Annotated in this window: 51 protein-coding genes and 3 pseudogenes (2 of these 54 cut by a window edge); 18 read left to right on the plus strand and 36 right to left on the minus strand. The window is 63.9% G+C overall.

Features of this window, described 5'->3' with window-relative positions:
* The 4 genes from CUJ89_RS36190 to CUJ89_RS36210 form a co-directional block, all read left to right on the plus strand.
* Nucleotides 1–669: the 3' end of a xanthine dehydrogenase family protein molybdopterin-binding subunit gene (locus tag CUJ89_RS36190; RefSeq protein ID WP_114182216.1), read on the plus strand. 1,593 nt of this gene lie to the left of the window's left edge; only the last 669 of its 2,262 coding nucleotides appear in the window; its start codon lies off the left edge, out of view; its stop codon occupies nt 667–669.
* 70 nt (nt 670–739) lie between these two features.
* Entirely contained in the window at nt 740–1,657 is a 918-nt protein-coding gene (locus CUJ89_RS36195; RefSeq protein ID WP_114182217.1) for a LysR family transcriptional regulator, read from the plus strand.
* Between the two features lie 495 nt (nt 1,658–2,152).
* Nucleotides 2,153–3,370: an MFS transporter gene (locus CUJ89_RS36205; protein ID WP_114182219.1), complete on the plus strand. Its 1,218-nt coding sequence runs from the start codon at nt 2,153–2,155 to the stop codon at nt 3,368–3,370.
* A 171-nt stretch (nt 3,371–3,541) separates the two neighbouring features.
* Entirely contained in the window at nt 3,542–4,654 is a 1,113-nt protein-coding gene (locus CUJ89_RS36210) for an alkene reductase (RefSeq protein ID WP_114182220.1), read from the plus strand.
* Nucleotides 4,655–4,722: 68 nt separating this feature from the next.
* Here CUJ89_RS36210 and CUJ89_RS36215 read toward each other — a convergent pair whose 3' ends face one another.
* The 3 genes from CUJ89_RS36215 to CUJ89_RS36225 form a co-directional block, all read right to left on the minus strand.
* Nucleotides 4,723–5,394, minus strand: coding sequence for a phosphohydrolase (locus tag CUJ89_RS36215; protein ID WP_114182221.1), 672 nt, complete (start codon nt 5,392–5,394; stop codon nt 4,723–4,725).
* A 96-nt stretch (nt 5,395–5,490) separates the two neighbouring features.
* Nucleotides 5,491–7,371, minus strand: a complete 1,881-nt coding sequence (locus CUJ89_RS36220) for an amidohydrolase (protein WP_236655106.1) — start codon at nt 7,369–7,371, stop codon at nt 5,491–5,493.
* Between the two features lie 165 nt (nt 7,372–7,536).
* The gene (locus CUJ89_RS36225; RefSeq protein ID WP_114182223.1) at nt 7,537–10,428 is read right to left on the minus strand and encodes an ATP-binding protein; all 2,892 of its coding nucleotides are present in this window, start codon (nt 10,426–10,428) and stop codon (nt 7,537–7,539) included.
* Nucleotides 10,429–10,828: 400 nt separating this feature from the next.
* Between CUJ89_RS36225 and CUJ89_RS36230 the strand changes: the two genes are divergently transcribed.
* The gene (locus tag CUJ89_RS36230) at nt 10,829–11,734 is read left to right on the plus strand and encodes a helix-turn-helix domain-containing protein (protein WP_114182224.1); all 906 of its coding nucleotides are present in this window, start codon (nt 10,829–10,831) and stop codon (nt 11,732–11,734) included.
* Nucleotides 11,735–11,760: 26 nt separating this feature from the next.
* Here the strand turns inward: CUJ89_RS36230 and CUJ89_RS36235 are convergent, their stop codons facing one another.
* Entirely contained in the window at nt 11,761–12,702 is a 942-nt protein-coding gene (locus tag CUJ89_RS36235) for an MBL fold metallo-hydrolase (protein ID WP_114182492.1), read from the minus strand.
* Between the two features lie 205 nt (nt 12,703–12,907).
* On the minus strand, nt 12,908–13,558 hold the full coding sequence (locus tag CUJ89_RS36240; RefSeq protein ID WP_114182225.1) for a DsbA family oxidoreductase: 651 nt from the start codon (nt 13,556–13,558) through the stop codon (nt 12,908–12,910).
* A gap of 120 nt (nt 13,559–13,678) precedes the next feature.
* Here CUJ89_RS36240 and CUJ89_RS36245 point away from each other — a divergent pair, with 120 nt between their 5' ends.
* Nucleotides 13,679–14,584, plus strand: coding sequence for a LysR family transcriptional regulator (locus tag CUJ89_RS36245; RefSeq protein WP_114182226.1), 906 nt, complete (start codon nt 13,679–13,681; stop codon nt 14,582–14,584).
* 18 nt (nt 14,585–14,602) lie between these two features.
* Here CUJ89_RS36245 and CUJ89_RS36250 read toward each other — a convergent pair whose 3' ends face one another.
* Genes CUJ89_RS36250 through CUJ89_RS36260 form a run of 3 tightly spaced genes read right to left on the minus strand, consistent with a single transcriptional unit; the run spans nt 14,603 to nt 17,787 of the window.
* Nucleotides 14,603–16,060: an alginate export family protein gene (locus CUJ89_RS36250; RefSeq protein WP_114182227.1), complete on the minus strand. Its 1,458-nt coding sequence runs from the start codon at nt 16,058–16,060 to the stop codon at nt 14,603–14,605.
* Nucleotides 16,060–17,001, minus strand: a complete 942-nt coding sequence (locus CUJ89_RS36255; RefSeq protein WP_114182493.1) for a glyoxalase — start codon at nt 16,999–17,001, stop codon at nt 16,060–16,062. Before CUJ89_RS36255 ends, CUJ89_RS36250 begins: the two co-directional genes overlap by 1 nt.
* A gap of 48 nt (nt 17,002–17,049) precedes the next feature.
* Nucleotides 17,050–17,787, minus strand: coding sequence for a YoaK family protein (locus CUJ89_RS36260; protein WP_114182228.1), 738 nt, complete (start codon nt 17,785–17,787; stop codon nt 17,050–17,052).
* Nucleotides 17,788–18,128: 341 nt separating this feature from the next.
* Between CUJ89_RS36260 and CUJ89_RS36265 the strand changes: the two genes are divergently transcribed.
* The 3 genes and pseudogenes from CUJ89_RS36265 (at nt 18,129) to CUJ89_RS36275 (ending at nt 21,060) form a co-directional block, all read left to right on the plus strand.
* Entirely contained in the window at nt 18,129–18,848 is a 720-nt protein-coding gene (locus CUJ89_RS36265) for a TetR/AcrR family transcriptional regulator (RefSeq protein WP_114182229.1), read from the plus strand.
* A gap of 155 nt (nt 18,849–19,003) precedes the next feature.
* The gene (locus CUJ89_RS36270) at nt 19,004–19,879 is read left to right on the plus strand and encodes an alpha/beta fold hydrolase (RefSeq protein ID WP_114182230.1); all 876 of its coding nucleotides are present in this window, start codon (nt 19,004–19,006) and stop codon (nt 19,877–19,879) included.
* A 39-nt stretch (nt 19,880–19,918) separates the two neighbouring features.
* Nucleotides 19,919–21,060: pseudogene (locus tag CUJ89_RS36275) on the plus strand (FAD binding domain-containing protein).
* 46 nt (nt 21,061–21,106) lie between these two features.
* Here CUJ89_RS36275 and CUJ89_RS36280 read toward each other — a convergent pair.
* From CUJ89_RS36280 to CUJ89_RS36290, 3 genes are all read right to left on the minus strand, one after another.
* On the minus strand, nt 21,107–22,345 hold the full coding sequence (locus tag CUJ89_RS36280) for a porin (RefSeq protein WP_114182231.1): 1,239 nt from the start codon (nt 22,343–22,345) through the stop codon (nt 21,107–21,109).
* Nucleotides 22,346–22,851: 506 nt separating this feature from the next.
* Nucleotides 22,852–23,133 carry a YciI family protein gene (locus CUJ89_RS36285; protein WP_114182232.1) on the minus strand — a complete coding sequence of 94 codons (282 nt, stop codon included), beginning with the start codon at nt 23,131–23,133 and terminating at the stop codon, nt 22,852–22,854.
* A gap of 242 nt (nt 23,134–23,375) precedes the next feature.
* Nucleotides 23,376–24,191 (minus strand): alpha/beta fold hydrolase, encoded by an 816-nt coding sequence (locus tag CUJ89_RS36290; RefSeq protein ID WP_114182233.1) that lies wholly within the window; start codon nt 24,189–24,191, stop codon nt 23,376–23,378.
* 266 nt (nt 24,192–24,457) lie between these two features.
* Here CUJ89_RS36290 and CUJ89_RS36295 point away from each other — a divergent pair, with 266 nt between their 5' ends.
* Nucleotides 24,458–25,327, plus strand: a complete 870-nt coding sequence (locus tag CUJ89_RS36295; RefSeq protein WP_201752434.1) for a helix-turn-helix domain-containing protein — start codon at nt 24,458–24,460, stop codon at nt 25,325–25,327.
* A 51-nt stretch (nt 25,328–25,378) separates the two neighbouring features.
* Here CUJ89_RS36295 and CUJ89_RS36300 read toward each other — a convergent pair whose 3' ends face one another.
* From CUJ89_RS36300 to CUJ89_RS36345, 10 genes are all read right to left on the minus strand, one after another.
* On the minus strand, nt 25,379–26,311 hold the full coding sequence (locus CUJ89_RS36300) for a fumarylacetoacetate hydrolase family protein (RefSeq protein WP_114182235.1): 933 nt from the start codon (nt 26,309–26,311) through the stop codon (nt 25,379–25,381).
* A gap of 48 nt (nt 26,312–26,359) precedes the next feature.
* Nucleotides 26,360–27,661, minus strand: a complete 1,302-nt coding sequence (locus CUJ89_RS36305; RefSeq protein ID WP_161556592.1) for an MFS transporter — start codon at nt 27,659–27,661, stop codon at nt 26,360–26,362.
* Between the two features lie 95 nt (nt 27,662–27,756).
* Complete coding sequence (locus CUJ89_RS36310; protein ID WP_236655107.1) at nt 27,757–28,950, minus strand: acetamidase/formamidase family protein; 1,194 nt, start codon at nt 28,948–28,950, stop codon at nt 27,757–27,759.
* A 48-nt stretch (nt 28,951–28,998) separates the two neighbouring features.
* Nucleotides 28,999–29,550, minus strand: a complete 552-nt coding sequence (locus CUJ89_RS36315) for a GlcG/HbpS family heme-binding protein (protein ID WP_114182238.1) — start codon at nt 29,548–29,550, stop codon at nt 28,999–29,001.
* Nucleotides 29,551–29,739: 189 nt separating this feature from the next.
* Nucleotides 29,740–30,870 carry a YncE family protein gene (locus CUJ89_RS36320; RefSeq protein WP_114182239.1) on the minus strand — a complete coding sequence of 377 codons (1,131 nt, stop codon included), beginning with the start codon at nt 30,868–30,870 and terminating at the stop codon, nt 29,740–29,742.
* Nucleotides 30,871–30,971: 101 nt separating this feature from the next.
* Nucleotides 30,972–32,081 (minus strand): porin, encoded by a 1,110-nt coding sequence (locus tag CUJ89_RS36325; protein WP_321970391.1) that lies wholly within the window; start codon nt 32,079–32,081, stop codon nt 30,972–30,974.
* 270 nt (nt 32,082–32,351) lie between these two features.
* Complete coding sequence (locus CUJ89_RS36330) at nt 32,352–33,359, minus strand: ABC transporter permease (protein WP_236655108.1); 1,008 nt, start codon at nt 33,357–33,359, stop codon at nt 32,352–32,354.
* Entirely contained in the window at nt 33,356–34,336 is a 981-nt protein-coding gene (locus CUJ89_RS36335) for an ABC transporter permease (protein WP_114182241.1), read from the minus strand. The genes CUJ89_RS36330 and CUJ89_RS36335 overlap by 4 nt, the downstream gene beginning before the upstream one ends.
* A 2-nt stretch (nt 34,337–34,338) precedes the next feature.
* On the minus strand, nt 34,339–35,844 hold the full coding sequence (locus CUJ89_RS36340; RefSeq protein WP_201752435.1) for a sugar ABC transporter ATP-binding protein: 1,506 nt from the start codon (nt 35,842–35,844) through the stop codon (nt 34,339–34,341).
* 91 nt (nt 35,845–35,935) lie between these two features.
* A complete protein-coding gene (locus CUJ89_RS36345) occupies nt 35,936–36,946 on the minus strand; it encodes a sugar ABC transporter substrate-binding protein (protein ID WP_114182242.1) in 1,011 nt (336 codons plus the stop codon).
* A gap of 369 nt (nt 36,947–37,315) precedes the next feature.
* On the opposite strand from CUJ89_RS36345, the gene CUJ89_RS36350 reads away from it, so the two are divergent.
* Entirely contained in the window at nt 37,316–38,380 is a 1,065-nt protein-coding gene (locus CUJ89_RS36350) for a LacI family DNA-binding transcriptional regulator (protein ID WP_114182243.1), read from the plus strand.
* A 65-nt stretch (nt 38,381–38,445) separates the two neighbouring features.
* On the opposite strand, the gene CUJ89_RS36355 is transcribed toward CUJ89_RS36350, so the two are convergent.
* The 6 genes from CUJ89_RS36355 to CUJ89_RS36380 all read right to left on the minus strand — a co-directional run bounded on the left by CUJ89_RS36355 (nt 38,446) and on the right by CUJ89_RS36380 (nt 43,048).
* A complete protein-coding gene (locus CUJ89_RS36355; protein ID WP_114182244.1) occupies nt 38,446–38,796 on the minus strand; it encodes a cupin domain-containing protein in 351 nt (116 codons plus the stop codon).
* A complete protein-coding gene (locus CUJ89_RS36360) occupies nt 38,793–39,770 on the minus strand; it encodes a quinone oxidoreductase family protein (protein WP_114182245.1) in 978 nt (325 codons plus the stop codon). The genes CUJ89_RS36355 and CUJ89_RS36360 overlap by 4 nt, the downstream gene beginning before the upstream one ends.
* A 103-nt stretch (nt 39,771–39,873) precedes the next feature.
* Nucleotides 39,874–40,755, minus strand: coding sequence for a 3-keto-5-aminohexanoate cleavage protein (locus CUJ89_RS36365; RefSeq protein ID WP_114182246.1), 882 nt, complete (start codon nt 40,753–40,755; stop codon nt 39,874–39,876).
* 18 nt (nt 40,756–40,773) lie between these two features.
* Nucleotides 40,774–41,523: an SDR family NAD(P)-dependent oxidoreductase gene (locus CUJ89_RS36370; RefSeq protein ID WP_236655109.1), complete on the minus strand. Its 750-nt coding sequence runs from the start codon at nt 41,521–41,523 to the stop codon at nt 40,774–40,776.
* Between the two features lie 13 nt (nt 41,524–41,536).
* Nucleotides 41,537–42,457, minus strand: a complete 921-nt coding sequence (locus tag CUJ89_RS36375) for a dioxygenase (RefSeq protein ID WP_236655110.1) — start codon at nt 42,455–42,457, stop codon at nt 41,537–41,539.
* Nucleotides 42,458–42,727: 270 nt separating this feature from the next.
* Complete coding sequence (locus tag CUJ89_RS36380) at nt 42,728–43,048, minus strand: hypothetical protein (RefSeq protein ID WP_236655111.1); 321 nt, start codon at nt 43,046–43,048, stop codon at nt 42,728–42,730.
* A gap of 393 nt (nt 43,049–43,441) precedes the next feature.
* Between CUJ89_RS36380 and CUJ89_RS36385 the strand changes: the two genes are divergently transcribed.
* From CUJ89_RS36385 to CUJ89_RS36400, 3 genes are all read left to right on the plus strand, one after another.
* The gene (locus CUJ89_RS36385; protein ID WP_114182250.1) at nt 43,442–44,362 is read left to right on the plus strand and encodes a LysR family transcriptional regulator; all 921 of its coding nucleotides are present in this window, start codon (nt 43,442–43,444) and stop codon (nt 44,360–44,362) included.
* Between the two features lie 469 nt (nt 44,363–44,831).
* Nucleotides 44,832–45,122: a DUF4148 domain-containing protein gene (locus tag CUJ89_RS36390; protein WP_114182251.1), complete on the plus strand. Its 291-nt coding sequence runs from the start codon at nt 44,832–44,834 to the stop codon at nt 45,120–45,122.
* 341 nt (nt 45,123–45,463) lie between these two features.
* Nucleotides 45,464–45,658 carry a hypothetical protein gene (locus CUJ89_RS36400; protein WP_114182253.1) on the plus strand — a complete coding sequence of 65 codons (195 nt, stop codon included), beginning with the start codon at nt 45,464–45,466 and terminating at the stop codon, nt 45,656–45,658.
* Nucleotides 45,659–45,837: 179 nt separating this feature from the next.
* Here the strand turns inward: CUJ89_RS36400 and CUJ89_RS36410 are convergent, their stop codons facing one another.
* Together CUJ89_RS36410 and CUJ89_RS36415 are read right to left on the minus strand one after the other, a co-directional pair.
* Nucleotides 45,838–46,044, minus strand: coding sequence for a hypothetical protein (locus tag CUJ89_RS36410; protein ID WP_114182254.1), 207 nt, complete (start codon nt 46,042–46,044; stop codon nt 45,838–45,840).
* Between the two features lie 347 nt (nt 46,045–46,391).
* Nucleotides 46,392–46,952 carry a hypothetical protein gene (locus tag CUJ89_RS36415; protein WP_114182255.1) on the minus strand — a complete coding sequence of 187 codons (561 nt, stop codon included), beginning with the start codon at nt 46,950–46,952 and terminating at the stop codon, nt 46,392–46,394.
* A gap of 407 nt (nt 46,953–47,359) precedes the next feature.
* Between CUJ89_RS36415 and CUJ89_RS36420 the strand changes: the two genes are divergently transcribed.
* A complete protein-coding gene (locus CUJ89_RS36420) occupies nt 47,360–49,828 on the plus strand; it encodes an AsmA family protein (protein WP_114182256.1) in 2,469 nt (822 codons plus the stop codon).
* Between the two features lie 545 nt (nt 49,829–50,373).
* The gene (locus tag CUJ89_RS36425; protein WP_114182497.1) at nt 50,374–50,667 is read left to right on the plus strand and encodes a hypothetical protein; all 294 of its coding nucleotides are present in this window, start codon (nt 50,374–50,376) and stop codon (nt 50,665–50,667) included.
* A 211-nt stretch (nt 50,668–50,878) separates the two neighbouring features.
* Here CUJ89_RS36425 and CUJ89_RS36430 read toward each other — a convergent pair whose 3' ends face one another.
* Both CUJ89_RS36430 and CUJ89_RS36435 read right to left on the minus strand, forming a co-directional pair.
* On the minus strand, nt 50,879–51,880 hold the full coding sequence (locus CUJ89_RS36430; RefSeq protein WP_114182257.1) for a hypothetical protein: 1,002 nt from the start codon (nt 51,878–51,880) through the stop codon (nt 50,879–50,881).
* 437 nt (nt 51,881–52,317) lie between these two features.
* Entirely contained in the window at nt 52,318–52,596 is a 279-nt protein-coding gene (locus tag CUJ89_RS36435; protein ID WP_114182258.1) for a hypothetical protein, read from the minus strand.
* Between the two features lie 367 nt (nt 52,597–52,963).
* Between CUJ89_RS36435 and CUJ89_RS37930 the strand changes: the two genes are divergently transcribed.
* Nucleotides 52,964–53,764 carry a hypothetical protein gene (locus tag CUJ89_RS37930; RefSeq protein WP_152036702.1) on the plus strand — a complete coding sequence of 267 codons (801 nt, stop codon included), beginning with the start codon at nt 52,964–52,966 and terminating at the stop codon, nt 53,762–53,764.
* Nucleotides 53,679–54,146 (plus strand): zinc-binding dehydrogenase, encoded by a 468-nt coding sequence (locus tag CUJ89_RS36440; protein ID WP_114182259.1) that lies wholly within the window; start codon nt 53,679–53,681, stop codon nt 54,144–54,146. The genes CUJ89_RS37930 and CUJ89_RS36440 overlap by 86 nt, the downstream gene beginning before the upstream one ends.
* Nucleotides 54,147–54,199: 53 nt before the next feature.
* On the opposite strand, the pseudogene CUJ89_RS36445 reads toward CUJ89_RS36440, so the two are convergent.
* From CUJ89_RS36445 to CUJ89_RS37945, 5 genes and pseudogenes are all read right to left on the minus strand, one after another.
* Nucleotides 54,200–54,292: pseudogene (locus CUJ89_RS36445) on the minus strand (integrase core domain-containing protein); the annotation flags it as partial.
* Nucleotides 54,293–54,461: 169 nt separating this feature from the next.
* Nucleotides 54,462–54,977 (minus strand): annotated as a pseudogene (locus tag CUJ89_RS36450) (transposase).
* 239 nt (nt 54,978–55,216) lie between these two features.
* On the minus strand, nt 55,217–55,783 hold the full coding sequence (locus CUJ89_RS37935; RefSeq protein WP_152036703.1) for a hypothetical protein: 567 nt from the start codon (nt 55,781–55,783) through the stop codon (nt 55,217–55,219).
* Nucleotides 55,784–56,435: 652 nt separating this feature from the next.
* The gene (locus CUJ89_RS37940; RefSeq protein ID WP_152036704.1) at nt 56,436–56,711 is read right to left on the minus strand and encodes a hypothetical protein; all 276 of its coding nucleotides are present in this window, start codon (nt 56,709–56,711) and stop codon (nt 56,436–56,438) included.
* A 52-nt stretch (nt 56,712–56,763) separates the two neighbouring features.
* Nucleotides 56,764–56,893, minus strand: the end of a protein-coding gene (locus CUJ89_RS37945) for a hypothetical protein (RefSeq protein WP_152036705.1). 209 nt of this gene lie beyond the right edge of the window; 130 of the gene's 339 nt are visible here — the last part of the coding sequence; its start codon lies beyond the right edge, outside the window; it ends in the stop codon at nt 56,764–56,766.

A 56,893-nucleotide genomic window follows, 5' to 3' on the forward strand; every position in this document is an offset into this window, starting at 1 on the left:
CCGCTGCAGACGTCGGCGATGCGCTCGCTCGGCGCGCATACGAACATCTGGTCGATCGAAAGCTTCATGGACGAGCTGGCGCACGCCGCCGGCGTCGATCCCGTCGAATTCCGGCTGCGGCACATGCAGGATCATCGCGCGCGCCAGGTGATCCAGCTCGCTGCGACCAAGTTCGGCTGGCCCCGGCCGCCGCGCGAGCGGAACCGCGGGGTCGGCTTCGCGTTCGGCAAGTACAAGAACCTGATGGCCTACGTCGCGCTCACGGTCGAGGTGTCGGTCGTTCCGGAAACCGGCCAGGTGACGCTCGAACATGCGGAGGCCGCCGTCGACGCGGGTCAGGTCGTATCGCCGGACGGTATTCGCAACCAGATCGAAGGCGGCATCGTGCAGGCCGCGAGCTGGACGCTGTACGAGGCGCTGAAATACGATACGCAGCGCATCCGCAGCTTCGACTGGAGCAGCTATCCGATTCTCCGCTTCGGCGCCGCCCCGCAAAACATCAAAGTCCACCTGATCAATCGTCCCGGCGCGCCGTTCCTCGGTGCGGCCGAGGCGTCGATGGGACCGACCGCCGGCGCGCTCGCCAACGCGATCTTCGACGCGACCGGCCAGCGCCTGCGCGAGATGCCGTTTGCCGGCGACGCGCTCAGGAAACGCATCGACGCATAGCGTCACGACACAACAAATCGCGCCGGCATGAACCGACGCGGGCAACACACAGGCTGGAGATTTCGGAACGATGGATACCTTGCTTTCAATGCGCGTGTTTACGCGCATCGTCGAGACCGGCAGCTTCACGCGCGCGTCCGACACGACCGGGCTGACGACGCCGCGCGTGTCCGCGTTGCTGAGCGCACTCGAACAGCACCTCGGCTGCCGGCTGCTGAACCGCACCACCCGCCGGATCTCGCTCACCGAGGACGGGCAGGCCTACTACGAACGCTCGGTCGCGGTGCTGCGCGAAATCGACGACATGGAGGCATCGGTATCGCAAGCGCGCAACGTGCCGCGCGGCCGTCTGAAAGTGAACCTGCCGCCGGCCATGGCGAAGCAGATCATGGTACCCGCCCTGCCCGAATTTCTCGCCGCCCATCCGGGCATCATGGTCGAGCTCGGCGTGACCGATCGCCAGATCGACCTCGTCGGCGAAGGCGTCGACTGCGTGGTGCGGATCGGCGCGCTCGACGATTCGGGGATGGTCGCGAAACGGATCGGCAGCCTGACGACCTGCACCTGCGCGTCCCCCACGTATCTCGACCGATGCGGCGCGCCCGAAACGGTGGACGATCTCGCACAGCACGTCGCGGTCAGCCACATCTCGGCCGATACGGGCCGGCCGCGGCCCTGGGATTACGTCGTCGACGGCGAAACGCGCATCGTGCAGATGTGCGGCACGGTCGCGGTCAACGACGCCGACACCTACATCGAGTGCGGCGTCGCGGGGATCGGCCTGATCAAGACCTCGCTGTACCTGGTCGAGCCGTATCTGAAATCGGGGCGCCTGCGCGAGGTGCTGACCGATTTCAACACGCCGCCCCGGCCGATCTCGATCGTGTATCCACCCAATCGGCATACGCCCGTCAAGCTCAAGATCTTCGTCGACTGGCTCGCGGGGCTGTTCGCGCAGATTCCGACGCTGCAGGGCAAGCGCAGTTGAAACCCGCTGTTGAAACCGATCGTCCGCGCCGCCGCGCGCACCGCATGAATCAAGTGAATCAAGACGGGGTTTAGGACTATTCAGTCCTGTCGATCCAGACGGCTCTCATCGGGCTTCGCGATCCGCGATATCCGCGCCGGAGGCTCGTTTCGAGAGGTGCGTCATCAAGATCGCGACCACCGCGCCGTCCGTCCGGCGGGCTTCGATGCCCTCAGCCCCGCCTTCGCCAACGGCCGCATCGCGCGCGTCGGCCGGCCTCGCCGACGCCGGCGTGCGGTTCGCGACCGATCCCGGCCTCGGCGACCGCGCATGAACCCGCGCACCGCCTTCCCTTTGCGTCGCGCGCAATGCTCGATTGCGCCCCGGACGTATTCCCTTGTTATCGATCGATCAATAATCTTGACGGCAATGCGGCAGCTTCCGTTTCGCCGCGACGATAACCGCAACGCCCGCCCGATGAACGGGCACCCGACATCTCTTTCCAAGGAGTCGACCATGTCAGCAGAATCCACCCCGCTCGCGCCCCACGGGCACGCGACCAAGCTCACGCAGGGCCTCATCCTGCTGTTCGCGTTCAGTTGCGGCGCGATCGTCGCCAACCTGTACTACGCGCAACCGATCACCGAACTCATCGCGCCCAGCCTGCACATGTCCGGCGAAACCGCGAGCCTCATCGTGTCGCTGACGCAGATCGGCTACGCGCTCGGCCTGTTCTTCATCGTGCCGCTCGGCGACCTGCTCGAGAACCGCAAGCTGATGATCGTCACGGCCGTCGTGTCGATCGCGAGCCTCGCGGCGGCCGCGTTTGTCCAGACGCCCGGACTGTTCCTCGCGATTTCGCTGCTGGTCGGCTTCAGCTCGGTCGCCGTGCAGATCCTGGTGCCGCTCGCCGCGCACCTCGCGCCGGATCATTCGCGCGGCCGCGTGGTCGGCACGATCATGAGCGGGCTGCTGCTCGGCATCCTGCTCGCGCGCCCGCTGTCGAGCGTGGTGGCCGACGCGTTCGGCTGGCGTTTCGTGTTCGCGGCCGCCGCCGTGGTGATGACGCTCGTGACGGCCGTGCTCGCGCTGACGATTCCGTCGCGCCAGCCCGATCATCGCGCGACCTATTTCGAACTGATCGGCTCGCTGCTGCATCTCGTGCGCACGATGCCCGTGCTGCGCCACCGCGCGTTCTACCAGGGCCTGATGTTCGCGTCGTTCAGCCTGTTCTGGACCGCCGTGCCGGTCGAGCTCACGCGTCACTACGGCCTGTCGCAATCGGCCATCGGCCTGTTCGCGCTCGTCGGTGCGATCGGCGCGACGTCGGCACCGGTCGCGGGGCGCCTCGCGGATGCCGGCCATACCGTGCGGGCAACGCTGATCGCGCTGGTCGCCGGCACATTGGCGTACGCGGTCGCGCTGATCCACGGCGCCGGCCTGTACGGCCTCGTCGTCACGGGGATCGTGCTCGATTTCGCGGTGCAGATGAACATGGTGCTCGGCCAGCGCGAAATCTACGCGCTGCATGCGGCAAGCCGCAACCGCCTGAACGCGCTGTACATGACGAGCATCTTCGTCGGCGGCGCCGTCGGTTCCGCGCTCGCCAGCCCGCTGTACGAGCATGGCGGCTGGCCGCTCGTCGCCGCTGTCGCCGGCGCGTTCCCGATCGTTGCGCTCGCGCACTACCTCGTAATCGGGCGTCCGCACGCCGAACGCCACGCACGGGCCTGAACCTGCGCCGGCACCGGTTCACGCGCGAATCCCTCCCGGTTCATTCGCGCGCCGGAACGCTGCCGGCACGTCACCCACGTTACCCCCGAACTTTCCGCAGGGCCCGCCGTTGCGCCGGTCGTCACCGGACGATACGCAGCGCCGCCCTGCTCCACGCAAAAGGAATCCATCATGTCTTCCCTGCTCAGCCACTACGATCTGCGCGGCCTGCCGCTTCCCAACCGTGTCGTGATGGGGCCGATGACGCGCTCGCGCGCGCCGTCGCGCGGCCAACCGACCGAACTCATGGCCGAATACTATGCGCAGCGCGCGTCCGCCGGCCTGATCGTGACCGAGGCGACCAACGTCAGCCCGGCCTCCGCGTCGTTCGAACTGACGCCGGGGCTCGTCACCGACGAACAGGCCGCCGGCTGGAACAAGATCACCGACGCGGTCCATGCCGAAGGCGGCCGCATCTTCGCGCAGCTGTGGCACGGCGGCCGGGTCAGCTCGCTGACGCTGCTCGGCGGCGACGCGCCGCTGCCGCCGTCCGGCGTCAACGACGATCTCGAGCAGCTGCAGGTGTGGGCGCAGTTGCAGAACGGCTATTACACGAAGATTCACGCGACGCCGTCGCGTGCGATGACGACGGACGAAGTCGCCGGGACGGTCGACGAATTCCGCCAGGCGGCCGTCCGCGCGATGGCGGCCGGCATCGACGGCGTCGAGATCCACGCAGCCAACGGCTACCTGCCGCACCAGTTCCTGTCGTCGACGCTGAACCGCCGCGACGATCGTTACGGCGGCTCGGTCGCGAACCGCGCGCGCTTCCTCGAGGAAATCGTCGACGCGGTCGGCGGCGTGATGCCGCTGAGCCGCGTAGGCGTGCGCATCTCACCGTACGCGAAGTACAACAACGTGCGCGACGCGAATCCGGATGCGACGTACGCGTACGTCGGCCGCATGCTCGACGAAGCCGGCGTCGCCTATCTGCATGCGGCGGACACCAACGGCTGGAGCGGCGAGCCCGACCTGCCGCGTATCGTCGAGAACACACGCAAGACGTTCGGCGGCACGCTGATCGTCAACGGCGGCATTGCGCCGGATGCCGCGCATGCGCTGATCGAGGCGGGCGACGCCGATCTCGTCGCGTTCGCGCGCGCGTACATCGCCAACCCCGATCTCGTCGAACGCCTCGCGGCGAATGCGCCGCTGGCCGCGCCGAAGACGGTCGGCTGGTATGGCGGCGACCGCGCGGGCTACGTCGACTATGCGCGTCACGACGCGGCGAGCCGGAACGCCTGAACGCCGCCCCGGCGGCAGCCGGACTGCCGCCGCAGCCGGCTCGATCTGCCGGATCCGGACGGATGCCGTCAGGCGTCTTTCCAGCGCGCGCCCAGCACGCGTCCGCAGAAATTAGGCCGGTGAAAATCCGGATCGGCGCGCTCGAGCACGTCGGCGCTCCACGTGCCGAACGTCGACGCCGGCCGGTGCGCGACCCCGCGTGCGATCGCGTCGAGGAACGCATCGCTGAACCCGTCGCCGCGCGGGTAGGCGGCGAGCAGCGCCCGCCGCTCGTCGGCCGAATACGCGTCGAAATCGGTTGCCATCAGGTCGGTCGATACGGCGGACGCCAGCGCATGCGCGAGCGGCGACACGCGCGCGGCCACGCCGGGCGTCGTATGCAGCGCGATCGCGCGCCACACGTCGTCGCGCATGCGCTGCGACGTCTGGTGGCGCAGCAGGAACGCCTGCGCAGCATCGGCGCTGTCGAGCTCGTAGCGCTCGGTCGAGCGGCCATACGCGGTGCTCAATCCCATGTTCGCGTACATCGCGGCCACGTACAGCGCATCGGCATCGCAGGTCTCGCTTGCACGTCGCGCGGCAAGCGACGCGAGGACGAACACCCGGCAAGCGTGATCGGTGATCACCCGCGGCAGCGACGCGCATGCCGCTTCGGAGGCTTCGATCGCCATCGGCGTCCGGGGAATGCGGACGCCGGCGACTTCGTCATCGGCCGATGCGCAGGTGTGCGCAGAACTCATCTCGTCTCCTTCTGCCCCGCGCCGGGGGCGAAAAATTATCCATTCATCGCGCAGCACGCGCCGGGGTAACCGGGCTGCCCGCTGATCGAAGCCATCCTAAAAGACGACACCGGGTTGACCGAATGCTTCGCACTGCTCGACGGCCTCTGTCGCGGCCGCATGAAGGCGCTGCGCGAAACGACGGCCGCGACCGCGCGCGGAACCGGCATCCGGGCCAGCGTCGGCAGCCGCGCGCGGCTGCGTCGACGCGGCCGGACGACGCTGGCCGACACCACCGAATTCAGCCACCGGCGACCACGCGGGGCTGACCGCCAGCGGCGGCGGCGCGAGCGGCGCGAACTCGTCGTCCGCATGCACGACCTTGCCGTCGACGACCGTCAGCACCGACGACAGCGACTTGATCTGTGGTTCGTCGATCGTGAAGTAGTCGTCCGTCAGCACCGCGAAATCCGCATACTGGCCGGGCACCAGCGCGCCCTTGCGGTCGTCCTCGTTCGAGAACCATGCACTGCCGACCGTGTAGCGGCGCAGCGCTTCCATCCGGCTGAGCCGGTTGCGTTCGGAGTAGAGCGCCGTGCCGCCGACCGTGCGCCCGGACACCATCCAGTACAGCGACACGAACGGGTTGTAGCTCGCGATGCGCGTCGCATCGGTGCCGGCACCGACCGGCAGCCCGGCCGCCAGCATCGCGCGGATCGGCGGCGTGCGCGTGGCCGCTTCCGCGCCGTAGCGCGCAATGAAATACTCGCCCTGGAACGCCATCCGGTGCTGGACCGTCACGCCGCCGCCGAGCGCCGCGATGCGTGCGATGTTCGCATCCGAAATCGTCTCGCAATGATCGAAGAACCAGCGCAGCCCGTCGAACGGCATGTCACGGTTCACGGCTTCGAGCACGTTCAGGAAGCGGCCGATCGATTCGTCGTACGTCGCGTGCAGCCGGAATGGCCAGCGGTGCCGCACCAGCAGCCGCACCACCGCGGCCAGCTCGGCCTCGAGCGCCGCGGGCAGATCGGGGCGCGGTTCGAGAAAATTCCCGAAATCGGCTGCCGAATACACCAGCAGTTCGCCGGCGCCGTTCATCCGCAGGAACGCGTCGCCATCGCCCGGCTTCGCCAGCGTCACCCATCGCGCATAGTCGTCGAGTTCCCGTCCGGCATGCTGCACGAACAGGCTATAGGCGATGCGCACCGTCAGTTCGCCGCGCTGCGCGAGCGCCAGGATCGCGCCATAGTCGTCCGGATAGGCCTGGAAATCGCCGCCGGCGTCGATCGCACTCGTCACACCGAGGCGGTTCAGTTCGCGCATGAAGTGCCGCATCGAATTCATCTGGTCGTCGTGGCCGAGCTTCGGGCCCTTCTCGAGCGCCGTGTGCAGGACGGCCATGTCCGGGCGCGCGATCAGCATGCCGGTCGGCCTGCCGAGGCGATCGCGCTGGATCTCGCCGCCAGGCGGATCCGACATGTCGCGGCCACAGCCGATCGCGCGCAGCGCGGCCGCGTTCAGGAGCGCGCTGTCGCCCAGATGCATGATGAAGACCGGCGTGTCGGGCGCGATTGCGTTGAGTTCGGCCACCGTCGGCCCGCGCTTTTCCGCGAACTGGAATTCGGTCCAGCCGCCGACGACGCGCACCCACTGCGGCGCAGGCGTGCGCAACACCTGGCGGCGCAGCATGGCGAGCGCATCGGCCAGCGTCGGCACGCCGTCCCAGCGCAGTTCCAGGTTGAAATTCAGGCCGCCGCGGATCACGTGCAGGTGCGAGTCGTTCAGCCCCGGGATCACGGTGCGGCCGTTCAGGTCGATGCGAAGCGTGTCGGCGCGCGCGTGGCGCATCACGTCGTACCCGCTGCCAGCCGCGAGGATCCGGCCGTCCTTCACCGCGAGCGCGGTCACGAACGACCGCCGGTCGTCCTGCGTCGCGATCTTGCCGTTGCATACGATGAGGTCCGCCGATTCCGCGGGTTCCGTCGCCTTAAGCACCGTCTGGCCTCCTGCTTGCGCCGAAAGCCGGCATACGGCCGCACGCGGCATGCACCCGGATTGACGATACACGGACCATCCACTTCCCCTTGAACATTGATCGATCGGGCCGACGCGCCGCGGCACGATGGTGCGGCCACGTCCTGCGCGGGTTCGGCGCGCCGTTTACGCCACCGGCTGCATCGCATCCGCCACGCCGAACCGCATACGCGCGCGGCTCGTCGACGGCGGCGTCTCCGAGCGAATGAAGCTCTGCACGCGCGCCAGACGGCGAACGTCGGACGCGCGCGATTGCGGATCGAAATGCCCCGACAGGTTGGCCACCAGCGACGACGCCTGCCCGGTGCGCCCGCGCTCGATCAGGTGGTCGGCAAGATCCAGCGTGCCGCGCAGCGCCCACATCGCGGCCCCTTGCCCGTTCGCGGTATGGATCGCCATCAGCAGATGACGGTGCCCGTCCGCCTCGCAGGCGACCGCGAGATCCGCGTCGGCGGTGCGCGCCTGTTCGAGCATCGCGAGTCCCTTGGCGCGCAGCAGTTCCGGTACGAACAGGTGCTCGCCGTGCGCACGGCAGCGCGCGAGCGTCACGTCGAGCTTCGTGCGCGCCTCGGCTGCCCGGCCCGTGCGCGTCAGCCCTTCCGCATACGCGACGACCAGCGGCGCAAGCAGGCGCCGGAATCCGCTCGCTTCGATGCGCAGCAGCGCGGGCTCGAGCCGCGCAAGCCCGGCGCCGGGGTGCCCGGCCTGCATGTCGAACTGTCCGGCAAGACATTCCGCATGACTGCGCCAGATGTCGAACCCATTCGCATCGGCAGTCGATCGCAGCGTCGCGAGATAGTCGGAAATCGCGTCGTGATCGCCATAGCGCAACGCAATCGGCACGGCCGCGGCGCCGAGCACGACGCACAACGCCAGCCCCGAACCGCTGCGACGCGCGTGTTCGACCGCCTGTGCGGCCAGTCGCATCGCATATTCGGGATCGCCCTGCATCCACACGAGCCGCGCCAGCATCGTCCGGCCGAGCGTCGCAACGTCGATGCCCAGCGCCGCTACCGCACAGGGCGGCTCGTCGGCCTCGGCCAGCTCGGCAGTCGCCGCTTCCAGCCGCTCGCGCGCCTGCGCATGCTCGCCGAAGTAATGCAGCGAGGTTGCGACCATCGCGTTCGCCAGCAGTCGCTGCGACCGGTCGCCACGCCGCTCGGCGGCCCGCTCGAAGCGCGTCGCGTAGCGCAACGATTCGTGGATGTCGGAGCGCGTCAGCATCGTGTTCCACAGCCCGATCAGCGCGCGCGCGCCGAACGCCTCGTCGCCGATCCGGCCCGCGAGAGCGAGCGTCCGGTCCCACATCGCGGCGGCCGTGTCCGTATCGCCGTCGGTGTGCAGCAGCGCCGACGCATAGGCCGCGCGCAAGCGCATCTCGCGCGCCGCATCGACGGCCCCGGGCGCCCCGGCGTCGATCGCGTCGAGTGCCCGTCTCACCGGTATCGAACATTCACGCATGCGCGCCGGCTCCAGCAACGCGAGCGCCAACGCGTCGGCTTCCGGAACCTGCGACCCGGTCGCCGCAGGCTCGCGCGGCGCCGGCGCGCCCGCGGCAAGATGCAGGCTCTCCGCGTGCGCGGCCTGTGTCTGGGCCAGCATCCGGGTTTCCGCCTGCTCGCGTTCGTAGCGTGCATGGCGCTCGGCGATGGATTCGAATTCGCCCTCGTTACGCAGCTTCTCGAGCGCATACGCGCGCGTCGATTCCGTCAATCGGTAGCGCGCCTGCGCGCCGTTGAATTCGACGGTCACCAGCGACTTCGCGACCAGTTCGCCGAGCACCGCGATCATCTCCGCGGCCGACATGCCGGGATCCATCGCAACCTCGCGGGCGGCATCGAACGTAAACGGGCCGATGAAGCATGCCATCCGGCGAAACAGCGACCGCGCGGCCGCATCCAGCAACACGTAGCTCCAGTCGAACGTCGCGCGCAGCGTCTGGTGGCGCGGCAACGCCGATCGAAGGCCGCCCGTCAGCAGGTTCAGCCTGTCATCGAGACGCGACGCGACGATCTCGAGGCCGAGCGTCGCGACGCGCGCGGCAGCCAGTTCGATGGCGAGCGGGAGCCCGTCGAGGCGCCGGCAGATGTCGCCGATCAGTCTGATGCCGGCCGCGTCGACCTCGCATTCGGGCGTGGCGGCGCGAATGCGCGCGAGAAACAGCTCGACGGCCGAATGGCGCACGATCTCGTCGACGGATGCACTGCCGTCCGGCACCGCCAGCGGACTCACGCGAAATACGGCTTCGACCGAGATATGAAGGGGCTCGCGGCTCGTCACGAGCACGCGCAGCGGGGCGGCGCGCGACGTCAGCGTTTCGACGAGGTCGGCAACCAGATCGACGACGTGCTCCGCGTTGTCCAGCACGATCAGCCCGGGTGACGCGGCGAAGGCATCGCCAATCCGGTCGATGCCCGGCGCGCCATCCGTCTCGAGCCCCAGTTCCGCGGCAATCGCGAGCAGCACGTCGTCGCGCGTCGCGGCACTCGCCAGCGCCACGAACAGGACACGCTCGCCGGACCGGCGGCGCAGCTCGTGCGCGACCCGGTCGGCCAGGCTCGTCTTGCCGATGCCGCCCGCACCGACGAGCGTGACGACCGGCGCACGCTCGATCATGTCGACGATCTGCTCGATCTCGGCCTGACGTCCGACGAGCGGAACCGGATGGGCAGCCGCGACGGCGCCGGGCGGCAACGCGGTCGCGCGCGGCGCCACCTCATGCGCGACGGCAGGATTCGCGATCAGCAGGTAGCCGCGGCCTGGCACCGTCTTGATCAGGTCGCGGTTCGCGCCCAGCGCCTTGCGCAACGTCGCGACATGGACCTGCAGCCGGTTCTCCTCGACGATCAGGCCCGGCCAGACCGCATCCATGATGTCGTCCTTCGACACGACGGAACCGCTGGCGCGATGCAGTACTTCAAGTATGTCGAGCGCGCGTGCGCCAATACGCAACGACGCGCCGTGGCAGCGAATGTCGCGCTGCTCGAAATCCACCGACAAATTCCCGATCTGGATCATGGCCGCCTCCAGGTTCCCCACGATGACCGCCATATGAACATTGCCGTTCACTGGGGCGGGAGTCCGCCCCCGACCTGCGTTGCGGGTCGGGGGCTAAATCTCAAAAAGTGGGGCGAGTGTAAACGCCGTATAAACAAAAATCTTGAAGGAAAATGCGCTGGCGCCCTGCACATGAGCGTGCGACGGAATCCGGGCGGTGCGAATACAAGCGGGGCAATATCGATCGGAATGCGGCGTTCGTGCGCCGGTCGGGCCTGGCGCGGTGCGGATTGGCCCGCACGATACATTTCGTCAGCTAGCGGACATTTATTCAAGTTATCTTGGATCTGCCGGGCGCGCCAGATACACTGCCCGCAACAAGGATGCTTGCGCGCCGCCCCCATCGAAGGATTGTTCCACCATGCCAGCCCCCCTCGTCGCACCACCGGCGCCGCCGAAAGACACGCTCGGATGCATCTCGAGCCTGTTGTCCAAGGATATTGAAAGGTCGACCGGCGGCCTGACGCTCCATCGCAAATGCATGCGTGACGAGCAATTCGAGCGGATCGAAATGGCGGCCAGCGATCGCGGCTTCCTGATCGGCGTGTCGCTCAATGGCGGACATCGGCGCACGATCTACGGCGGGGCCGGCAAATCCGAGCGGCGGTTTCAGCACAACTCGATCTACATTCGCGATTTTTCCCGGAATTTCCGCGCCGACCTGTACGGCAAGTTCGACTTCGTGCTGATCGAGCTGTCTCACGGCTACCTCGATGACCTGGGCCGCGAGCACGACGGAACGGAAATCGGCGGCCTGACCTGCGCGCCCGACGTGCAGGACGCGGTGCTGGGTCATCTCGCGCACGCCGTCGCCGACAGCCTCGACGGGCCCGGTGCGCTGAACACGCTGTTCGTCGAGCAGATGGGGCTCGCGATCGGCACGCATCTCGCACGCCAATACGGCAACACGAGCGCCCGCGACCTGAGGCACAAGGGCAGCCTGTCGCCGGCCAAGACGGCACTCGCCAAGGAGCTGCTGATGGAAAAGGCGGATCTCGGCGTGTCGATCGAGGAGGTTGCGAGCGAATGCGATCTGTCGCGCGGCTATTTCATCCGTGCGTTCTCGCGAACGACGGGTCGCACGCCGCATCAATGGCTGCTCGAACAGCGCGTGATCCGCGCCCGGCAGCTGATCGAGACGACCGACATGACGCTCGCGGAAATCGCGGCCGTCTGCGGCTTTGCGGACCAGAGCCATCTGAATCGCGTCTTCGCCCGCATCGTCGGCCATCCGCCTGGCGCATGGCGGCGCGGCCTGTCCCGCTGACGCTACAGCTACGCGCGCCATGCGCGTCATTGAAGCGGCGTCGCGTCGTAATTGACCGGCACCCAGTCGTACTGATCCCCATCCCTGCGCAAATGCCCGAGCCCAGGAAATGCGATGTGCGCGGCGCCGACCAGATAATGCTTGTCCTCGACACGCTTGAGCGTATCGCGCCGGGTGCGGCGCGCGACGTCGGCATCGCTGTCGTACTGGACGGTCGCGTCCGGATCCTGCAACTGGATCGCCGCGACGTGCACGATATCGCCCCACGCGAGCAGCCCGGCGTTGCCGCTCTCGATCAGATAGGCCGTATGGCCCGGCGTATGGCCGGGCATCGGCACCGCGCGAATACCGGGGGCGAGCGTTGCTTCGCCGCGAAACGTCTTGAAGCGTCCGGCCGCGACGTACGGCGCGACCGACGCGGCCGCCGCATCGAAAAACGATGCCAGGAACGCCGGTGCCTGTGCCTTGTTGTCCGGATCGAGCCAGTAATTCGCCTCGATCTCGTTCACGCGAACGACCGCATTCGGAAAGGTCATCTTGCCGTTCGACACAATGCCGCCGACATGATCCTTGTGCAGATGCGTGAGCAACACTTCGTCGATCTGCTCCGGCGCATAGCCCGCCGCACGCAGGTTGGCGAGCAGCTTGCCGCAGCAGTCGCCATACAGCACACCGGCGCCGGTATCGACGAGAATCCGCTTCGATCCCGTGTCGACCAGGAACGCGTTGATCGACCCCTGTACGGGCGGCTCGAGAAACGCGCGATCGAGATCGCGCCGGATCTCGTCCTTCGAAACACCGCGAAAGACCGTATCGATCGGAAACGGATGCGTGCCGTCGGACAGCGCGACGATCCTAAGGTCGCCGAGCTTCTGCCGGTAGAAGCCGGGAGCCTGGTTCCCGCCGCCCGGCTCGCCGGCGAACGCGACCGATGCGAGGATGCCGACGCACCACGCGATGAGCAGCATGCCGCCCGAGCGCGCCGCGCGCGTGCGCCAGTTCAAGTTCTTCAAGTCCGCTCCCCGGTTGCGTATCGACGTTGCGCGCCGGCTTGCCGGTCCGGCCGGCGAGGGGCACGCGACACCGAGCTTACCGAGCAGGTGCGCAATAATCCTGAGCGGGACATGAATCGTTCTGAAGTGAAGGCCGGGCCTCGGCGGCACCGGCCCGGATTCAGGCGGCCCGGTCAGGCGCGCGCTGCGCGGCAATCAATGCATCGCGAAAGACCGCAGCCGGCTGCGCGCCGCTGACGACCGACGGCCCGATGCGCGTCGACGGCACCGAAGCGACGCCTTCGCGCACCGCATCCGCTTCGAGCGCGGCCACCGCGTCAAGCCCTTCGCCGGACGCCAGGAACGCACGCACCGCGTCGCCCGGCAAACCGGCGCCGGTCGCAAGCTCGACCAGCACGTCCGCATCGCCGATATCCCGGCCGTCGCGGAAATAGGCGGCAAACAGCGCATCGACGAGCGCGGCCGCGCTACCGCGTTGTTGAGCGAACCAGACGAGCCGGTGTGCAAGCCGCGTGTTCGGCGTGCGCGCGATCCGTGCATGATCGAACACGAGGCCTGCCGCCCGGCCGGCTTCGGCCACATGCGCATCGAGTGCCTGCGAGCGCGCCCAACTGCCGAACTTCGCGCTCCGGTACGCCTTGCGGTCGATGCCGCCGGCCGGCATCGTCGGGTTCAGTTCGAACGGCACGAACCGGACGCTCACGTTGCCGGCCAGGCCGGCTTCGTCGATCGCTTCCGCGAGCCGGTGCTCCGCGATCCAGCACCACGGGCAGATGAGATCGTAGGTCACCGTTACTTCGATAGGTTTCATCGCAGCCTCCTGTACATTGCAGTCCAGAAGATAGCGCTTGCGGGCCGGCGATAGAATGCGAACGGCACGCAACGCATCGTTGCGACACGCACAAAGGCACGAAGTCACAAAGGCGACAACATGGACAAATTCTCCGCGCTGCGCGCGTTCGTGGAAGTAGCGGAAGCCGGCGGCTTCTCGAGCGCGGGGCGGCGTCTCGAACTCGCGGCATCGTCGGTGGTACGCGCGGTGGATGCGCTCGAGGCGTCGCTCGGCACCGTGCTGCTGAACCGCACGACGCGACAGGTCACGCTGTCCGATGCCGGCTCCGTGTACTACGCCCGCGCGAAGCGGCTGCTCGAGGAACTCGCGGAAGCCGACGCACTGGTCGCCGATCGCGGCGACGAGCCGTCCGGGCCGCTGCGCGTGTCGGTGCCGGTCGCGTACGGCGTGCGCCGCATCGCGCCGCACGTCGCGGCCTTCCTCGCGCGCTATCCGAAGCTCGACCTCGACCTGCAACTCACCGACGAACGCGTCGATCTCGTCACTGGCCGGATCGACGTCGCGATCCGGCTCGGCGAAGCGGCGCCGGCCGCGGAAGTCGTCGCGCGGCAGCTCGGCACGTTCCAGCGCTATGTCGTCGCGAGCCACGACTACCTCGATGCGCACGGCACGCCAGCGGCGCCGGGCGAACTGGTCGATCATGGCTGCCTGCGCTTTCACTTCGGCGGCGACCAGCAGGCGTGGACGTTTGCCGATGCGCACGGCACGACGAAAGTGCTCGTCGCCGGGCGACTGAAATCGAACCACAGCGAAGTGTTGCGCGATGCCGTGCTCGACGGCGCCGGCATCGCGCTGCTGCCCGACTGGCTGGTCGATGCCGACGTCCAGTCGGGCCGCCTGCGCAGGCTCTTCGAACGGTACGACGTCACGCCCGATGCGGCCCGCTCGGTCGTCACCGCGCTCTACCTGCCGAATCAGCGCGGCTCGAAGCGCGTCACGGCATTCATCGATTTCGTCGAAGCGCTGGCGCGCGCGCAGCACTGAGCCGCACGGCGCGCCGCGTTACCAGCCGAACTTCGCTTCCATGCCGACATAGTCGGCGTTGCGCGCACCGAGCGCGCGAATCGAATCGGCGACCTGGAAGTGCACGGCCTCGACCGCCAGCGCCAGGTTCGGATTGACGAGCCAGTCCACGCGGGCCTGCGCATACATGCCCGTCCACGAACCGCCCTTGCCGGCCGTGCCGGGCACCGCCTGCATCCCCTGCCCGTAGATCGCGTCGGCCGTCGTCTCGCGCCACTGGAAACCGACCGCGGTCAGCACCGTCACGTTGCCGGCCGGCTTGAACGTCAGCGAAGGCTTCACGTGAATCAGGTTGCTGTAGCCGGTGTAGCCGGCGAGCGTGAAGTAATAGCCGTTCGGGAACAGCGGGTTGAAGGTGCCCATGCGCCCGTCGCCGGGATGCTTGTCGCCCGACGCGCCGTCGACCTGAATGCCGATGCGCGGCGTGCCCGGCGTCTTCGTGAACGTGTAGCCGCCCAGCGCGCCGAACGCCCATGCACCGATCGTGTCCGGTCCGATGTGCCCCGTCTGGAGCATCGCCTCGACGTCCCAGTCGAGCCGGCCGGATTTGCCCGCGTAGCGCATGTCGAATACGTCGCGCCGCTCGGTGCCGGCCCCGTCGAGATAGCGCGCGTTGTCGCGCGTATAGCGTGACCAGTAGCCCGACAGGTCGCCGGGGCCCGTGCCGTTGCGCTCGATGCGCACGCCGTCGAATCTCAGGTGCCGGTTCGACACGTCGTCGAACGCCGCGTCGTTGCGATATTGCACCGGGCGCGACACATAGCCGATCAGCCGCCATTTGCCGATTTCGTAATCCGCCCACAGCGCGTCGAACGCCTGACGCACATTCGGCCCGTCGCGCACCGCCACGAATCGCTGCAAGTCGAACGCCATCTCCTGCCGGCCGATGCGGGTCTTGAACGTGCCGCCGCCGACCTGGTCGACATAGGCGACGAACGCCTGCTCGATATCGAGTTGATCCTTGTCGACGGACCCGACCGTATCCTTGCCGAACGGCCGCGCATCGACGAACTGGACGAACGCCTGGAAATGCCCGGCATAACGCAGATCCGCATGCACCGTCGCGCGCTGGATCACGTAGTTGTCGTCATGCGCGGCGCCGAGCCCGAACAGCGGCGCGTTGTTCAGCTCGAAGCGCTCGCGCAGGTTCGCGCCGAGCGACAGGTAGGTCGACGGGTCGCCGCCCAGCGGGATGTACTTCAGCGCATCGCCCGGCTGGCGCGGCACGCACGGATTCGAGAGGACCGACCAGTCTTCCTGCCAGCGGTTGAACAGCAGCGTGGGCCGCTTTGCGGTGCACGTCGTGCCGGCCGTGGAAGCCGGTGCCGCGGATGCCTCGGCACCGGCCGCCGTACCGGCGTAGGTCGCGACGCCGCCTGCCAGCACGGCGGCCGGCAGCACGCTCCGCCATGCCCGCCCCATCGACCGGCGACCCATTATTTCGACCGCGCGTGGATCTCGGCGACGTAGCCGCCCGGGAACTGCACGAGCGCGGCATCGCGCCCGTCCGACGTGAACGTCGGCACCAGCACGGTCACGCCCGCGGCCTGCGCCTGCTTCAGCGTCGCGGCCAGATCCGGCACTTCATAGCCCGTCATCTCGCGGCCGAACGGATAGGGCAGATGGCCGTCGGTGGCCAGCACGGTCATCTTGCCGAAACCCGACTCGATGCGGATGCGCCGGTACGTATCGTTCGGCCGGCCGATCTCGATGCCCGGCGCCTTGCGCACATCGGACACGACCTTGCCGCGCGAGAACGCGACGAAGTCGTGCACCAGCTTGTTCGCGCTTTCCGGCGACACGTACACGCGGTTTTCAGGCACCGTCTGCAGCGGGTCGTAGTGCGGCGCCTGGGTGTGCCAGTACAGCTGCATGTTCACGCCGCCCGGCCAGCGGACGATCGCATCGCGGCCGATCGGGTCGGGGAACGTGTCGACGATCACGTCCGCGCCGTGCGCGCGCGCCGACTTCATCGCGACGTCCATGTCGGTGACGAGATAGCCGGTGCGCTCCGCGCAGAACGGATACGGGATCGGCGTCTTGAAGCCGAACACCGAGATCGTGCCGGCCGGCGTGAATACGAGCTGCGACATCGTCTGGCTCGGCGTCGGCGTGACCTGGAACACGCCCTGCTGCGACTTCTTGCCGCCGAACGTCGCGACGAAGCTGTCGGCGAAGCGGTCGAAATCTTCCGGTGCGACGCACACGTGCGTCGTGTCGTACTGCGGGCCGACCGCGACGGCCGGTACCTTCGCGGACGAGGTCTCGAGCAGACGCGTCTCGTCGGCATGGGCCGGCGCGGCCGCCAGCAACGCGCCGAGCACGGCCGTCGACGCGGCCGTCATCCGCCATACCTGTTGCAATTTCAGTGCGATCATCGGGTTCTCCTTGAAAGTGGCAAGCGCAACCGCATGCTGCGCGCGCATTCAGCGTGACGTCGCCCGCTCGTCGGGCCGACCGGATTGATAGGCGAGGAAGCACAGCACCGCGAGCGGCAGCGCGAGCGCCCAGAAAGCTGCGAACAGATAGGCCGCCGCCCCCGCTCCTGCCCCGAGCGCAAAGCCCGCGACCGGCGGCAGCGTGCGCCGCAGCCGCACGCGCGCGGCTTCCCGTTCGGCAGGCGCGGCGAGCGGCACGAGCCAGTCGAACGCATCGATCACCGCCTGCGTGACATTGCCCGTCATCACCGTGTTGGCAACGACCGAGCGGGCCGTCAGCCGCGCGTGCGCGTTCTGGACGCCCATCGCCGCGGCGCCGAGCAGGCCGCACAGGATCGTCCTCGGCGCGTCGGCGTCGGCAATCGGCGAGGCCATCACGCCGGCCAGCATGAACCCGGCCAGCAGCACGGCCTGCAGCGCATACAGCGAACGTGCGCGCGTGCCGTGGCCCAGCGCGCGCATCCGATGGTCGAGCACGCGCGCGCCGACGATGCCGGCGATGAAGGCCGGAAACGCGAGCCACTTGATCGCGAGCCCTTGTCCGACGCCGGCCAGCCCCGAGCCGATCAGGATGAAGTTGCCGGTGACATGCGCGGTGAACAGGCCGAACAGCGCGACGAAGCCGAGCGTGTCGACATAACCCGCGATCGACGCGAGAAACACGTCCTCGCCGCGCACGCGATCGGGCACGGCGGCCGCGCCCGCGGTTACTTGCTGCGGCGGCATGAACCGGCTTCCTGGAATGTGTCGACTGCGCCGGCGCCCGCGCTGGCTGCGCGTGACGGGATCGGATAAGGCATGTTTCGCTCCGGTTTCGCCGACCGGTCCGGCTCGCCGACTGGCGTCCGGCCCGTGCGGCGGTTCGGGAGCAAGACTAGGGAAGGCCGACCTTAATGTCATGGCGACGGCCTGAATTTTTCTGAATCCGCAGTGCACGCACCGGGCCGGGGCGCTGGAACGGCACGATGCGGGACGATCCCGCGACGGGTCGCGCGCCGTATGCGACGCGTCAATCGTGTTATTTTTCGATCGATAGTTTAAGAATGTGCGCCATCAGGAGCCGATGCATGACCGAAAGAAAACGCAGCACGCCGGCCCGCGAGCGCGGGACGGACGCCGACGGCAACGCCGTCACGCCGGGCCGGCGGCTCGCGCCGGAAGCGCGCGAGCGGCAGATCGTCGAGAAAGCGATCGAGCACTTCGCGACGCATGGCTTTTCCGGCAGCACGCGCGAACTCGCGCGGCAGATCGGCGTTACCCAGCCACTGCTGTACCGGTACTTTCCGAGCAAGGAGGCGCTGATCGATCGCGTCTACGACGAGATCTACACGTGGAATCCCGACTGGGAAAAACTGATCGCCGACCGCGCGGTCCCGCTGCAGGAACGGCTCGTCGCGTTCTACCGCGCCTACGCGCAAACCATCCTGCGGCGCGAATGGATCCGCACCTTCATCTTCGCGGGGCTCAGCCGCGAGGGGTTCAACACGCGCTACCTGTCGCGGCTGCGCGAACGCGTCTTCCTGCCGGTGCTGCGCGAGCTGCGGCACGAATACGACATCGCCACGCCGACGACGGAGGCCCAGCGCAATGCGGAAGTCGAACTGGTCTGGAGCCTGCACGCGAGCATCTTCTATTTCGGCGTTCGCAAGTGGGTCTACGGCCTGCCGGTGCCCGACGATCTCGACACCGAAATCGAACGGCTGATCGACGCGTTCCTGAACGGCACGCCCGCCGCGCTGAAGCAGCTCGCGTCGGGCGCGACCGCCCGGCGCCGCCGGCGCGTCTGACGCGGCGGCGGCCGTTATGAGGCGGCGAATACCGGCGGTGCGCAAAGACCAATTCAGAACAATTTATCCGGCCAGTCGATCGCGTCGCCTATCCTCGAAAGGCACGTGCAGTCGCCACCGGCAGCACGCGGGCCAAACCCAACACGCACCGTCACATGACTATCGCCACGCCTTCGATCACCCATCACACCGCCACTGCGAACGGCATCCGCCAGCACTACATCGATGCCGGCAGCGGGCCGGTTGTCGTCCTGCTGCACGGCTTCCCGGAAACCAGCTTCGCGTGGCGTTTCCAGATCCCCGCACTCGCGCAGCGCTACCGCGTGATCGCGCCTGATCTGCGCGGCTACGGCGAAACCGACAAGCCGGCCGCCGGCTACGATAAACGCAACATGGCGCGCGACCTCGCCGGGCTGCTCGATGCGCTCGGCATCGGCCGCATCGCGCTCGTCGGGCACGATCGCGGCGCCCGCGTCGCGACGCGTTTCTCGAAGGATTTCCCCGAGCGCGTCGACCGGCTCGTCGTGATGGACAACGTACCGACGCGCATCGTCGCGGAGAATATGACCGCGCAAACCGCGCGCGCGTACTGGTTCTTCCTGTTCCACCAGGTGCCGGACCTGCCCGAAGCGTTGATCGCGGGCAAGGAAGCCGAGTGGCTGAGCTATTTCTTCTCCGACTGGTGCTACAACCCGCACGCGATCTCCGGCGATGCGTTCGACACGTACGTGCGCGCGTATCGACGCCCGGGCGCCGTGCGCGGTGCATTGGCCGACTATCGCGCGAATGCGGAGGACGTGAAGCAGGATCTCGTCGACGCGGAGGTCCGGATCGCATGCCCGACCATGGCCATCTGGGGGGAGGATTTCTATGCGGTCGGCAAGATGTTCGACATGAAATCCGTCTGGGAAAGCATGGCGACGAACCTGCGAGCCGAGCCCATCGCGCAGTGCGGGCACCTGCCTCAGGAAGAGCAGCCGGAGCACGTGAACGCGCTGCTGCTCGACTTCCTGAAGCACTGGGAAGGCTGAACCACCGCGCGCGTGACGGATCATCGGGAGGAAGGGATCATGAGCGACGTTTCGGGCCCGCTGGCTGTCGTCATCGGCGGATCGGTGGGCGGGCTTTTCACGGCGACCGCACTGCGTGCGGCCGGATGGCGCGTGAAGGTATTCGAGCAATCGCCGAACGACCTGGACAGCCGCGGCGGCGGCATCGTGCTGCAGCCGCCGATCGAGCGCGCGTTCGCGTTCGGCCGCGTGCCCGTGCCGCGCGATGCGGGCGTCGATTCGATCGACCGGATCTACGTCGACGAACACGACCGGATCGTCCAACGCTACCCCATGCCGCAAACGCAGACCGCGTGGAACGTGATCTACACGGCCCTTAAGCGCGCGCTGCCCGCCGGCATCGTGCATGCCGGCGTGTCGTTCGATCGGTTCGCGCAGGAAGGCGACCGCGTGACGGCGCATTTCACGGACGGCCGCATCGAGCAGGCCGACCTGCTGGTCGGCGCAGACGGCGGCCGCTCGAACGTTCGCGCACAACTGCTTCCCGAAGCACGGCCCGCGTATGCCGGTTATGTCGCGTGGCGCGGGCTTGTCGACGAGCATTTGCTTCCCGATACGGTGCTGCAGGTGCTGCGCGAGCGCTTCACGTTTCAACAAGGCGACGCGCATCTGTTCCTGACCTATCTGGTGCCCGGGCGCGACGGCGCGATCGAACCGGGCAAACGGCGCGTGAACTGGGTCTGGTACCGGCGGCTCGCGCAGGATCGCCTGCCGTCCCTGTTCCTGGCGCGGGACGGCACGCAGCGTGACGGCTCGCTGCCGCCCGACGCGATGCGGGACGACAACCGGCTCGAACTCGTGGAGGCCGGCCGCCGGATGCTTGCGCCGACGCTCGCCGCCCTCGTCGATGCGACGCGCGCGCCGTTCGCCCAGGCGATCCTGGATCTCGCGGTCGAGCGCATGGCGTTCGGCCGCGTGGTGTTGCTCGGCGACGCAGCCTGCCTCGTGCGGCCGCATACGGCAGCCGGCGTCGCGAAAGCGGCGGAGAATGCGGTCGGTCTGCCGAGGCGCTGCGCGGCGCCGTGCGCGGGAGCGCATTCGACGCTGCGTTGTCGCGCTGGCAGGCCGCTCAGCTCGCGACCAACGCGTCGCTGTCCGAACTCGGCATCTCGCTCGGCACCCGGATCATGGGGAGCGCGTGACCGGAGCGCCGTGACTGCACCGGCGGCCGCGAACGGCAGGCGCATGTCAAAAGCGATGTGCGATGCCGACGGCGTCCACGAACTGCTGGTGCGAAGCCGACGGCGTCATCCCGTTGATCGATGCAACCGCGGACTGCCCGAGCGAATCGGTACCTGACGCACGCTGATAGACCGCGATCATGTAGACATCCGTGCGCTTCGACAGCGCATAGTGCACGCCGGCGTTAACCTGGTTGTAATGCGCACCGATCGCATCGGGCCCGCGTGCGAGCGTGTACGAATACGAGGCGCCGAGCGACACGGCAGCGTCGATCCGGTAGCTGCCGTTGAGCTCGACCGTATTGAAGCTAGCGCTGCCGGCATAGCCACGCGGATTGGGTCCCGCGTCCGAGCCCAGCCCGACGAAGCGCGTATTCGTATAGGCCGCGCCGATCGTCGCGTTGCCGAGCGCATAGCTCGCACCGGCGCCGATCGTCTCCTCACGGCTCGCCGACGCGTAACCGGCCATGACGGGATTGCGCTCCGGTGCCGTCGCCGAGCCGAACGAACCGATATTGTTCACGGCGCTTCCGCCGCCGTTCGGCTGTCCGCCCCACATCGACACGTTCGGCGCGGACGCATTGAGATAGCCGACGCCAATACGCAACGGACCGCCCACGTAGCCCGCTCCGGCCGCAACGACCTGGTTCCGGCCCACGTGACCCGCGACACCGCCGAACCCATACATCGCACCGGCCGACCACCCGTGCCAGACGGGCGTCGCGATCTTTACCGTATTGTTCTGTCTCACGGTCAGGCCCAGATTGTCGATGTCGTCCGGATGGGCGGTAACGAAGCCGCCCCACTGGGATACCGTCGTGAGCGGCGCGAGATAGTCGACCACCGGCGAATATTGACGGCCGAGCGTGACGCTGCCGAGCCGCTCGTTTGACACACCGACGAACGACTGGCGCCCAAACAGTGCACCGCCCTGTCCGAGCGAGCCATTCGCGACACTGAATCCATTCTCCAGCGTGAAAATCGCAAACGTTCCGGCACCCAGGTCTTCCCGCCCGCGAATGCCGAATCTGCTGCCAACGTATGCCGACGTCGTTGCGTCCTGAAGCGACACCTGCCGCTCGCCGCGAAGCGCCCCCGCCACTCTGCCAGACTGCGCATTGCTGACGAATACCACGTCGGGGTCGACGATCCCGTACAACGTCACACCGCTCTGGGCCAACGCGCCGCATGCCCATCCAAGCGGCAAGGCGGCCGCGACTATCCGCATCTTTCTCTCGATCGACATATCTCCTCTCTCGTTTGACTGGAAAATCCAACAGAACCGTCCGGCGCAACTGAATTCGAGTGAGTGCGCTCGGTAATCTATATGTAGTTCGAACGATAATTTTCAGTCGGATGGCGCCAGGATTTTTTTGAAACATCCATGGACAGCCCACCTCTGCCAACCTCAAAACAGCCGACCGTGGCCTGTTTCCCTTGATGCATGAATATCCGCGAGACTTCCACCATCGCGCTGGTTCACCCGTGACCGCGAAGCGGTACGTGACCGATAGCTTCGAAACGGGAACATGGCGTCGACCGCCAACCTTAATTATCGTTTGATAAATTATAGCCGGCAGGCCATGCCCCAGGTGCGGATGCCGAGCCAGTGTTTACCCTTCCGCGTTTATTTAACGACGGGTGGGCACGCGCTCTGCGGAGCTTGGCCGGGTCTGGTCTGAAGAAATGTCTACGGAGAAACTTTCTGGCGTGGAAGCGTCCCGGGGACGATGAATCGCGCGCAAAAGAGCATCAGTGCTCATCTGCCCGGTTCAAGAAAAACCGGATGTCGACCGTCTTCCAGATGCCTTCCGTGTTGAACGGGTCGTCGTGTACGAGGCGCCGTACTGCCTCGATATCGTCCGCTTCGTAGAGAAACAGGCTCCCGCCTACCGAGCCGTCCGGATCGATGAGCGGCCCCGCAATCCGCGCCTTCAACGGTGAAGCGAGCAACCGCGCCTTATGCGCTGCAAAGTGGATTTGGCGCCGCTCCGCCATATCCGGGTGATCGAGGCAGTAAACGATGAAAAGCATGTTATCTCCTTGGGGAAGGCGAACCACCGGAGTGGCCGCCGGCACAGGGTGCATGACGACGCGCGGCGCTCACGGACACGCAATCGGCCGATCGGGCTGCGTCGCTCGCGATGGCTTGTCGATATGACCGACGCGTAATACTCCTGAATACCATTCGGACGGCATTCTCGACCCGAGAACGGGTCGATGGCGATCACGAGCATGAACCGGGGCGCCCTGCCGGATGGAAAGCATCGACGCAATCAGCGTCCGTAGCGCAGCAGGAAGTCCCTCAGCTTCGGATTGACATCGTCAGCGTGAGTCAAATTCGGCGTATGTCCGGCACCGGCCACACTCACCATCCCTTTGGAGTTCGGCAGCCTTTCGACAAGCGCCTCGCCGCAACGGAGCGGGATGGCTGCATCGGCATCGCCATGGAATACGATCGACGCATGCGTGACCTCGCCGAGCCGCGACGTAATGTCGTCGCGCGACGTCAGCGCATCGACCGGGTATTCGAAATGCTCACGCGGCATGTTCAGCCACTTGTCGAGCCACGCCGACGCGGGATAATCTGCACCGAGCAAGAACGCGGCAAGGTGCGCAGCAACGTTGGCCGCACCGTTGCGCGCCCACTCCGCCTTGAGTTCCTCGAACGAAGCGGTTACCACTGCGTCGTCGAGATCGCTTCGCGTCGCGATAAGCGCGAGCGCGCGGAACCTGGCGGGCTCGAGCAGCGCGGCGCGCATCGACACGAAGCCGCCCTGCGACATCCCTACCAGCGACGCCGACGCAATTTCAAGGTGATCGAGCAGCGCGATCAGATCGCGTGCCGAATCCCAGTAGCTGAACGCCTGATTGACCGGCCCCGTCGAACCGAAGCCGCGCTGATCCCAGACCACACAACGGAACGTGTCGTTCAGCGCGTCGATGTTCGGGCGAAACATTTCGCTATCCATCATGAATCCGTGACTGAAAACGATCGCCCGCGCGTCCTGCGGACCGGACTCCTCATAGGCAAAACGAATACCCTCGCGTTCAAACCATGCCTTCATCCTCAGCCTCTCTTCAACTCGCATTCATTCGGGCTGCGCCGTGCAGCCTGCTCTTGCCAAACTCTATCGTGCGAGCGGCCAGAGCGATGATCGATTGAAGCGACGACTTACCGGATCGTCCGGATTTTTGATGCGATATGCATCGAGCATCGTGCAAGCCATGCATGCGATCTTTCCCGGATTGACGGGCTGTTGCGCATTTGATTAAGTACACGGCTTATGCGGACGTTCAAGCGACGTCTCTTTATTGCGACGGCACGCCAACCGCGGCGATATCGGAGAAGGTTGACATGGTGCTAGCAGCAATGGAATCAGAAAAGCCGGTCTGGATTCTGCAGGGGGAATTCGGCCGGGCCACGGTAAACTTCATCAGCCGGCCGCTTGTCGCTCACGCGCACTCGCAGTACCAGTTCCTGTTCAAGCTCGGCGGCAGCAACTGTGACTTCAGGATGGGTGCTGAGGATTGCACACTGAGCGCCGACTCCGCCATCTGCCTGAACCCATGGGTCGAGCACGCAAAATGCGCGAACAAGGACACACCGTCGTTGATCCTGTCGCTCGTGATCGAACCACCTTGGCTGCGCAAACAGCTCGGCCTGGCCGACGGTAGCCCGGCCGACATCTTCCCGCGCAGGCTTGTCGTCGTCACGCCGGAAGTGCAGCATCACGTCGACCGCCTGGCGGCCGCCATCACGAATCATCTCGTTGCGCAGGACGCGGGCTGCCTGCCGATCCTCGAGGATCTCGTCACGGCGCTCGGGCGCGACTTTGCCGATCCGGAGCTGACGACGCGCATCGCGCCGTCGACACGCCCGGTAGACTTCAGAATCCGCAAGGCGCTCGACTTCATCAAGCGCACGCCGTCCGCGAACGCGACGGTCACGCAGGTCGCCGCCGAGGTTGGGCTGTCGAGGTCGCGTTTTTTCGAGCAGTTCCGGCGCTGCATGGGCATCTCGCCGCAGCACTATATCGACTGGGTCCGGATGTCGCACGCGATCCGGCTGCTCGCGGAGAGTAGCCGGCCGCTCGCCGACATCGCGGACGAGCTCGGCTTCGAGGAGCATAGCCACTTCACTCGCTTCTTTGCGCAGCACATGGGTGTGCCGCCGAGTGATTTTCGGCGGCATTCAGTCACGCTCGATCTCGCGCGATTCGACTGACCGGCGCGGTCGGTCCGCCGCATGCGCGCGAATACGCGCATGCGGCGCAGGTCAGGCCAACAGGTCCGACGGATCGGCGACCACCGGATTTCCCAGCACGCCCAGTCCGTCGATCTCGATTTCAACCCAGTCGCCCGGACGCATGTGCACGAGACCCGGCGTCGGAAACGGTCCGTACTGCCGCGACAGGTCATTCCCTTCGATGTCGTCCGGCGCCGGCTTCAGCGCGCCCGGCGTGCCCATCGCGATCAGGTCGCCGGGTCGCAACCGATAGCCGCGGCTCAGATAGCTGACCGTGCGCGCAACGTTGACCAGCATGTCGTCGAGCGGCGCACGCTGTCGGACAATGCCGTTGATTCGCGTGAGCACCGTGCGCTTCGACGGATCGCCGAACTCGTCCGATGTCATCAGCCATGGGCCGTAAGACCCCGAAGCTTCGAAACATTTGCCGAGGCCGAATTGACGGTTGTGCACCTGGTATTCGCGCACCGAACCCTCATTCAGGCAGGTGTAGCCCGCGACGTGTTCCAGTGCGCGCTCGACGGGGATGTAGCGTCCTGGCTTGCCGATGATCACACCGAGCTCGCCCTCATAGTCGAATGCACGCGCAACGGCTTCCGGCGGTGCGACGATCGGCTCACCCGCGCCGACGTACGACGCGGCCGTGCGCAAGAACAGATGCGGATAGTCGGGATTCGTTTGCAAGCCTGTCTCGGCGATGTGGCTCTTGAAGTTCAGTGCGAGTGCCCACATCGCGTTCGGCCGGTCGAGGAACGGCTTCAGCGTCACGGACGAGACCAGTCGATTGCCGGTCTTGCCGGCCGCTGACGCACGCAGGCGCTCGAGCCCGTCGTCCATCGCGAGGATATCGATCAGGCTCGCGGGCAGATCCGGTGCAATTTCCGCAACGGGGACGAAATGCGTATCGCTGGTGATGACGCCGAGCGCTTTATCGCCCACGTCCGAGTAAGCAATGATTTTCATGATTGAGCGTGATTCCGCAAGTTTCCAGGAAGACGTGTCGAGAATGATTCAGTGCCCGGCCGGCGCGCCACCTATCGCCGATTCGCGACTGGCAGCGCGGCGGCCGATGATCGTCAGCAAGCCGAGCGCAGCGATCGCGGCGATCGCCGGCACAACAGCGACGAGTATGATGTTGCGCGGGTCCCAACCTGTCGCGAGAAGCGCCCCGCCGATCGCAGGGCCGACGAATGAACCGATCCGCCCGATTGCATGACCCCAGCCGACTCCGGTCGCGCGGATGCCCGGCGGATAAAACGCGACCGCAAGCGCCGTCTGGCCCATGATCCCGTTGACGAGCCCCGCACCGATCACGCCGATCGACAACAGCACGGCCGGCGGCGACAACGTGGCCTGGCTCAGCACCGCGATGCCGGCAATCACGCAGACGATCCCCACCGCCAGCGCCGACTTCACGCGCAACCTCCCGGTAACCGTCATCGCGGTGACCGCAGCCGTCATCAGCAGGTTGCCGCTCAATCCGCCGACACTGAACGCGGCCATGCCGGCCGGTGCTCGATCGAGTGAAAAGCCGAACGAGAGAAGCATGGTCGGGAGCCAGAACAGCAGTGCGTAGACGTCCATGAAGATCAGGAACGAGAACAGCCACAGCACGCCGGTATAGCCTGCTCGGCCGTCCGCGAACAGCGCGCGCACCGGACTCGCCACCTGCCGTTCCGGATTCTGCGCACCTGTTGCCGTAGATGCGACCGCGGGCAGGATGCGGAAGAACGCAGGCGCGACCGCAAACGGCAAGATGCCGCCGACCAGGAACACCGACTGCCAGCCGAAACGGTGCATCAACGGGCCGCCGATCAGCCCGCCGATCACGGCGCCGACCGACATGCCGGTCGTCACCAGCACCGACGCGGCGACCTTGTGCTTCGCGCCGATGATCGCCGCCGAGGCGGTGATCGCGATCGGCAGCGCCGCCCCCAGCCCGATTGCCGCGAGGACACGCATCACCGACAGTAGCGCGACGCTGCTCGCATGCATCGTGAGCAGTGTGCAGCCGCCGAACAGTGCGACGCTTGCCAGCCCGACCGCGCGATGTCCGAAGCGATTGGCGAGCGAGCCCGTGATGATGAAGCCGATCGCCGCGCCGACATTCGTCGCGACGAATACCGGTGTGAAAGCGGCCGGCGCGAGATGCCAGTCCCGAGCCAGCGTCGGAACGACGAACGAGATCGACGTCGTGTTGAAGCCGTCGAGAACGACGACGAGAAAGCAAACGAGCAGTGCGATTGCTCGGCTCACTCCGCCGACCTCCGACGTGCCGGTGTCGACCGCGGTCTTTTGATCATTCAGTTTCACTACGCAACCTCCTGTGGCACGCGCGATCCGGTTCGCCGTGAAGCACGGACCTGGATCGTGCGGCCGCTCGTTCCAAAGCCGTCGAGAACGTGCGCTTACGCGCGCGTGTAATCCGACAGGCGCCGCAACATCTCGGCGGAGAAAATGTTCTTCGGCACCATGCAGTGCACACCCTTCGGCGGTTCCGTCTTGTAGACGGTACCGGTCTGGTGCGCATACTGCGTGATTCGGAAGCTCCCGGCGACGCTCAGGATGCCGTAGCAATCGACCGCTGCAATGCCGGTGGCCGCGGACATCCAGCCGATCGTTTGACGAATGCACGCGACGAGCGCGTCGTCGAGGCTGTCGGCGAACCCGAAGCCGATCCAGTGCTCCGGCGTCTCGGCGATCGGACCGTTCAGCGATGATCGTTTATGGAGAAGGAACTGGATCCGCATCTCCTCGAACGCGGATTCGATCGACGTCTGATCGACGTTTCCCTCGCCCGACGCCCCCATCGAGCCGCCGGTCCATACGCGCGCCCGGGCGACCTGTACGGGCAGAAACACCGAAGTTCCGACGCCGAGCACGGCGCAGTCGAGATTGCCGCCGTAACTGCCGGCGAAGTTCGCGCTCGTCACACGGTCGCCAGGCGGCTGGGTGCCGAGATAGGCCTGGAACGGCTTCAGGGGAATCTGCACGCCCGGTACGTAAGATGCGTAGGTACGCGCGTCATCGAACTTCAGGTAACGAAGGTACGGACCGAAATCGCCCGGCAATGCACCGACGCCCGGTGGCGCGGAATTCCAGCCCCAGTCGATCGGCTGCATCTTCAACATGCGGCATTCGACGACATCGCCGGGTTCGGCGCCTTCGATCTCGACGGGCCCGATCAACGAAAATGCGCCGTTCGGATATTTCTTGCGGATAGGCTCGCGCTCCTTGAATCCCATCCCGTATTTCGCCTCGTTGCCCCAGTTCGTCCACGTGCCGTCGTACCAGACCGTGTCGCCGGACCGGATCGAAACCGCTGCCTTGGCGTCCGGTGTCATTTGACCGACCTGCACCGTTTCCCACGACGGCGCGAGCTTCACCGTTTTGCCGCCCGGCAGCACACGCATCGTCGATGCGCGCGGCTTCGGGGCTGCCGTTTTCGTTTGCGCGCGCGCCACGCCCGCGAGGCTCGCAGCGATCACGCTGAAGCCGAGCTTCAGCATGGTGCGGCGGCATTGCGCCGTCCCTTCGATCGTCACCGCACCGCTCGTCTCCATGTCGCTTGCCGTAGTGCCGGCAGTGTGTTCCATTTCCATGTTGTGTGTCATACGTCTTCCAGACTTGGTTTTAAAGACAATGCGCGTTCAACGCGCGGACTGAGCCCCGAGCCCGGCTATCGCCTTCAGGACCACCTGATCGTCGGTCTCGGATGGTGCGCCGGCGGCGCCGATCGCGCCGAGCAGATGGCCGTTCATAAAGACGGGAAACGTGCCGCGGCCGGGCAGGAACGGCGCGTAATAGCCGGCGCCGGACATGTTGCTGTACTCGGACGGATCGTCGCGGTAGCGATGTTCGAGCGTTACGCCGGACTGGCCACCGAGCGCGACCGACGCGAATGCCTTGCCGCGTGCGAAGTCGATGCTCGAGAAGGACGCGCCGTCCATCCGCGCCGCGGCCAGCAGATGACCGCCGGGGTCGACGACAGCGAAGCCCATCGCCAGGTGCCGTGCGTTCGCCTCGACGACTGCGAGCGAGAGCAGTTCCTGCGTCTGCGCGTAGCTCAGAACGTAAGTCGGCAGCGCTGCATTGCCGCGTGTGTCGTCGGCGAACGAGGTGTGTATCCCGCCGGCGAATCCGATCCCGACAATTACCCACTGCAACAGCCACCGAACCCGTAACCTGACTTTCACTTCCATCTCCCGATTCCGCTTCACCCTGTACGCACGAGTCCCAGCGTACGTCCGGTCGAGCCGCGCAACCTGACCATCCAGCCTCGTGATTTACCTTCGCGTCCGATAATTCAAATTCACGCAGCAGCGGATGAGCGATGCTCAAAAAAAGCCGCGGGAGGCCTCTTCCCGCGGAAAACCACCACACTGGAGTCGTTATTCCGTCGCGAACACCGCGACACCTGTTCCCGGGAACTGCGCGGAGGACCCGGCACCGTACGGAACGAAAACGTGATGCGACGCGCCATCGACTGCGACCGAATGCGAGAACTTGCCGGTCGGAACGATCGCGACGAGGTTGCGAGTGCTGGCGTCGATGATCCCGAGAGAGGAATCGAACTTCGCATCCTTTGCGCCAACCCGCGATACGTTGTCCGTCGAGTGGTGGCCGCCGGCGAGGAAGTAGCGGTTCGAAACCGGGTCGTAGACCACCTCGTCGGCACCGCCGAACGGCACTTGCGCGAGCGGCGTACCGTTCGTCCGGTCGATGATCAACGTCGTCTGCTTGCCGCCTTCATCGGGATCGCAGCCGATCAGCGCATCGTTGCCCGGTCCGAGCGCGATGCCGCTCGGGCTTCCGCAGCCCTTCAGCTTCAGCGCGGCCTGAATGATCGGCTTGCCTTCGAGCACCGACTTCACCGGAATCAGATCGACCTCGCCCTTGGGGTTGGCTTTCGTCCCGTCGTTGTTCAGCACGAAGTTGTCGTTCTTCGGGTCGAACTCGCACGCCTCGAGCCCGGTCGAATCCGCGAGCGGCATCTTCGCGATCACCGAATGCGTGTCGGTATTGATGAAGGTCACGAACGGGGGCTGCTCGGCGCCGCTCGAGAACATCGCGACATGGTGCTTCGGGTCGAGACAGCCTTCGTCCGCGCGAATGCCGGACGAGCTGACCTCGATGCGCTTGACGAGCTGCTTCGCAGCGACGTCGATCACCTTCACCGAGTTCACGTCGCCGACGTACACCTGCGACGTGCCGGGAATCGGCAGCACGCCCGACGGTCCCGACTTGTCGTGCGTCGGACCGATGCCGGCAAAGTCGGCCTTGATCCGGTCGCGCAGCGTCATCGTCTTTGCATCGAATACGTCGAGCGTCCCGTTCGCTCCATCAGCGAGGTAATAGGTGCCATCCAACGCTGCGCTGATATCGAAGCCGAACGGCTTTTCGCTCGTGACCGGAATGGTCGCAAGCAACTTCGGGCCGCCACCCGCGGCGTCGGCGCCCCACGCGACAGCGGCAGCCGCCGTCAGGCTCATCATCGCGAATGCGCAATAGATTCGTTTCATTTTCAACTCCTCCTGGTATTTATCGATTGCCCCGGTACGACCCGGGACATAGCCCCTTGCGGCCCGCCGACACCCTGTCGGCAGCACGGCGCGCAATGCGGTCAGAACGTGTGTGCGAGGCCGATCCGGATGTCCGCCTGATGGCCGGTCGGCGCCGGCGCAAAGCTTGCGCCGATCACCGCATCCACTCCCGCCGATGCCTTCAGGTAATCGGACGACAGGTAGACCGTCGTGCGCTTCGACAGCGAATACAACGCCGCGGCCGTTACCTGGTTCCACGCGTGCGCTTCAAAGCTTGTGTGCTGATAGCCGCCGACGAGCTGGAACGCGGGCGTCACCTGCCACGTTGCACCGCCCTCGTAAACATTCATGACCGACTTCGCGTCCTGGAACTTCAGGACCGTATTGGTGTAGTCCGCGTACAGCGTGACGTCGCCGATCGCATACGACCCGCCGACGCCGAGCGTGCCGAGCGAGCGGATCTGGAAGGACGGTGCGGTGTCGGTGACGCTGTCGCCCGACCCGGTCGCCACCGAAAGCCCGAAGAACGAATGCACCCCGATCTGCGCGTACGGATCGATCGTCGGCGTTGCGACAAACGTGTACATGGTCGCGAGCGTCAACGGCCCGTTCGTGTACTGCAAGCCAGCGCTCCAGCCGCTGCCGTCGTGGAAGCTGCCGGGAGTATTGCTGAACCCGTACATCGCGCCGAACTGGAATCCGCCCCACGTCGGGCTCATGTACTTGATCGAGTTCGACAGCCGGTCGTTGTTCGTACGGTCGAAGTCGCCGAGGTGAATCGCATAACCGCTGCCGGCCGAACTGACGTTGAGCGGCGCCAGGAATTCGGCAGTGAAGTCGAACTGCTTGCCCAGCGTGATCATCCCGTAGGGCGTCTGTACGCCGACATACGCCTGTTGCCCGAACAACGTGTTGGGCTGATTCAGCTGCCCGTTGTTCAGGTTGTACAGCGACGACAGCTTGAATATCGCCCGGTTACCGCCGCCCAGGTCTTCCGCGCCCGACATGATCCAGAGGTTCGGGAACAACACGCCGCTGTCCATCTTGAAGTTGTGATGCCCGCCTTCGTTCGTCACGTAAGTCAGGCCGTTGTCGATCTTCCCGGAGAGCGTGATGCTGCTCTGCGCGAAAGTCGATCCGCTCAACGCGACGCCGATCAGTGCCGCGATCGCTGTTTTCTTTATCTCCACCACTGTCTACCCCTCCATTTCAGTCTTTTGATACCGGATGCGTACGAATGGAATGTCTTATTTAATCTGTATAACTAATTATTGCCAGGGTCATTTCAAAAGCCAAAGGTTACGGAAGCCGATCTGATTTACCGCCTGAACCGGATCGTGCGATGCCGATCACCTGAAGCTCATGTTAAGGACACTTCGGTCGGGAACCGTCGCCGAAGAGTCCCGTCGCTTGTCAAATCGTCTCTTTGTTTTCGTCGGGCAGGCCTTGCTTCGGGGCCGTCAGCCGACCTTCTCGGCATGCCGACGACCGAGCGCGTCGGTGAGCACCGCCACCAGGAGCACCACGCCGACGACAAGCGGCTGCAGGCTTGCATCGAGATTCAGCAGGTTCATCCCGTCGATGACGAGCGCCAGCGTCAGGCAGCCAAGCAGCGTGCCGAGCAAGGTGCCGGTTCCGCCGAAAAGCGAAGCACCGCCGATCAGGATTGCCGCGATCGCGGGCAGCAGAATCGGATCGCCCATCGCCGAATCCGCCGCATTCACGCGCGCGAGATAAACCACGGCGGCAATCCCGGCCATCAGGCCGCTGATCGTGTAGACCGCAATTCGCCGTCGGCGCACCGGTATCCCGGACAGGCGCGCGACCTCCGGATTGGCCCCGATCGCATAGATCTCACGACCGATGTTGAGGCGCGCGGTGATGATCGAACCGACGATCAGCACGAGCAACATCATGTAGACGGGGATCGGCACGCCCCACCAGAACCCGGTGCCGAGGGCGCGAAAGCCGGCCGGGAAGCCGAAGATCTCGTTTCCGCCCATGTAGTGAAAAGCGATGCCCTGCACGACCCAGAGCATCCCGTAGGTCGCGAGGAACGGCGGCAGCCGTAGCAGCGTAACCGCCAGGCCGTTCAGAAGCCCGATCAACGCCCCGCACGACATCGACACTGCAACCGCCAGCCACGGCGAGACGCCGGCTTTCATCGCGCCGGCTGCCAGACACGCCGAAAGGGTGAGATTCGCGGCAATGGACAAATCGAACCCGCCGGACAGGATCACGATCGTGAGGCCCGACGCCAGCAGGAACATCAGGCTGGCCTGCCGCAGCACGTTCAGCAGGTTGCCGGACGTTGCGAAGCTGTCGGACGCGAACGCGAGCACGAAGGCAATGACGCAGACAAATACGGCGCGACCGATCAGCGCATTCGCATCGTCGGAAAGCCGGCTGCGGCGCTCAAGGCCCATGACACGTGCCACCGCAAACGGAGATTGATTCCGGGTATTCATGCTTGCACTCCTGCGACGCGAGATTTCCGGACACTATCGATGACGACGACCGCGAGAACCAGCAAACCGATCGTCACCACCTGCAGCGACGATTCGATTCCAACCAGGTTGAGTGCATTGCGAAGCACGCCGATCGTCAACACGCCGATCGCCGTGCCGGGCAACCACCCTTCGCCGCGCTCGAACGACGTGCCGCCGAGAACGACTGCCGCGATTGCGTCGAACTCCATGCCGATCGCGGCATTCGGCTCTGCCGCGTTCATACGTCCGACGAGCAGCAGCGAAGCCAGGCCCGCGAACAGACCGGCCATCACGTAGATCGCGACGTGATAGAACCGGGTGCGGACACCCGCCAGCGTGAGGGCGTCGCGGTTGCCGCCGATCGCGAACACGTAAGTGCCGAACCGGGTGTGATAGAGAAGCAGATGCGTGACGGCGTATGCCGCGAGCGCGCAGGCAATCGGGAATGGAATACCGAGTACCGACGACGCGTAAAGCGCGCCGATGGCAGGATTCGCGACGACCACCGCGTTGCCGTCGGTCATCACGAGCGCAACACCGTGCGCGACGCCGAGCGTGCCAAGCGTCACGACGAACGGCGGCAGGCCCAATCGCGCGACGAGCGTGCCGTTCAGCAAGCCGATCGCGATACCGACTGCCGCGGCCGCGCCAAGCGCGGCACCGATGCCGGTGCCTGCGCCGAGCGACTGCGCGAATACGATGCCGCAGAGGCTCAGCAACGCGCCGACCGACAAGTCCAGCCCCTCGCTCAAAATCACCAGGGTCATCGGCATCGCGATCATCACGAGGATCGTGATCTGGAGACCGATGTCGACCAGATTCGCGCGCGACGCGAAACCCTGTACGCCGAGCGCCGCTGCCCCCACCAACGCGACACTTGCCCACACGATCGAAGGCAACGGCCGTTTGCGCCGCGCCGCCGGATTCCTGCCGTTACGTTTCGTTTCAACCGACATCGTCAACCTCCGTGCATTGCCAGACCCAGAATGCTTTCTTCGCTCAACTGTTCCCGCTGCAGCTCGCCTGAAATCGCGCCGCCGCGCATCACATATGCGCGGTCGCAAACATGCACGATCTCCGACAGCTCCGAGCTGATCAGCAGGACGGCCGCGCCCTCCTCGACAAGCCTCTCGATCAGGTTGAAGATCTCGGTCTTCGCGCCGATATCGATCCCGCGCGTCGGCTCGTCAAAGATGTACAGGCGACACTCGGCACGGAGCCACTTGCCGATCACGATCTTCTGCTGGTTGCCTCCGCTCAGGTTGCGTACGCGTTTCGCCGGATCTCCCGGTGCGATCCGCAGCATGTCGATCAGGTCGCGCGTCGCGCGCCTTGCGCGGGCCGGCTGATACCAGCCTTTCGGGAACAGGTGCCACAGGCTCGAAACGAGCAGGTTTTCGTGCACCGAGCGGCGCAGTGCGAGACCTTCCTGCTTGCGATTTTCCGGAATCAGGCCGACGCCGCGTTTGACGACCTCGTGCGGGCCGCCCGGCACCGATTTGCCGAAGATCTCGATGCGCCCGCCCTGGATCGGGTCGGCGCCCATCACCGCGCGCGCGACCTCCGTCCTCCCGGCGCCGACCAGGCCCGACAATCCGACGATCTCCCCGCACCGCACCTGCAGGTCGACCCCGTTCACGCCGGTCGACGTCGTCAGGTCGCGCACGTCGAGCGCAATCTCGCCGGATGGGCCGAAATAGCGGCGCTGATAGACAGCGCCGACCTTGCGCCCGACCATCAGCGCAATCAACTGATCGGGGGTGGCATCGCCGGCCGGCATCGAGGTGACAAGATGGCCGTCACGCAGGACGGTCACGCGATCGCCGAGATCGAACACCTCCTTCATCCGATGCGAGATGTAGACGATCGCAACGCCAGCGTCGCGCAGGCGATGCACGACCGTGAACAGTGCGTCGGCTTCCCGGTCGGAGATAGCCGCGGTCGGCTCGTCCATCACGAGCACGCGCGCGTCGTGCGACAGCGCCTTCGCGATTTCGACCATCTGCTGCTGCGCAACGCCAAGGTCCGCCGCATGGGTTCGCGTGTCGTACGCTAGCCCGAGCTGCATCAACACGGCGGCGGCATCCGAATGCATGCGCCGGTGATCGACGAGGCCGAAGCGGTTGCGAGGCTCGCGGCCGAGATAGATGTTCTGCGCGATCGACAGATGCGGCACGAGCGAGAACTCCTGGAAAATCACCGCAATACCCAGACGCTTCGCATCGGCGGGCGATTCGATCACGACCGGCATGCCGTCGTATCGGATCTCGCCGCTATCGGCGCGGTAAGCGCCGAACAACACCTTCATCAGCGACGATTTCCCGGCGCCGTTCTCGCCGAGCAGCATGTGCACTTCGCCCGGATAGAGCGTGAGGTCGACGTCGGTCAGCGCAGCCACGCCAGGAAAACGCTTGCAGATCTTGCATAGTTCGAGACGCGGAACGCGCTCGTTCGAGGTTTCCATGTTCATCTCCATGGTGCTGTTCGGCGGACAGCCGCGCGTCATGCGACCGCCGGGGCGCCGCACCGCGATACGGCCCGCCCGGCCGCCCGCGTCACTTGCTGGCCACGTCGTTCCACGCCGGGCACTGACGCTGATCGCCCGGTAGCTCGAACGGTGCGTAGTTCGTCTTGTCGATCACGATGCCCTTGATGAGCACCGTATCGGGCACGGGCTCCTTCCGCAGCGTGCGGACCGCGGCCATCGTCGCGATGCAACCCATCTTGAAACCGTTGAATTCGGCGGTCGCAAGCAAGCGCCCTTCCTTGATCGCCTTGATCGATTCAGGCACGCCGCCGATGCCGACGACCTTCACCTGCTTCTGGCCCGCAGCCTCGAGGGCTTCGATCGCGCCCATCGCCATGACGTCGGCGGCCGCCAGCACGCCGTCGATCTTCGGATTCGACTGGATCAGGTTCTCCATCACCTGCAGCGCCTGCAGCCGCTGATAGTTCGCCGGCTGCGACGCAAGCAGGTGAATGTTCGGGAATTCCTGAAGGGCCTTCTTGAACCCGCGTTCGCGCTCGTCACTTGTCGTCGAGCCTTTCACGCCTTCGAGGATCACGACATTGCCCTTGCCGCCGAGACTCTTGAACAGGTATCGCGCGACGTCGAGACCGAGGTTGTAGTCGTCCGCGACGACGACCGAAGAGAACTTTCCACCCGCCACGCGATCGTTGTAGTTGACGACCGGAATGCCGATCGCGTTGATCTTCTGGATCGCGGGTACGACGCCGTGCGGATTCACACCCATGAACAGCACGGCGCTCGGCTTCTTCACGCCAACGTCCTCCAGCTCGCTCAGTTGCTCGCCGAGATCATTCGGGCGCGTCGGTGCGTAGTGGGTGACCGACACGCCGAGCAGCTTCGCCTCGGCATCGACGCCAGCGTGAACGAGCGCGAAATGCGGATCGACCTGGTTCTTGTAGAAGGCGGCGATCGTCTCGCTTGCCGCAAGCGCGTTCGCACCATGGAAGATGCCGATCGCCGCCGCGCACACGGCGACGATGCACGTCGCGGTCCGCCTGCGCTCCAGCTGCCGTTCAGGTTTATGGTTCGTATCCATCCACTGACTCCTGTCCATCGTTCACATTGGCCATGTCGCTTTCCGCCATGGCATCCCGGGCAACACCGTGCAACCGTTTGCATAAATCGTGATAAAAAAACATGTAACGAATCGGCGTCACATGTCACCCCTTTTCAATCAACCCTCATAATTTTCCGAGATTTTGTCTGCCTGACCGCCAATGGCTTCCCCCGCTTCGGACGGCTGTATCGTTCGTACGGCTTGTTTCATGCAAACGTGTGCATATCCTACCCAAGCGAATTTCCCTGTCAATGAGGTTTAGTGCTGAAAACATTAGGGTTTTACCTGCAACATTGATCGCAACCCATTGCATCGATACAATCAAATCCCTATTCATCAGCAGGTTCCATGAGCCAATCACCCGAAACGCGCGGCACCGGCCGCGTCACGATTCGCGAAGTCGCCGCGGCGGCGTCCGTCAACGCGTCGACGGTGTCGCGCGTGCTCAATCCGGCCACACGCCACCTGATCGGCGATGAAGTCGTGCGCCGCGTGCTGGCGGTGGCCAAATCGCTCGGCTATCGGCAGAACCGGCTTGCATCTGCGCTGCGCGGCGGGCAATCGAAAGTGATCGGCGTGTGCCTGCCCGACATCTCGAACCCGGTGTTTCCGCCGATGGTCTGCGGGATCGAGGAGGAGCTCGCGGCCGAAGGCTACGGCGTGCTAATCGCGAACATCGTCGGCAAGCCCAAGAATCAGGAGCGGATGCTCGAGCAGATGCTCGAGCGTCAGGTAGACGGCCTGATCCTCGCGACCGCCGCGCGGCACGACCCGCTCGTGCGGCGCTGCATCCTCGACGGGGTGCCAGTCGTCCTCGTCAATCGCGGCGAGGACGGCGGCCACGTACCCGAAGTCGTCAACGACGATTTCCTCTCGATGCGGCTCGCGGTCGAGCATCTGGTCGGACTCGGGCATACGCGCATTGCACATCTGTCCGGGCCTGAACGGCTCGCGACCGGCCTGTCGCGGCTGCAGGGCTTCCAGATCGCCACCCAGCAGCACAATCTCGCGGCAAACGTGATCGTGGAAGCAACCGAGTTCACACGCGAGGCCGGACGCCTCGCATGCGCGCAACTGCTCGACACGCATCGCAGCGTGACGGCCATCATCGCGGCGAACGATTTGATCGCGCTCGGCTGCTATGACGTGTTTGCGGAGCGGCGGATCGTGTGCCCGCAGGACATCTCGCTGATCGGACACAACGATATGCCGCTGCTCGATATGCTGAATCCGTCGCTAACCACACTGCGAATCCAGCATCGCGAGATGGGCCGGCAGGCCGCACGCCTGCTGCTCGGCATGATCACGACGCCGGGCAACGCGCCACTGCGCATCACGCTGGCACCCGAGCTGGTGGTGCGCGGGTCGACCGGTGCACCTCGGTCGGCCAGCCGCCGGGCGCGTTCGGGCTGACGCGTCGACCTGATCCGCCGGCGCGGCTGTTCGACTTTCGCGGGCGGCGCCGCCCGCGCCTCCATTTAGCTGCGCGGAGGGCGATCAAACGGCATCGCGAGCAGGATCCTGGCAGGACGATCCGACCGGTTGCGCAGCGAACGCCGCTCGCCGGGCGCAAGGCGGCATGAATCGAACGGATGCAATTCGACTTCGATGCCGTCCGCGTCCACGCATACTTGCCCCTCCAGTACGACGTAATGCTTCTCGACGCCGGATCCCTCCATCGTCGTGTGCCCGCCCGCGTCGATCGTCGACACGCCAAGCCAAAGCGATTCGGCCGGGCCCGCCTCTCGTCCCTGCAAACGCACGCATTGCATCCCGAAGTGATTCGGAGGGAAGTACTCGGGTGCATCGCGAAAGCGCGTGACGTTCATGGCTTGAGCAACACGCGGTTCGCGGTGCCCTGAAAAACCGCTCGATACGCGTGCGCGGCGTCCGCAAGCTCGAATACGTAGTCGGCGTCAACCGGGAACGGCTTCAGCACGCCCTGCTCGAACGACGGCGACAACGCGTCGAGGATGCCGGCGCAGTGCGACGTACTGAGGGCGAGCGAGTCAATCCCGACGTAGGTGTGCTGCCCGCGATAGAACGCGAAGATGTCGAACGGCACCGCGCGCTCGATCGTCGAGATGAGGATGTGCGTGCCGCGCACGGCCATCGCGCGATTCGCACGCTCGAAGTAGGGGCTCCCGACCGTGTTATAGACGATGTTTGCGCCACGGCCGGCCGTCATCTCGAGCACGAGCTCGTCGAATGGCTCGGCAGAGGCGTTGATCATCGTCACATCGCCGGTAGCGTGCCCGATGTACGACGACTCGTCGCGCACGACACCGATCACCTCCGCCCCCGCCATGGTCGCCAGCTGGACGGTCGCTTGTCCGACTTTTCCATTGGCACCCAGGACGAGCACGACGTCGCCGCGCCGCACGCCGCCGGCGCGGTGCAAGCCCTCGAAAGCGGTAACGAACGGCACGCCGATCGACCCGGCCTCGTCCATCGTCAGGTTTTCAGGTTTCTCGCGCACGCTGTGCGCCGGCACGACGAGATAGCTGGCGTGGGTCCCGTCGCGGCGGATCCCGAGCTCACCGCTGCTACCCCAGACCGCCTTGCCGATCAGGTCCGGCGGACCACCGATCACGCGCCCCGCATAATCTCGACCCGGCGTGCGCGGCCATACCGCGTGCGGCATGAAGCCGAGCACAGCCTTCACATCGCTCGGATTGACGCCCGCGCTCTCGATCTTGATCAGGCAGTCGGTCGTATCGATCTTCGGGACAGGCTGCGTGTCGATGCTCAGTGCAAGAGCGCTGATATCGGCGCTCTTTTGCTGGACGCGAATGCATTTCATGCTTGATTTCTTCCTGAAAAATGCGGATTCGGACGCATGGCCTGGCGACCATCGGCCACCGCGCGTCAATGCATGACGCTAATTGTCGTTTGCTTGGTTGCGCTCAAGATGCGAGGCCGAGACACGCGCGCGCGTCGCGGCTCGTCGCGATCTCGCCGCCTAGCAGCGTGACGATTTCGCGTGCCCGCGCGACGAGCGCCGCATTGCTCTCGGCAAGCACACCTTTCTCGATATAGATGTTGTCCTCGAGGCCAACACGCACGTGTCCGCCCGCGAGCCACGCCTGCGCGACGATCGGGAACTCAAAACGCCCGATCCCGAAAGCGGACCATATCGCCCCTGGCGGCAACAGGCCGCGCGCATAGAGCAGCGTTTCCGGCGATGCGCCGAAGCCGTATTTGACGCCGCTGACGAACGTCCAGAGTCCGGGGCCGTCGAGTACGCCGCTCGCAATGAGGTCTCGCGCCAGATGAATATCGCCGGAGTCGAATATCTCGAGCTCAGGCTTGACGCCGGCCTGGCGTATCACCTCGGCCATCCGCGTGACGTTCTTCGGGGTGTTGACGACGACTTCGTTTCCCGAATTCATCGTGTTCAGGTCAAGGCTGCAGATGTCGGGTTTAAGCGCAAGAATGTGCTCCACGCGTTTTTCAGGTGGCAGAAGCGTGGTGCCCGGCGCAGCAACCCTGGGGTCGTCGTCGCTCGGAATAAAGCGCCCACCGGGACCGGTCGTCAGATTGATGATCAACTCGCGATCGACCGCGCGAATCCGGTCGATGACGTCGCGATAGAGATCGACGTCCATCGCGGGTCTGCCCGTGGCCGGATCACGGACGTGGATGTGCACAACGGCAGCGCCGGCCTGCGCCGCTTCGAGCGAAGCATTCGCGATCTGCTCAGGCGTGATCGGCAGGCCCGGATGCTGATCGGGCCGCGTGATGTTGCCCGTGACAGCGCACGTAATAATGGTCTTGCGAGCATGCATCGAAAGGTCTCCAGACAATCAATTCAGCCGGCGGCCACCATCGACGACGATCGTTGCGCCGGTACTGAACGTCAGCGTCGTCGCGCAGGCGACGATGGCGGCAGCGACATCGTCCGGCGCGCCGATCCGGCGTAGCGGCGTCGTCGCGGCGGCCTTCTCGTTGAAATCGTCGCCGCGCCCGGGGACGAACTGCGTATCCACGACACCGGGAGACACGTTCACGACGCGAATGCGCGGCGCAAGTGCACGGCCGAGCGACAGCGCCATCACGTCGATTCCCGCCTTTGCGGCGCAGTACGCGACGTTGCTGCCATTGCCGGTCGTGCCCGCGATCGACGACACGTTGACAACGAGCCCGTCGCCCGATTCGTCGAGCAGCGCACGAAATGCCCGGATCGCCGCGAACTGGCCGCGCCAGTTGACTTTCATGATCTCGTCGATCAGGTCGTCCGTCAGCGCGTCGATGTCCGCATGCCGAACCGGCTTCGTGAAGCCCGCGGCGTTCACCAGGATGTCCGCTCGTCCGTAACGCGCGCGCACGGTGTCGGCGAGCGTGGCAAGCGTTGCGCTGTCGGTGATCGTCGCGACTGCGGCCGAGTGCCCGTCGCCACGCAGTTTGTCGGCGATGCGCTGCGTTGCATCCAGGTCGCTTCGCCCGACGACGACGACGCGCGCGCCCGCTTCAGCAAAACCCGTTGCAGTCGCGACGCCTATCCCGCCGGTGCCGCCGAGAATGACAGCGACTTTATCGTTCAGATTGGGTGACACTGTCCCCTCCTGTTCAGTCGATGGGCGGCGTCGGGTACGTCGGCGTACCGTCAGCCACGACGAAGTCGAAATCGAGCGTGTAATAAACCTCGCCGGTTTCCGCGTGCGGCCCCGTCTGCGGGTCATGGCGTTCGAAATTGCCGACGAGACGACGATTCACGCCGAATACGACGTCCGAGTCGAGATGTTCCGAATCATCGGCAAACACCTGCGACACCAGCGTCGCATGGCCTTCGGCGACGATCACGAAGTGGATGTGTGCGGGGCGATACGGATGACGGTCCTGCGCGTCGAGCAGCGTGCCGACGGGGCCATCGGTGGGCACCGGATAACCGGCGGGACGCACGGTACGAAAGTTGAACCGCCCTTGCGCATCGGTATGAAAGCGGCCGCGCAGATTACGGTCGGGCTGGTTCGGGTCCTGGTTCTCGTAGAGACCGACGGGCGACGCTTGCCAGACATCGACCGCCGCGTTCCCGATCGGCCGGCCCGACACGTCGAGCACACGGCCGCGCATGAAAAGAGGCGAACCAGGCGACTCCGGGCTGGCGATCGATTGGCCGTCTCCGTAGACCGGCGAACCGCCGCGGTAGAACGGCCCGAGCAACGCGCCCGGCGTTCGCCCGGTCGAGTCGGAATTGTTCAGCAATGCGACGAGTGTCGAAAAGCCCAGGACGTCGGACAGAAGCACGACCTCGTTGTGCCGTTCGTTGCATGCGTGTCCTGCGGCACGGACAAACGCGAGTCCGCGCTCAAACTCCTCGTCCGTCAGCTTCACCTGCTTCAGGAACGCGTGCCCGTGATCGACCAATGCATTGACGATCTCCTTCAGGCGAGCGTCCCGGGTTCCCACCATCGCCGCCTTGACGATCGCGGTAACGGACGCGGGATCGTCGGTAATCGCACTTGCAACTGCAACTGCCTGTTCCGTCATGATTTTCTCCATGCAACCGTTTGCATACATTGATGCAATAGTACTCGCCGGCCTGCTCCTATGGATAGAGCGTTAACCCTGAATTATGCGAAATCCACGATGATCATGGGTATCATTCTGAACGCAACCGTTTGCACAAATTGGCTCAAAGAATCGAGCATTGTCGACGATTGCATGCTGCCAGTACGTGAGGTGCGCGTTGGGACATGCAGCATGACGCCGCGACTCGACCCGCGCCGCCGCTCCGGCGCGGGTCGCAGCGCTGGATCGTTACTGCCCCGGCGCGGGCGAGTCGTTGCCACCTTTCTGGCCTGCGGCTTTCTGCTCTGCCCTTTGGAGGCTCTGAGGATAGTGATCGTCCTTGTTCATGCGATAGCCATTCTTCTCAAGCGTACGCAGTTCGTGGTTCCGCTTCAGCCGAGCCTCTTTGCGTTGCGCCTTGCGTTGCGCTTTCAGCTCCTGCTTCGACATCGGGGCGTCGGAGGTGGCCGACGTACCGCCCGCATCCTGCGCGTTCGCGACCGGCGCACCCAGCAGCACGACTGCCGTCAGGACTGCGAGTGTGAGCGGCGCCAAGCTGGACTTTTTCATGTGATTCTCCTTTTTCGTCGATGATCGACTGTCAATGGTTCTGCGTGCCGGCACCGGTTCGACTCGTATCGACCGCGGCCTCATCCGATTCACGCCCCCATCAAGTTACACGACAGCAAGATTATTTTTCTTAAGACACCTGAATTTTTATGATCGATGAAGAAAGCGACAGCCGGCATCTCATCGTGCGGGTAGCACGCTGTGCGGCCCGGTGCGGACGATGCACGCCTCCCCGACGTCATTCGGCTGCCCCCCCGACCTGACACTCGGGGTGACGCACCGTATCGGCGTACTTGGTCTTCGATGCGCCGCCCGATCTGAATCGTGTGGAAACACAATGAGCAATGAAAGCCTGTCGGGCCTTCGCCCGCTATTGCACTGAGGAACACAGCAATGAAGCTGTCATTCGAAGCCTTCGAGGCACTGGACGCGATCGACCGAACCAGCACGTTCGCCGAGGCGGCCACGATGCTGCATCGCGTACCGTCGACGCTCAGCTATCTGGTGCAGAAAATCGAGAGCGACCTGGGGGTCACCCTGTTCGATCGCAGTGGCCGTCGTGCAAGGCTGACGCTCGCAGGGCGTGTCGTCGTCGAAGAGGGTCGCCGACTGCTCGTTGCGGCCGAGCAGCTTGAACAGAAGGCGCAGCGGATTCAGGATGGCTGGGAGACCGAGTTGCGCGTGTGCATCGATGAAATTCTTCCGCTTGCACGATTCTGGCCATATGTGCATGAATTCGACGAGCTCGAGATGGACACGCGTTTACGCTTGTCGACCGAAGCGCTCGGCGGCACCTGGGATGCGCTTGTCTCGCGGCGCGCGGATCTCGTGGTCGGAGCAACGGGAGAGCCGCCCGCGCTGACGGACATCGTCGCGCGCCCGATCGGCACGATGCGCTACGTATTTGCGGTCGCACCGCATCACCCTCTCGCGAAGATGCCGGAACCGATTACGCTGCAGACCGTCACTCAATATCGTTGTGCAGTAGTCGGCGGTCCTTCACGTGAATCGCCCCCGCGCTCGTCGGCGTTCCATCCGTCTCAAGCTTATCTCGCGGTACCGACCCTTGAGACCAAACTTGCGGTGCAATGCGAAGGACTCGCCGTCGGCACACTCCCCTCAAGCATTGCCGCCCGCGCAATCGACGAAGGCAAACTCGTCGCCCGCCGCGTGATCGGGATGCGCGAAACAGCCGAATGCTATCTGGCATGGCGCGACGACGAAGCCGGATGCGCGCTGCAATGGTGGCGCGAAAAGCTGGACAACCCGGATCTGCTCGAGCGATTCATGGCGCGGCAAAGGCAGGCAGGCTAACGCGGTTTTCAGGAAACGCTGCCCTCCGAACGGGCTAACCGAACACAATAGCTCACGCGTCGTGCACGGTCGCTACCGGGCCGCCTGGACACAGGGTAGCAAATGCATACGTCGCAGCCAGTCGCTGTCTTGTGTGTGCCGACACCATCGCGAATCCCGAATCGACTCAAGGAAAACATCCAGCGGCCCAATCTGGATCATTACTGGACTGTCCATCCAGGGTCGATTGAGACGACGTTCGAACAAGACGTTTTCGGCAGGCGCTGATCTGTCTTTTTTTCTTTGATATCTCAAATGTTTCGAATCAACAAATCGATTTTTTCGAAATGGTGTTTAGAAAACCGATGTTGCGCACTTAAGCAATAATGTTTTACCAGCACGGGAACGGGACCTCGGCTACACTGTTCTTACCCGTATCTGACCCAAAGGTTTGGGGCACCGTGCGAATCCGTATCGGAGGTAAATCATTATGGAATCCTTAATCAAGGCTTTTGTCATCGGAGCAATGATCGCCGTTCCTGCCGTCTCGTTCTCCCAACCGGATCAATCGACGAGGACCCGCGCGGAGGTCCGCAAGGAACTCATTCAATTTGAAAAGGCCGGTTATAAGCCGTCCATGGCCAGAAGCACTCAGTACCCGGAAAACCTGCAGGCTGTGCAGGCACGCGTTGCAGGCTTGAATGGCCAGAACAAGAACGTTGGGCCGGCTATGAGCGGCTCATCTCGGTCTGGTAGCACCGCCCCGGCCAACGTGCAATAGTAAGACGTTCGACCAGTTCTCCCGCGGGACGCGACGTCAGCAAGGTCGGCGCGTTGAGATAAGCGCTCTGAGCGAGGAGCATAGGTATCCACCTATTTGCGAGGCGGAAACCTATGGCTGACAAGAACTCAAAGGTGTGGTTCGCGTTGATAAGGCCATGTAACGCCACGGAAGCAAACAGGTTGTTCGAGGCCCATTCAAACCAACCTCTCACGAATTGCCGGAATGGACCGTGCCGTTTAAGGAACAAGGTTCTGTGACTGGCGCGGAACATAGCCGGTCGGCGCCAGCGGCGGCCGTCGTCGAGTTGCTTGAACACTGCATCCGAATCGCGGAGCAGCGTGTCGGCCGATTCGCCGTCCGACCGCCTGCGCACCGCGCGCGCAGGATTCGACGATCGCCTCGTCAAGCCGGTAGAGACGGCCACGCTCGACGCGTTATTGCAACGTGTCGCACGCGACCTGCTGCCGGATGCCTGGCCTGCGATGTGCGTGGTTCATCTTTTCGCGGTTCGCGAACCCGCAGTGGAGGTATGAGTCCAGTGCCACCATTCATGGTGGTCCAAATTTCTAAGCAATTCCGCGCGACGATGCTCGCGGCGATGGCGGTTCATTGCGGCAATTGCCGCAAACGCCAGCACGAACGCGCCGACCACGAACCCGACCCATGCTCCGCTCATAGCAGCCTCCGTCATTTTCGGCCAACTCCGGATCACTCAACGAATTCGCGAGACCGCTTTCAGGACAGCGCGGCCCTCTGCGGTAACCTGGACACGCCGACAACCCGATGCCGGCTGATCAAGGGCGATCAGACGATGCTCGATGAGCGTGACGAGTTCGTCGCGATCCAGTTCGATCTGATCCGGAGCATCCCGAACGATCATTAAAGTAGTAATTTCGTGCGGACTTAGCATGGTCTGCATGGATTGTTCGTATCGGACAATTGGATTGTGTATACATGCGCGAACGCATGCCTCCCGCTTTCAACGCAACAAGGTGCTCGAGAGTTTGTAACGACTCCACCATTTCCTGCGACGATTCAATGCGACATTTAGTGGAGACATTCTAACGCGCTCGCATCAATTTCCGGTCCGCCACCTCGTAGGTGGATGCCCTGATTCGGAAACGTTACCATTGATCTAAATTAAGAAATCATGCGAAATGGTATGAATATATAAATCACGCGGTATTTCATATAATCACCAAATCATTCATTTTTGAAGCTGTCAGATAATGCAGGTCGGTATTTTTACGAAATATCCTGCCGCGTTCATTCGAAACCCTCACCTTCGCTGTATCGCTGGAGAGAAACGGCCAGTGCATCGACATCGCTTTGATAGCTTGAAATGACATCCGCCCGCTCCGGAAATCGTTCGCATTGCAACGACAGTGTCTCCACGGCTGCGGCATGACGCCTGACAAGCTGCCCGCGCGTCACCCATTCGTCATTTCCGCCGGTGCAGGACTTGATGTGCTTCAGCACGCCGTCGCCGAGCACCTTGAACGGCGCGTGCCCATTGATGAATTCTGCGTAGTGTCCGGAGAAAAACCGCTCCCACTCGTTCTCCTCCGAGTCGTGCCGAAACGCGAGGATATACCCGCCGAGATCGACCATGTAGCGATAGGACAAATTCTCATGCGCGTCGGGTGAAGTCAGCTCGGCAGACCTGTTCGCTCGATGAAATCTGTCGGCGAGCGATCCAGCACCATCGGACAGATGCGCGGCAAGGAAAAACTGGGTCGCGCCGGAAGGGCAGCCGTTCTGAGGAATAAAAAACGTTACATCGCTGCCGTGCTGCAATGCGAACGTGTAAGTCGCAAGTGTGTTCATTACGATTTCCTCTGAATCCTCATGAAGACGATCGGCACCTGGACGCCATTTCCCGAATCACTCGTCTGCGGGTGCAATTCTCAGTAGCAAGCGATATGCCATCGCGATGCATTCGCTTCGCATGGCGATATGAACCACCGGAATACACGGAAAGTCGTCGTGAGCGGATGAAAATGTTTCAGCATTGATACGTTTCGCACGGCTCAAGCGCCTGCGCACGTCGATCGCCGTTGTCTGAAACATCCGGGTCGGCACGGAAGGTTCACCCTCCCGATCCCATTGGACTCGCCATTTTCCGACTCGCCTGCCTGGTTGCAACGCTGAGACCGATCGGCTGGTCGGTCGAAGCGCATTCGGGAATACGAATTGCGCCATCGTTTCGGTGAAGCCCAACCCGGGAGTGAAAGATGCGCAACGGCCATGCCGTCGGCAAGGTGGTCGCGTGGCTCGCCGCTGTCGTTGCCCTGACGATTGCCGCGCTGTTCATCTTCATCGTGACGTTCGACTGGAACCGCGCGCGCCCTTGGGTCGATGACAAGGTATCGGACGCGATCGGACGGCAGTTCGCCATCAACGGCGACCTGCGTGTCGGATGGCACCGGCCCGTGAGCGAGCATGGCTGGCGCGCCTGGGTGCCGTGGCCGCGATTCAACGCCCGCAATGTCACGATCGCCAACCCGGACTGGGCGCGCACGAAGCAGTTCGCCACGCTCGACGCGATCAGCTTCGAAGTCGAGACGCTGCCGCTGACCGTGCGCCGCATCGTGATTCCAGCCATCGACCTCGTCAATCCGTCCGTCGACCTCGAACGCCTCGCTGACGGGCGCGTCAACTGGACGTTCCAGCTCAAGAATGCCGATCATCCGGGCAAGTGGACGCTCGACCTGCACGATATCGCGTTCGCCACCGGCAAGCTCCGCTACTACGATCAACAGAAGCAATTCGACCTGAGCGGTGTGATCGACACGCTCGGCAAGCCCATTGCGTTCGGCGATGCGATGAAGCAGCAGGCGGCGCTGGCGCGCAGCGAATCGGCGCAAGCCGTCGGCCAGGAGGGCCAAAAGAAACTCTCGGCACAGGTACACCACGGTTCGGCACGATCCCCGGCGCCCGTGTCGGGTATCGAAGCGGCATCCCGCGCATCGGCAGCGGCGTCGCAAGCGCTGGCCGCGGCGTCGCAAGCGTCGGCCACGATATCCACTACCGCGATCGCCCCGGCGGCATCGGCTGCGTCGAGCACGTCCGCGACAGCGGCGTCGGGCGCGACGGCCTCCGCAGCGTCCGGCGCGTCGGCAGGCGCCGCGCCCGCGGCATCCGTCGGCGCGGGCGATTACACGATCGGATGGACCGTCGACGGGACCTACAAGAAAGGGCACGTCGCCGGCAATGGCAAGATCGGAAACGTGCTGGGGCTGCAAGGCGTTCAGCGCCCGTTTCCGGTCCAGGCCAATTTGCGCTTCGGCGATACAAAGCTGGCGCTCGTCGGCACGGTGACCGATCCGGCGCACCTGGCGGCGGTCGACCTGCGACTGTGGCTCTCGGGTACCAGCATGGCGCACCTGTACGACGTCACCGGCATCACGCTGCCCGAGACCCCGCCCTATGCGACCGACGGACGGCTGATCGGGCAATTCCGCGCGTCCGGCAATGTCTTCAAGTACGAGGACTTCACGGGGCGTGTCGGCGGCAGCGATCTCACCGGCACGCTGGTGTACGTTTCGCGCGAACCGAGGCCGCTCCTGTCGGGCACGCTGGAGTCGAAGGTGCTGCGGTTCGCCGACCTTGCGCCGCTCATCGGCGCCGACACGAATGCCAGCAAGGCGCGCCGCGGCGCCGCGGTCGCGCAGCCCGCGAACAAGGCACTGCCGGTCGAGGCGTTCCGCACGGAGCGCTGGAAGAAGATCGACGCCGACGTCCGGTTCGCCGGGCAGCGCATCATCAAGTCCCCGAGCTTGCCGATCACCGATCTGACGACCCACGTCGTCATGCAGGACGGCGTGCTGACGCTCAACCCGCTGAACTTCGGCGTCGCGGGCGGCACGCTGGCGTCGAACATCCACCTGGACGGCAATAGCACGCCGCTCAAGGGGCGGTTCACGCTGCAGGCGCGGCACCTGAAGCTGAAGCGGCTATTCCCGACGTTCACGGTCATGCAGACGGCGCTCGGCGAAGTCAACGGCGATGCCGCGCTGTCGGCCACCGGCAACTCGCCGGCGGCGCTCGCCGCAACGTCTAACGGAGAAGTGAAGACACTGGTCACGGACGGCACCGTAAGCCTGGTGCTGATGGAAGCGGCCGGGTTGAACGTGGCGAACGTGGTGTACGAGAAGCTGTTCGGCGATCGCGACGTGAAGATCAACTGCGCGGTGGCCGATTTCGTGGCCACCAATGGCGTGCTCGACTCGCGCGTATTCGCGCTCGACACCGAAGATGCGGTGATCGGCATGAACGGTAACGTGAGCTTGCGGGACGAGACCATGAACCTGACGATTCATCCGCATACCAAGGGGTTCCGGATGATATCGCTGCGCTCGCCGCTGTACGTCACCGGCACCTTCAAGCAACCTCACGTGGGCGTGAAGCCCGGGGCGCTCATCGCGCGCGGCGGGGCGGCGGTGGCGCTGGGCCTGCTGAATCCGCTCGCGAGTTTGCTCGCATTGATCCAGCCGGGCCGCAATCGGCCGCTGCCGTGCAAGCAGATGCTGACCGACATGGAGCAGCGCCCGACCGCGCCGCCACCGGGAGTACGAAAGGAGAAAAAGGCTGCACCGGCGTATCTGAATGCGGCGCCGCCGGCTTCACGGGCTCATGCGCCGGCGGCGGTCGAACCCGAGCAAGCGACGCGCGCGGGCCGAACCACCACTCCTGGCCGGTAAGGCCGCAGTATTCGAGTTCGGACGAAGACGTCGGCCCGCTGCGTCGAGCAATGGCGGCATGGGAGCGTCAGGGCCGGCCGCGCTCGAACGCGTCGCGCAGGTCAGCTTCCAGCGCCGAGCGCGAGCACATCACAATCGCTCAGCCAGCGCTTCCCCGACCGGGGCCAGAGGTCAGTCCCAAGACAATCACCAGTGAAATCGGTTTCTCTCCGTTTATCCCGATTCCATTCGATGTAAATGTTGCTTTGTCGGATCGGAATGGAAATGACCACTGCGTCGTGCACCTTGCCCGCGTGCGCTTTCGCTTCGCGTCATCATGCTCCGCATCCCCTTCCCATTCTGCGTCACGCGGTGCCGTGCACGCGCTGCGTGTCCAGCCCGCGACGACGGCTTCTTCGTGCGCTCCGACACCGAATCGCCACGGGCCACGGAGAGGCACGGGCGGCTTGGTTGAAATAGCGAGCGAAGGTCTGCCACTCCCCATGGGAACGAATCGTGCTCGTTGAATCGTGCTCGTTCTCAGTTATTCGACGGAGGAGAACTCGATGAAGCCCATGGAAATTGCAATACGCCGGATTCTGGCGACACTCGTGGCAGGCGGCACACTCGTCGCGGCCGGCCCGGCCTTGGCACAAGGCTACGGTGCACCGCAACCGAGGTACGAAGAGCCATCCCGCGCCCCGGCGCCCGGCGTGTCAATCACGCTCGGCATGCACGGCGACCGCTACTGGGACGGCCAACGCTACTGGGAGCATGACGAATGGAGGCATCGTCATCCGCGTGACCGTGATCCGTGGCGCGAGCACGATCACGAACACCGACACGAGCATCGTGAATAGCAACGACCCGCCGCTTGAGCAAAGACTGGGGAAGCCCTTGTAGTACTTTCGCACCGCTTTCGTTGAACGCCCCAAATACTCCGATGCGTCCGTTTCGGAAGCAACGATCTTCGCGAACGCCCGTTCACTCGTCGGTTGCCTGTGCACCTGCCAGCCCCTCGCTAACGCGAAGTTGGCAGAATTGTCAGGATTCCTGCACGGCAACCCCACCTCAGAAATTGTGGGCCAATCCGATCATGAACATGTCCTGGTCCGTGTTGTTGCCGGTCGCGACACGGTTGAAGCGAAGATTCGCAGTCCAGTCCTTGGTAAATTCATAGCCGATCTGCGCGCTGAAAAGCGCAGCAAGCTTCATCCGGTTAGACGGCGCACTCTTGTCGTATGCAAGATAGGGGCCGACTCCGGCACTGAGACTCCATCTGCTCAAGATTGGCGCAACGTACCAGAATTGGGCTGCGACGCCCCTTCTGGCAGCGACGTCGTTGACGCCCTCGTAGACGAAGCTTGCCGAATATGCCCAGGCATTGCCGATCGGTCGTTTGAGCTCGACCAGGTAACCCTTCTGGATTGGAACCCTCGGCCGGTTCGTTTGCGAGGTTCCGGCCCAGACGCTCAACTGAGTCCTGCCGTCGGAAAGCGACGGATGAGGGTCGCCGCCGAATCCCGAGCCGATGCCGAACAGCACCGCATCGGATGAGTGGCCGCCCGCCATCTGAACACGGTTGTACTGCGCCTTGAGGTAAATGCCATTGGGCGTGAGCTCGTAACGCAACGCAGCCGACGCGCGGATCCCGAGACGCTTTTCGTTGTGCGCCCCGTCACCGACGTGTGTCGTGTTCATGCTGAAATACGGGCCCGCCGCAAATTCAAGCGCCATCCTCCCACCAAGCGGCAAGCGCGCCGCGCCGAGCAGCGAGAAACCGTCGCGATGGTTGTCTGTCGGATGGCCTTCGTTCAGGTAGGTGACGAAAACCGACGCGTAATCGTTCAGTGCCTGGCCAAAGCCGATTTCGTAAGCGCGCCAGTGCATGTTGCCGCCCTCGCTCGCACGGCCATTACCATAAACGGCGAACGCATCGAGTGTGCGTTGCCCCGTGCCGAGCCCACTCGACGGGCCCGGCGCGCCTTCATCGGCATTCGCAAAGCCCGCAGCAGCCAAGCCAACGGCGGCGACGAAAACATAACGGAAGCGAACATCAGCGTGTTTTCCCATTCTGGCACGCTCCAACAATAACAATGTCAACAAACCAGAGGATCGGATCGCGCCGCGCTTTGCAGGCGCCGGTACCCCTGGCGCCTTATAGCGCTAGCCGCGAGCGTTCACGCCTGGCCACCTCTCCAACGACAGTCAGCCATTACCGCTTGGTGGCCGGTGCCGCCGGCTCGACAGCGCGCCTGGTGGATGTCGAGGTTTCAATCACGGCCATGTCGAGGTTGCTTTGGGCGACCTGGACCGCCTGTTGGCCGGTTCGTTGCAGTGTTTCGCAAAGCGCGTTTGGCGGCAATCGCCGAATCCAGCGCCGCGCTGGCGGCCTCGGAGCCGGCGGGCGCACTTTTCGCGACGTCCGCCACCCGCGCCCTGACTGATCGATCCGGATTGACCGGATCGACTTTTCCAGAAACCGCGAGCGATCACGCAGCGTATGGCCGTCAAGTGCCGGCGGCGAGACGCGGGCCCGCGCCAAGCGGAGTGAACTCGGCTTCAGGCCGTGGCGACGGCAGCGCGTGTACCCAAGGATCGATGCCCTGCTGCTGCACTTCTTCGAGAAACGCAACGCGCGTGCTCCAGTAGCTTGCTCGCAATTTCGCATCGATGACACGCTGCTCGGCAGCGAACAATTCCATGCGTGCAGTCACCAGCATCGACGCGGCGGCTTTTTCCGGCGTCGGGGCGTGACGCATCGCCCAACGGCTGATCCAGTTCACCATGCTGCCCCCCGTAAAAACGAACGGACCTGGATTGGGCAATCGCGATCGGGCGCGCACCTGTCTCGAGGTGTCGCGGCCGCCACCCAACGTCACCACCCAGGTTCCAGTCGCCATCGACACCCCGTATCGACGGCGATCGCCGCGGCATGCGCGCGCGGTTTACCTATCCTATGAATACTTTCCGGTTTACGCGATACGGGTTTGCATCCTTCGACACGCGGCGAGACTGAAGTCGCCCACGATAACGTCGAACGTGCATGACATCGCAGCAAATTGTCGACTGGCGAAGCGTGGGTAGAGTCGGTCATTCGAGCAGCGCACACGAGCGCTCGTGTCGTCCAACGACAGGTAACAACCGGGAGCACACATGGCTCTGACACCCAGGTGGATCGCAGCCTCGATTGTCTTGATGGCATGCTGTTGCCTTGCCGTCGTGGGCGGCAAGGCAGGAGGCGCACAAGCGCAAACGTTGCCGACAACGCTCGACAGCGAGATGAAGTATTTCTACCGGGCGCCAAGCACGGAAGCGGCGAGGACGATTCTCAAGGACTTCAGCAAACCGCCATATGTCAGCAACGCTGCTAGCTACCCGCCGTTGGCCGGTTTCCTCGCGGCGTTTTTCACCAAATATCCGGGCAGCATCGACACCGTTGTCGCAACCGATGTTGATCCGCGCGTTTTATGGTCTGTGGCAATTGGGTTACACCTGGCCGGGCAGGCCCAAAGGGCAGAGGCGGTGGCGGCGCGCATGCAGGCAGCGGGGCTCAAGCCACCCGTATTGGACAAACTTCCCGCATCGCTCAGCATGATACGTGCGCGGACGCCATCCGACTTCGACCTGCTATGGGGGGCAAGTTCTGCGACCGGCGACCCACGCTATTGCATGATCATTCTTGACGCATTTCGGTCCTATGCGAACGAGGGCAACAATGCCAAGGTGCTAGTTGCCATCGAAAAAGAGGTTGAAAAAGGATCGAAGGGCGACCTGCGCTGGGTTCGCCAGCAATGGGGGGACGCGAAATCGATCGAACTCATCTACATGGCCTCTGCGCTCTGGGGACTCAAATCGAACGCTTCCCAGCATGTCTTTGTCAGGGCCGCAATTGGTCGATATACAGCAGCACATCCCGACGAGGCTGCAGCCCGTGCTTTGGTGGGCAAAGTTTGATTGTGGCGCTTGCGCGAGACAAGATGAGCGAGGCAAGTCAATACGGGTGTGCGTTCGATCAGGTCGGGGGGCGGTCCTCAACCAGTTGCTTCGAGGCCTCAGGCTGCGGGGAACAGTTGTGTCCAGCGGTTTTGCGGGTGGAGTGCAACCGGCCTTCGAGGCCGTCGAGATCATCGCGAGCGACAAACACATTGTGGGCCACTCGCTCCACCGCGAGAGCGACGAAGATGCCTACAAGGCGCTTGGCGATGTGGCTGGTTTGGCGAGCGCGGGCAAACTGAAGCCCACCATCGACAGCACGACGACCTTTGACGAATTCGAGCAGGGCTACACGCGCCTGGCATCGGGGCGCGCGATGGGATCGATCGTTCTGCGCTTTTGATATCGTGAAGCAACGGCGCTAATCGGCCGCCGAAGGCCCGCTGTCTAGATCGAATCTGACTTTCGAGCGTCGTTCAGGCATTCGTCGCAGAAGCGCCCATTAAAGCTTTCGATGCAAGCGTTCTCCACGGGCTTTCCGGGTCGCATGACAGCGTTACGCGGACATATTGGGTCCAGGATTTCCAGGGAATCACTGATTAATAGGCGATCGCGCGAGGTTGTCGGCGACGTCGGCGTGGAATGGCCGGATGCCGAGGCGAAGCGCCGCCCATTCGGAGAAATTTGATCCGAGAATACACCTCATTCCTTGCATCTCTCACACGCATGACGGACTGCTCCCATGAACCGACTTCAGTCGGTTTCGCGCGATCACCAGATTCGCCAAGGCGAACAGACTGAACAATTGCGCCGTGTTCTTGAGCAGCCCCTTATAGCGCACCTTGCGATGATGGAACAGGTTCTTGACGACATGGAACGGATGCTCGACCCGCGCACGGATGGCGCCGGAACTTCAGCAGCGTGGTCGCGTCCGGTACGTTCTCGACGGCCAGATCAATCCCGGCAAACGCCCGCATCGCGATGCTGTCGTACAGCGCATCTTCCAACCCTTCGTCCAACAAGCTGTACCACTGCTGCGGGAAGTAGCTTCGAAGCATTCGCTCCAGACCGACCGGCGGGCGGCCACGAGTTCCCTTCGGGTAGTACGGCTCGATTGCCGTCAGCAATCGCGACCACGGCACGAGCTGCTCCATCTCGTCCAGGAAACGCTGACGCCGGGTCACGCGCTTCTTGCTCGCGCTTTCCGCTTCGCAAAGCTCATTTGCCGTTTCATCGTCGTGGGTTCATTCCATGAACTATCTTCTACAACGTCCTCGGCTGCGTCAGCGATGACCACCGAGCCGGATAAATCAGTGTTTCCCTAGGCCATCTACGATGACGGTAGTAGGTTGCCCGCTGCCAGGAGGGTTGGCTGGCATTTTTGGTCTCCGTCAATTGTGAATCAAATGGCTCGCTTTAATTGCTTCTTCATTAATTGCGTTAATTCGTGTCACCGTGATTTTGCGGCCCCGTTTATTTATCCATCATTGGCCAAATGCGGTGAATCGCAATGGTCAAAAATATTATCAGGCCCACAATTGGAGCGAAAAATCCACTAACATTCGAGGCTTTTCTAAGCCATGACGGCCCAATTTTGAATCGTCTTTTTTGCGGTTCGACGCCACTTAGAGAGGCAGCCGATTGAATGGATGAGGCCACATCCCGTAATTCAATAAGAAATCGCTCGCCATTTGTGCCATCCTCGGATGGCACGCAGTACCACATGTTGACTTGTGCAACCAAATTTTCTCCGTTCCACTCAATGCTGAAAGCATACTCTGAAAATAGATGTCGAATAATGTTTGGAAATCGATCCGTGTCGCGAAGATGCACTGCAATCTCTTTCGCTCCATAGCCATACACATAAACACCACAACCCAAGTCATAGTGATGAAATACAACAGATCTTCGTTGATCACTTCGCCCAAATCCAATATCATATTTTATGTTTGATCGAACTGGAATCGTAACAACCAATAGGCGCATAGCAATAAATACTTCCGCATTGTATTTTTTTGCCAGATCGGAAAAATATCTCATACTACCCCCCGATTTATCCAGAACTATTTTTCCCAATGAATTTTACAATCATGATTTTATTCTTCATGCCTGCCCCGAAAAATACGGCGTCCAAATTTCTTTGATTGAATCACGCCTAATATCGAAATTATTTTCGGGCTGTTCCCATGTTGGGTAAAATGTGCCGATCTACAAGCATCGCCTGCGAGGTCAACTCGGCGAGTTACATTATGTAACACATGTCAGTTAATATGTAGAATCTTGGATCTTCAAGAGATCGTTAACCCGAGTTTGGCGGCATCAATACAAATCGAAAGATGGTGGTCTAATTTTCTGCTGACCTTTCAATTGATATCCTGACTAGCAGGCGACAGGCCGCCTGGCTGTCCGGGAGGGTAAATGAAACTCAACAATAAAACGAGGCACAAATAATTCCTGTGCAAACGTTTTTCAATAGGCTTGAGTTTCAAATCGTCTCGAATTTGACGGTAATGAAATTCTGCGCTGCAGGCCCGGCCGAAATCGATTCGAGTACCGTCGTCGAACGCATGGACATAAGTCATGTGCTGCAGGTCGTGCAAGCCCTTCAAGCCCAACGCGATAACGGCCGACTGGGTAAAGTCCCGTCTCGAACGCATCGAGACGACTCGACCAAGACGAATCGCAGCACCACTCAGCCGAACAAAAAGAAGCAGCGTGAGTTCACGCAGGCCAATGCCACAACATCAGTTACAGCGTAGGTCGCATCAGCGGTCGCCTGGTCGGCAGTATTCGCGTTCGCCGCAGCGATGGCTTCAATTGCGGCGGATATTGGGCCCGCGACAATGGCACCCCAATAGGTGGTTTCGAGCAGAGTCGCAACATCTTGCACATAGCTTGCGTAGCCTTGCAGGGTATTTACGCTCGCCCCTCCTGCAACCAAGTCGGAACCCGTTTGAGTCAGCGCCACGCTATTTGAGACCAATCCTGCCGCCCCAGCCGCTTGAATGTAGTTAATTTTTTCACCTAGTTGTGTTCTCTGTCAAAATAACCAAAACTCTGATTACTATCCGGGCACCCGCAAATATCGCTGCGACGCATGCTGCAGGCCACAAGAAGAAAACCCTCATCTCTCCAGAGTTGTTGTGCGTA

This window comes from Burkholderia pyrrocinia (genome assembly GCF_003330765.1).
Lineage (GTDB): Bacteria > Pseudomonadota > Gammaproteobacteria > Burkholderiales > Burkholderiaceae > Burkholderia > Burkholderia pyrrocinia_B.

What these genes read in the sequence shown, in the direction of transcription:
- CUJ89_RS36335 (WP_114182241.1), bottom strand. Translation starts at nt 34,336, where the DNA reads ATGTCGGTTGAAACGAAACGTAACGGCAGGAATCCGGCGGCGCGGCGC.
- CUJ89_RS36265 (WP_114182229.1), top strand. Translation starts at nt 18,129, where the DNA reads ATGACCGAAAGAAAACGCAGCACGCCGGCCCGCGAGCGCGGGACGGAC.
- CUJ89_RS36330 (WP_236655108.1), bottom strand. Translation starts at nt 33,359, where the DNA reads ATGAATACCCGGAATCAATCTCCGTTTGCGGTGGCACGTGTCATGGGC.
- CUJ89_RS36345 (WP_114182242.1), bottom strand. Translation starts at nt 36,946, where the DNA reads ATGGATACGAACCATAAACCTGAACGGCAGCTGGAGCGCAGGCGGACC.
- CUJ89_RS36410 (WP_114182254.1), bottom strand. Translation starts at nt 46,044, where the DNA reads ATGCAGACCATGCTAAGTCCGCACGAAATTACTACTTTAATGATCGTT.
- CUJ89_RS37935 (WP_152036703.1), bottom strand. Translation starts at nt 55,783, where the DNA reads ATGAGATATTTTTCCGATCTGGCAAAAAAATACAATGCGGAAGTATTT.
- CUJ89_RS36420 (WP_114182256.1), top strand. Translation starts at nt 47,360, where the DNA reads ATGCGCAACGGCCATGCCGTCGGCAAGGTGGTCGCGTGGCTCGCCGCT.
- CUJ89_RS36240 (WP_114182225.1), bottom strand. Translation starts at nt 13,558, where the DNA reads ATGAAACCTATCGAAGTAACGGTGACCTACGATCTCATCTGCCCGTGG.
- CUJ89_RS36430 (WP_114182257.1), bottom strand. Translation starts at nt 51,880, where the DNA reads ATGGGAAAACACGCTGATGTTCGCTTCCGTTATGTTTTCGTCGCCGCC.
- CUJ89_RS36195 (WP_114182217.1), top strand. Translation starts at nt 740, where the DNA reads ATGGATACCTTGCTTTCAATGCGCGTGTTTACGCGCATCGTCGAGACC.
- CUJ89_RS36270 (WP_114182230.1), top strand. Translation starts at nt 19,004, where the DNA reads ATGACTATCGCCACGCCTTCGATCACCCATCACACCGCCACTGCGAAC.
- CUJ89_RS36255 (WP_114182493.1), bottom strand. Translation starts at nt 17,001, where the DNA reads ATGATCGCACTGAAATTGCAACAGGTATGGCGGATGACGGCCGCGTCG.
- CUJ89_RS36285 (WP_114182232.1), bottom strand. Translation starts at nt 23,133, where the DNA reads ATGCTTTTCATCGTTTACTGCCTCGATCACCCGGATATGGCGGAGCGG.
- CUJ89_RS36235 (WP_114182492.1), bottom strand. Translation starts at nt 12,702, where the DNA reads ATGCTGCTCATCGCGTGGTGCGTCGGCATCCTCGCATCGGTCGCGTTC.
- CUJ89_RS36300 (WP_114182235.1), bottom strand. Translation starts at nt 26,311, where the DNA reads ATGAAAATCATTGCTTACTCGGACGTGGGCGATAAAGCGCTCGGCGTC.
- CUJ89_RS36435 (WP_114182258.1), bottom strand. Translation starts at nt 52,596, where the DNA reads ATGGTGAACTGGATCAGCCGTTGGGCGATGCGTCACGCCCCGACGCCG.
- CUJ89_RS36290 (WP_114182233.1), bottom strand. Translation starts at nt 24,191, where the DNA reads ATGCGAGTTGAAGAGAGGCTGAGGATGAAGGCATGGTTTGAACGCGAG.
- CUJ89_RS36215 (WP_114182221.1), bottom strand. Translation starts at nt 5,394, where the DNA reads ATGAGTTCTGCGCACACCTGCGCATCGGCCGATGACGAAGTCGCCGGC.
- CUJ89_RS36210 (WP_114182220.1), top strand. Translation starts at nt 3,542, where the DNA reads ATGTCTTCCCTGCTCAGCCACTACGATCTGCGCGGCCTGCCGCTTCCC.
- CUJ89_RS37930 (WP_152036702.1), top strand. Translation starts at nt 52,964, where the DNA reads ATGGCTCTGACACCCAGGTGGATCGCAGCCTCGATTGTCTTGATGGCA.
- CUJ89_RS36250 (WP_114182227.1), bottom strand. Translation starts at nt 16,060, where the DNA reads ATGGGTCGCCGGTCGATGGGGCGGGCATGGCGGAGCGTGCTGCCGGCC.
- CUJ89_RS36225 (WP_114182223.1), bottom strand. Translation starts at nt 10,428, where the DNA reads ATGATCCAGATCGGGAATTTGTCGGTGGATTTCGAGCAGCGCGACATT.
- CUJ89_RS36385 (WP_114182250.1), top strand. Translation starts at nt 43,442, where the DNA reads ATGAAGCTGTCATTCGAAGCCTTCGAGGCACTGGACGCGATCGACCGA.
- CUJ89_RS36360 (WP_114182245.1), bottom strand. Translation starts at nt 39,770, where the DNA reads ATGAAATGCATTCGCGTCCAGCAAAAGAGCGCCGATATCAGCGCTCTT.
- CUJ89_RS36260 (WP_114182228.1), bottom strand. Translation starts at nt 17,787, where the DNA reads ATGCCGCCGCAGCAAGTAACCGCGGGCGCGGCCGCCGTGCCCGATCGC.
- CUJ89_RS36280 (WP_114182231.1), bottom strand. Translation starts at nt 22,345, where the DNA reads ATGTCGATCGAGAGAAAGATGCGGATAGTCGCGGCCGCCTTGCCGCTT.
- CUJ89_RS36425 (WP_114182497.1), top strand. Translation starts at nt 50,374, where the DNA reads ATGAAGCCCATGGAAATTGCAATACGCCGGATTCTGGCGACACTCGTG.
- CUJ89_RS36310 (WP_236655107.1), bottom strand. Translation starts at nt 28,950, where the DNA reads ATGGAAATGGAACACACTGCCGGCACTACGGCAAGCGACATGGAGACG.
- CUJ89_RS36230 (WP_114182224.1), top strand. Translation starts at nt 10,829, where the DNA reads ATGCCAGCCCCCCTCGTCGCACCACCGGCGCCGCCGAAAGACACGCTC.
- CUJ89_RS36375 (WP_236655110.1), bottom strand. Translation starts at nt 42,457, where the DNA reads ATGACGGAACAGGCAGTTGCAGTTGCAAGTGCGATTACCGACGATCCC.
- CUJ89_RS36340 (WP_201752435.1), bottom strand. Translation starts at nt 35,844, where the DNA reads ATGGAAACCTCGAACGAGCGCGTTCCGCGTCTCGAACTATGCAAGATC.
- CUJ89_RS36380 (WP_236655111.1), bottom strand. Translation starts at nt 43,048, where the DNA reads ATGAAAAAGTCCAGCTTGGCGCCGCTCACACTCGCAGTCCTGACGGCA.
- CUJ89_RS36350 (WP_114182243.1), top strand. Translation starts at nt 37,316, where the DNA reads ATGAGCCAATCACCCGAAACGCGCGGCACCGGCCGCGTCACGATTCGC.
- CUJ89_RS36365 (WP_114182246.1), bottom strand. Translation starts at nt 40,755, where the DNA reads ATGCATGCTCGCAAGACCATTATTACGTGCGCTGTCACGGGCAACATC.
- CUJ89_RS36320 (WP_114182239.1), bottom strand. Translation starts at nt 30,870, where the DNA reads ATGAAACGAATCTATTGCGCATTCGCGATGATGAGCCTGACGGCGGCT.
- CUJ89_RS36295 (WP_201752434.1), top strand. Translation starts at nt 24,458, where the DNA reads ATGGTGCTAGCAGCAATGGAATCAGAAAAGCCGGTCTGGATTCTGCAG.
- CUJ89_RS36415 (WP_114182255.1), bottom strand. Translation starts at nt 46,952, where the DNA reads ATGAACACACTTGCGACTTACACGTTCGCATTGCAGCACGGCAGCGAT.
- CUJ89_RS36205 (WP_114182219.1), top strand. Translation starts at nt 2,153, where the DNA reads ATGTCAGCAGAATCCACCCCGCTCGCGCCCCACGGGCACGCGACCAAG.
- CUJ89_RS36355 (WP_114182244.1), bottom strand. Translation starts at nt 38,796, where the DNA reads ATGAACGTCACGCGCTTTCGCGATGCACCCGAGTACTTCCCTCCGAAT.
- CUJ89_RS36440 (WP_114182259.1), top strand. Translation starts at nt 53,679, where the DNA reads ATGTCTTTGTCAGGGCCGCAATTGGTCGATATACAGCAGCACATCCCG.
- CUJ89_RS36315 (WP_114182238.1), bottom strand. Translation starts at nt 29,550, where the DNA reads ATGGAAGTGAAAGTCAGGTTACGGGTTCGGTGGCTGTTGCAGTGGGTA.
- CUJ89_RS36245 (WP_114182226.1), top strand. Translation starts at nt 13,679, where the DNA reads ATGGACAAATTCTCCGCGCTGCGCGCGTTCGTGGAAGTAGCGGAAGCC.
- CUJ89_RS36390 (WP_114182251.1), top strand. Translation starts at nt 44,832, where the DNA reads ATGGAATCCTTAATCAAGGCTTTTGTCATCGGAGCAATGATCGCCGTT.